Origin of the sequence: Proteus penneri, from assembly GCF_003144535.1 — a bacterium.
Lineage (GTDB): Bacteria > Pseudomonadota > Gammaproteobacteria > Enterobacterales > Enterobacteriaceae > Proteus > Proteus penneri.
This window is the reverse complement of the sequence record NZ_PHFJ01000016.1, coordinates 1-57,671: the sequence shown is the minus strand read 5'-3', so window position 1 is coordinate 57,671 and position 57,671 is coordinate 1. Positions and strand designations below refer to the sequence as shown.

49 protein-coding genes, 1 rRNA gene and 2 pseudogenes (1 of these 52 running past the window's edge) are annotated in these 57,671 nt (G+C 39.0%); 24 read left to right on the top strand and 28 right to left on the bottom strand.

What is annotated here, in order from left to right:
* A pseudogene (locus CUB63_RS16810) lies at positions 1 to 19 on the bottom strand (signal recognition particle-docking protein FtsY) (its annotated part extends 414 nt beyond the left edge of the window); the annotation flags it as partial.
* Positions 20 to 247: 228 nt separating this feature from the next.
* On the opposite strand from CUB63_RS16810, the gene rsmD reads away from it, so the two are divergent.
* Both rsmD and CUB63_RS16800 read left to right on the top strand, forming a co-directional pair.
* Entirely contained in the window at positions 248 to 832 is a 585-nt protein-coding gene (gene rsmD, locus CUB63_RS16805) for a 16S rRNA (guanine(966)-N(2))-methyltransferase (RefSeq protein WP_006535412.1), read from the top strand.
* A gap of 17 nt (positions 833 to 849) precedes the next feature.
* Positions 850 to 1,146: a DUF1145 family protein gene (locus CUB63_RS16800; protein ID WP_072063811.1), complete on the top strand. Its 297-nt coding sequence runs from the start codon at positions 850 to 852 to the stop codon at positions 1,144 to 1,146.
* 81 nt (positions 1,147 to 1,227) lie between these two features.
* Here the strand turns inward: CUB63_RS16800 and CUB63_RS16795 are convergent, their stop codons facing one another.
* Complete coding sequence (locus tag CUB63_RS16795; protein WP_072063812.1) at positions 1,228 to 1,614, bottom strand: DUF2500 domain-containing protein; 387 nt, start codon at positions 1,612 to 1,614, stop codon at positions 1,228 to 1,230.
* 145 nt (positions 1,615 to 1,759) lie between these two features.
* Between CUB63_RS16795 and CUB63_RS16790 the strand changes: the two genes are divergently transcribed.
* A complete protein-coding gene (locus CUB63_RS16790; protein WP_006535415.1) occupies positions 1,760 to 2,386 on the top strand; it encodes a lysoplasmalogenase in 627 nt (208 codons plus the stop codon).
* Positions 2,387 to 2,565: 179 nt separating this feature from the next.
* On the top strand, positions 2,566 to 4,917 hold the full coding sequence (locus CUB63_RS16785) for a zinc/cadmium/mercury/lead-transporting ATPase (protein WP_006535416.1): 2,352 nt from the start codon (positions 2,566 to 2,568) through the stop codon (positions 4,915 to 4,917).
* A gap of 86 nt (positions 4,918 to 5,003) precedes the next feature.
* Here CUB63_RS16785 and tusA read toward each other — a convergent pair whose 3' ends face one another.
* Positions 5,004 to 5,258: a sulfurtransferase TusA gene (tusA, locus tag CUB63_RS16780; protein ID WP_036933135.1), complete on the bottom strand. Its 255-nt coding sequence runs from the start codon at positions 5,256 to 5,258 to the stop codon at positions 5,004 to 5,006.
* A gap of 206 nt (positions 5,259 to 5,464) precedes the next feature.
* On the opposite strand from tusA, the gene CUB63_RS16775 reads away from it, so the two are divergent.
* The 3 genes from CUB63_RS16775 to CUB63_RS16765 all read left to right on the top strand — a co-directional run bounded on the left by CUB63_RS16775 (position 5,465) and on the right by CUB63_RS16765 (position 8,809).
* Complete coding sequence (locus CUB63_RS16775) at positions 5,465 to 6,139, top strand: 7-cyano-7-deazaguanine/7-aminomethyl-7-deazaguanine transporter (RefSeq protein WP_109848552.1); 675 nt, start codon at positions 5,465 to 5,467, stop codon at positions 6,137 to 6,139.
* A gap of 363 nt (positions 6,140 to 6,502) precedes the next feature.
* Positions 6,503 to 7,606, top strand: coding sequence for a glycerol dehydrogenase (locus CUB63_RS16770; protein ID WP_006535420.1), 1,104 nt, complete (start codon positions 6,503 to 6,505; stop codon positions 7,604 to 7,606).
* A 60-nt stretch (positions 7,607 to 7,666) separates the two neighbouring features.
* A complete protein-coding gene (locus CUB63_RS16765; RefSeq protein ID WP_006535421.1) occupies positions 7,667 to 8,809 on the top strand; it encodes a phosphoenolpyruvate-utilizing N-terminal domain-containing protein in 1,143 nt (380 codons plus the stop codon).
* Between the two features lie 176 nt (positions 8,810 to 8,985).
* On the opposite strand, the gene glpC is transcribed toward CUB63_RS16765, so the two are convergent.
* The 3 genes and pseudogenes from glpC to glpA form a co-directional block, all read right to left on the bottom strand.
* Positions 8,986 to 10,179 carry an anaerobic glycerol-3-phosphate dehydrogenase subunit GlpC gene (gene glpC, locus CUB63_RS16760; RefSeq protein ID WP_072063817.1) on the bottom strand — a complete coding sequence of 398 codons (1,194 nt, stop codon included), beginning with the start codon at positions 10,177 to 10,179 and terminating at the stop codon, positions 8,986 to 8,988.
* A complete protein-coding gene (gene glpB / locus CUB63_RS16755) occupies positions 10,176 to 11,483 on the bottom strand; it encodes a glycerol-3-phosphate dehydrogenase subunit GlpB (protein WP_006535424.1) in 1,308 nt (435 codons plus the stop codon). The genes glpC and glpB overlap by 4 nt, the downstream gene beginning before the upstream one ends.
* A pseudogene (glpA, locus tag CUB63_RS16750) lies at positions 11,473 to 13,132 on the bottom strand (anaerobic glycerol-3-phosphate dehydrogenase subunit A). Before glpA ends, glpB begins: the two are co-directional and overlap by 11 nt.
* Positions 13,133 to 13,512: 380 nt before the next feature.
* Here glpA and glpT point away from each other — a divergent pair.
* From glpT to CUB63_RS16720, 6 genes are all read left to right on the top strand, one after another.
* Complete coding sequence (gene glpT, locus CUB63_RS16745; RefSeq protein WP_109848551.1) at positions 13,513 to 14,865, top strand: glycerol-3-phosphate transporter; 1,353 nt, start codon at positions 13,513 to 13,515, stop codon at positions 14,863 to 14,865.
* A gap of 135 nt (positions 14,866 to 15,000) precedes the next feature.
* A complete protein-coding gene (gene glpQ / locus CUB63_RS16740; protein WP_109848550.1) occupies positions 15,001 to 16,080 on the top strand; it encodes a glycerophosphodiester phosphodiesterase in 1,080 nt (359 codons plus the stop codon).
* A 192-nt stretch (positions 16,081 to 16,272) separates the two neighbouring features.
* On the top strand, positions 16,273 to 16,830 hold the full coding sequence (locus tag CUB63_RS16735) for a LemA family protein (RefSeq protein ID WP_072063821.1): 558 nt from the start codon (positions 16,273 to 16,275) through the stop codon (positions 16,828 to 16,830).
* A gap of 36 nt (positions 16,831 to 16,866) precedes the next feature.
* Entirely contained in the window at positions 16,867 to 17,940 is a 1,074-nt protein-coding gene (locus CUB63_RS16730; protein ID WP_202609012.1) for a hypothetical protein, read from the top strand.
* An 8-nt stretch (positions 17,941 to 17,948) separates the two neighbouring features.
* Positions 17,949 to 18,491 carry a LemA family protein gene (locus CUB63_RS16725; protein ID WP_109848549.1) on the top strand — a complete coding sequence of 181 codons (543 nt, stop codon included), beginning with the start codon at positions 17,949 to 17,951 and terminating at the stop codon, positions 18,489 to 18,491.
* Positions 18,488 to 18,901: a hypothetical protein gene (locus tag CUB63_RS16720; protein ID WP_109848548.1), complete on the top strand. Its 414-nt coding sequence runs from the start codon at positions 18,488 to 18,490 to the stop codon at positions 18,899 to 18,901. The genes CUB63_RS16725 and CUB63_RS16720 overlap by 4 nt, the downstream gene beginning before the upstream one ends.
* 42 nt (positions 18,902 to 18,943) lie before the next feature.
* Here CUB63_RS16720 and epmA read toward each other — a convergent pair whose 3' ends face one another.
* The gene (gene epmA, locus CUB63_RS16715; protein WP_006535433.1) at positions 18,944 to 19,921 is read right to left on the bottom strand and encodes an elongation factor P--(R)-beta-lysine ligase; all 978 of its coding nucleotides are present in this window, start codon (positions 19,919 to 19,921) and stop codon (positions 18,944 to 18,946) included.
* Positions 19,922 to 20,861: 940 nt separating this feature from the next.
* On the opposite strand from epmA, the gene frdA reads away from it, so the two are divergent.
* Genes frdA through frdD form a run of 4 tightly spaced genes read left to right on the top strand, consistent with a single transcriptional unit; the run spans position 20,862 to position 24,170 of the window.
* The gene (gene frdA, locus CUB63_RS16710; RefSeq protein ID WP_109848547.1) at positions 20,862 to 22,658 is read left to right on the top strand and encodes a fumarate reductase (quinol) flavoprotein subunit; all 1,797 of its coding nucleotides are present in this window, start codon (positions 20,862 to 20,864) and stop codon (positions 22,656 to 22,658) included.
* Complete coding sequence (locus tag CUB63_RS16705; protein ID WP_006535436.1) at positions 22,651 to 23,388, top strand: succinate dehydrogenase/fumarate reductase iron-sulfur subunit; 738 nt, start codon at positions 22,651 to 22,653, stop codon at positions 23,386 to 23,388. Before frdA ends, CUB63_RS16705 begins: the two co-directional genes overlap by 8 nt.
* A gap of 14 nt (positions 23,389 to 23,402) precedes the next feature.
* On the top strand, positions 23,403 to 23,795 hold the full coding sequence (gene frdC, locus CUB63_RS16700; protein ID WP_072063826.1) for a fumarate reductase subunit FrdC: 393 nt from the start codon (positions 23,403 to 23,405) through the stop codon (positions 23,793 to 23,795).
* A gap of 15 nt (positions 23,796 to 23,810) precedes the next feature.
* Positions 23,811 to 24,170 (top strand): fumarate reductase subunit FrdD, encoded by a 360-nt coding sequence (gene frdD / locus CUB63_RS16695; protein ID WP_006535438.1) that lies wholly within the window; start codon positions 23,811 to 23,813, stop codon positions 24,168 to 24,170.
* Between the two features lie 65 nt (positions 24,171 to 24,235).
* On the opposite strand, the gene sugE is transcribed toward frdD, so the two are convergent.
* From sugE to hydN, 4 genes are all read right to left on the bottom strand, one after another.
* The gene (gene sugE / locus CUB63_RS16690; RefSeq protein ID WP_006535439.1) at positions 24,236 to 24,550 is read right to left on the bottom strand and encodes a quaternary ammonium compound efflux SMR transporter SugE; all 315 of its coding nucleotides are present in this window, start codon (positions 24,548 to 24,550) and stop codon (positions 24,236 to 24,238) included.
* A 131-nt stretch (positions 24,551 to 24,681) separates the two neighbouring features.
* Positions 24,682 to 24,972 carry a hydrogenase maturation factor HybG gene (gene hybG, locus CUB63_RS16685; RefSeq protein ID WP_006535440.1) on the bottom strand — a complete coding sequence of 97 codons (291 nt, stop codon included), beginning with the start codon at positions 24,970 to 24,972 and terminating at the stop codon, positions 24,682 to 24,684.
* An 8-nt stretch (positions 24,973 to 24,980) separates the two neighbouring features.
* Positions 24,981 to 25,322, bottom strand: a complete 342-nt coding sequence (gene hypA, locus CUB63_RS16680) for a hydrogenase maturation nickel metallochaperone HypA (RefSeq protein WP_006535441.1) — start codon at positions 25,320 to 25,322, stop codon at positions 24,981 to 24,983.
* 72 nt (positions 25,323 to 25,394) lie between these two features.
* Entirely contained in the window at positions 25,395 to 25,952 is a 558-nt protein-coding gene (gene hydN, locus CUB63_RS16675; RefSeq protein ID WP_072063828.1) for an electron transport protein HydN, read from the bottom strand.
* Between the two features lie 404 nt (positions 25,953 to 26,356).
* Here hydN and CUB63_RS16670 point away from each other — a divergent pair, with 404 nt between their 5' ends.
* Entirely contained in the window at positions 26,357 to 27,970 is a 1,614-nt protein-coding gene (locus CUB63_RS16670) for a sigma 54-interacting transcriptional regulator (RefSeq protein WP_072063829.1), read from the top strand.
* A gap of 169 nt (positions 27,971 to 28,139) precedes the next feature.
* Positions 28,140 to 29,027 (top strand): 2OG-Fe dioxygenase family protein, encoded by an 888-nt coding sequence (locus tag CUB63_RS16665; protein ID WP_109848546.1) that lies wholly within the window; start codon positions 28,140 to 28,142, stop codon positions 29,025 to 29,027.
* 259 nt (positions 29,028 to 29,286) lie between these two features.
* Here CUB63_RS16665 and fdhF read toward each other — a convergent pair whose 3' ends face one another.
* Positions 29,287 to 31,431, bottom strand: coding sequence for a formate dehydrogenase subunit alpha (gene fdhF / locus CUB63_RS16660; protein ID WP_109848545.1), 2,145 nt, complete (start codon positions 31,429 to 31,431; stop codon positions 29,287 to 29,289).
* Positions 31,432 to 31,959: 528 nt separating this feature from the next.
* On the opposite strand from fdhF, the gene eptB reads away from it, so the two are divergent.
* Positions 31,960 to 33,651: a kdo(2)-lipid A phosphoethanolamine 7''-transferase gene (eptB, locus tag CUB63_RS16655; RefSeq protein WP_109848544.1), complete on the top strand. Its 1,692-nt coding sequence runs from the start codon at positions 31,960 to 31,962 to the stop codon at positions 33,649 to 33,651.
* Between the two features lie 83 nt (positions 33,652 to 33,734).
* On the opposite strand, the gene CUB63_RS16650 is transcribed toward eptB, so the two are convergent.
* The 7 genes from CUB63_RS16650 to CUB63_RS16620 all read right to left on the bottom strand — a co-directional run bounded on the left by CUB63_RS16650 (position 33,735) and on the right by CUB63_RS16620 (position 44,215).
* The gene (locus CUB63_RS16650) at positions 33,735 to 34,931 is read right to left on the bottom strand and encodes a lactate oxidase (protein WP_109848543.1); all 1,197 of its coding nucleotides are present in this window, start codon (positions 34,929 to 34,931) and stop codon (positions 33,735 to 33,737) included.
* Positions 34,932 to 35,053: 122 nt separating this feature from the next.
* On the bottom strand, positions 35,054 to 35,677 hold the full coding sequence (gene ycaC, locus CUB63_RS16645) for an isochorismate family cysteine hydrolase YcaC (RefSeq protein WP_072063835.1): 624 nt from the start codon (positions 35,675 to 35,677) through the stop codon (positions 35,054 to 35,056).
* Positions 35,678 to 36,054: 377 nt separating this feature from the next.
* Positions 36,055 to 36,732, bottom strand: a complete 678-nt coding sequence (gene narI / locus CUB63_RS16640; RefSeq protein WP_006535456.1) for a respiratory nitrate reductase subunit gamma — start codon at positions 36,730 to 36,732, stop codon at positions 36,055 to 36,057.
* Positions 36,729 to 37,454, bottom strand: coding sequence for a nitrate reductase molybdenum cofactor assembly chaperone (gene narJ, locus CUB63_RS16635; protein WP_167426098.1), 726 nt, complete (start codon positions 37,452 to 37,454; stop codon positions 36,729 to 36,731). Before narJ ends, narI begins: the two co-directional genes overlap by 4 nt.
* Entirely contained in the window at positions 37,454 to 39,007 is a 1,554-nt protein-coding gene (gene narH / locus CUB63_RS16630) for a nitrate reductase subunit beta (RefSeq protein ID WP_075672934.1), read from the bottom strand. Before narH ends, narJ begins: the two co-directional genes overlap by 1 nt.
* Positions 39,007 to 42,768: a nitrate reductase subunit alpha gene (locus CUB63_RS16625; RefSeq protein WP_109848542.1), complete on the bottom strand. Its 3,762-nt coding sequence runs from the start codon at positions 42,766 to 42,768 to the stop codon at positions 39,007 to 39,009. The genes narH and CUB63_RS16625 overlap by 1 nt, the downstream gene beginning before the upstream one ends.
* A gap of 52 nt (positions 42,769 to 42,820) precedes the next feature.
* On the bottom strand, positions 42,821 to 44,215 hold the full coding sequence (locus CUB63_RS16620) for a NarK family nitrate/nitrite MFS transporter (RefSeq protein WP_109848541.1): 1,395 nt from the start codon (positions 44,213 to 44,215) through the stop codon (positions 42,821 to 42,823).
* A 297-nt stretch (positions 44,216 to 44,512) separates the two neighbouring features.
* Here CUB63_RS16620 and narX point away from each other — a divergent pair, with 297 nt between their 5' ends.
* Positions 44,513 to 46,318 carry a nitrate/nitrite two-component system sensor histidine kinase NarX gene (narX, locus tag CUB63_RS16615; RefSeq protein WP_109848540.1) on the top strand — a complete coding sequence of 602 codons (1,806 nt, stop codon included), beginning with the start codon at positions 44,513 to 44,515 and terminating at the stop codon, positions 46,316 to 46,318.
* A 25-nt stretch (positions 46,319 to 46,343) separates the two neighbouring features.
* Positions 46,344 to 46,997: a two-component system response regulator NarL gene (narL, locus tag CUB63_RS16610; protein ID WP_109399424.1), complete on the top strand. Its 654-nt coding sequence runs from the start codon at positions 46,344 to 46,346 to the stop codon at positions 46,995 to 46,997.
* On the opposite strand, the gene CUB63_RS16605 is transcribed toward narL, so the two are convergent.
* Positions 46,994 to 47,896, bottom strand: coding sequence for a LysR family transcriptional regulator (locus tag CUB63_RS16605; protein ID WP_006535470.1), 903 nt, complete (start codon positions 47,894 to 47,896; stop codon positions 46,994 to 46,996). The genes narL and CUB63_RS16605 overlap by 4 nt on opposite strands.
* Before the next feature lie 111 nt (positions 47,897 to 48,007).
* Between CUB63_RS16605 and CUB63_RS16600 the strand changes: the two genes are divergently transcribed.
* Positions 48,008 to 48,448, top strand: a complete 441-nt coding sequence (locus tag CUB63_RS16600) for a PACE efflux transporter (protein ID WP_006535471.1) — start codon at positions 48,008 to 48,010, stop codon at positions 48,446 to 48,448.
* A 38-nt stretch (positions 48,449 to 48,486) separates the two neighbouring features.
* Here CUB63_RS16600 and CUB63_RS16595 read toward each other — a convergent pair whose 3' ends face one another.
* The 7 genes from CUB63_RS16595 to CUB63_RS16565 all read right to left on the bottom strand — a co-directional run bounded on the left by CUB63_RS16595 (position 48,487) and on the right by CUB63_RS16565 (position 56,035).
* Entirely contained in the window at positions 48,487 to 48,717 is a 231-nt protein-coding gene (locus tag CUB63_RS16595) for a hypothetical protein (RefSeq protein WP_109848539.1), read from the bottom strand.
* A 104-nt stretch (positions 48,718 to 48,821) separates the two neighbouring features.
* A complete protein-coding gene (locus CUB63_RS16590) occupies positions 48,822 to 49,619 on the bottom strand; it encodes a sulfite exporter TauE/SafE family protein (protein ID WP_109848538.1) in 798 nt (265 codons plus the stop codon).
* A gap of 203 nt (positions 49,620 to 49,822) precedes the next feature.
* Positions 49,823 to 51,568 carry an acetyl/propionyl/methylcrotonyl-CoA carboxylase subunit alpha gene (locus tag CUB63_RS16585; protein WP_109848537.1) on the bottom strand — a complete coding sequence of 582 codons (1,746 nt, stop codon included), beginning with the start codon at positions 51,566 to 51,568 and terminating at the stop codon, positions 49,823 to 49,825.
* Between the two features lie 16 nt (positions 51,569 to 51,584).
* Entirely contained in the window at positions 51,585 to 53,162 is a 1,578-nt protein-coding gene (locus CUB63_RS16580) for a 5-oxoprolinase subunit B/C family protein (protein WP_109848536.1), read from the bottom strand.
* Positions 53,163 to 53,176: 14 nt separating this feature from the next.
* Entirely contained in the window at positions 53,177 to 53,983 is an 807-nt protein-coding gene (locus CUB63_RS16575; RefSeq protein ID WP_006535479.1) for a putative hydro-lyase, read from the bottom strand.
* Positions 53,984 to 53,985: 2 nt separating this feature from the next.
* Positions 53,986 to 54,771, bottom strand: a complete 786-nt coding sequence (locus CUB63_RS16570; RefSeq protein ID WP_109848535.1) for a LamB/YcsF family protein — start codon at positions 54,769 to 54,771, stop codon at positions 53,986 to 53,988.
* A gap of 13 nt (positions 54,772 to 54,784) precedes the next feature.
* Positions 54,785 to 56,035 (bottom strand): NRAMP family divalent metal transporter, encoded by a 1,251-nt coding sequence (locus CUB63_RS16565; RefSeq protein WP_072063851.1) that lies wholly within the window; start codon positions 56,033 to 56,035, stop codon positions 54,785 to 54,787.
* 467 nt (positions 56,036 to 56,502) lie between these two features.
* On the opposite strand from CUB63_RS16565, the gene CUB63_RS16560 reads away from it, so the two are divergent.
* Entirely contained in the window at positions 56,503 to 57,162 is a 660-nt protein-coding gene (locus CUB63_RS16560; protein WP_109848534.1) for a GntR family transcriptional regulator, read from the top strand.
* A gap of 130 nt (positions 57,163 to 57,292) precedes the next feature.
* On the opposite strand, the gene rrf is transcribed toward CUB63_RS16560, so the two are convergent.
* A 5S ribosomal RNA gene (gene rrf, locus CUB63_RS16555) occupies positions 57,293 to 57,408 on the bottom strand.
* Positions 57,409 to 57,671: the final 263 nt, after the last annotated feature.

Sequence of the window (57,671 nt, the reverse complement as noted above, 5' to 3'; positions counted from 1 at the left end):
CTTTTTTTTCTTTTGCCATTAGCTACTAAACTCCTCGCACTAAATCATGGCGCGATTACATTGACGATATTGAAAATAATAATGAAGTCTATCATTTGATCATGGATAAACGCATCTTTTATACGAATTTTATGGTAAATTATTCCGTATTAAATCAAGGGAAGTCATCAAGATATCAAGAGACACTGATCCCTTATTCAAAAAAACACTCCAGAAATCACGTTTAAACGATATAAATCAAAATAATATGGCCAAAAAACCACAAAAAGCCCCAATGGGACAAATTAGAATAATTGGGGGTAAATGGCGTGGTCGTAAACTTCCTGTTCTTGATAGCCAAGGATTACGACCAACAACAGATAGAGTGAAAGAAACGCTCTTTAATTGGCTAATGCCTGTTATCCAAGATGCCCGTTGCCTCGACTGTTTTGCTGGTAGCGGTGGTTTAGGAATTGAAGCCCTTTCTCGCTATGCTCGTGAAACGACCTTTATTGAATATGAACGTCCTGTTGCTCAACAAATTACTGCAAATTTAGCCTTACTTAATGCTGATAATGGACATGTTATTCAAGACAGCGCATTATCCTTTCTCGCAAAGCAAGGCACGCCTTATAATGTCGTTTTCTTAGATCCTCCTTTTCATAAAGGCATGTTGTCTGACACTGTCCAATTATTAGAAAATAACGGCTGGTTAGCGCAAGATTGCTATATTTATATTGAGGAAGAAGTTAAAGCACAGACTTATACACTGCCAATCCATTGGACATTGCATAGAGAGAAGATCGCAGGACAAGTTGCGTATCGTCTTTATATTCGCAGTTTATCTGCTTAATTTTTTATGGAGTTGTTATGTTAATCTTTTTTGGCCGATTTTTAATGGTCGGCGTTTGGGGCTTTCTGCTTTTAAATATTATTTCTCCATTTCCTAAGCCTCTAAAATACTTTATGGATATTGCATTAATTTTCATGGTGATTATGCATGGATTACAAATTGTCATGTATAAAGCAGGGCAACCTAAAGATCAAAAACCGTCAACGGCATTACAATTTCGCATTTTTTTCTTTGGGATCTTTGAGCTTTTAAAAATACAAAAAGAATTACGAAAAGAATACGAAGAAAAACAGAAAAATAAAACGAAACAATAGCTGTAATCTTCATATATCTTCGCAATTATCTGGGGTTACCCACCTACCCCAGAGGTTGCCAATCTTATTAACCGCTTTCGCTTATTTATTATTTTGCTCATCGATTGGCACATCTGTTTCAAACTGTACAAAACGACTGCCTTGCATAAATAAACGCCCTTTCATTTCAGGTTCGATATTTTGATAAGATGATTTATCAATATTCAAAACCAAATCTTTACGATCATCAGTGGTTAAACGAAAGGTAACTTGATAATAATGTGTTATTTCTGGGCCAGTGACATCATTTTCTCTTGAACGTCGTTCATTCGCCGCTATTTCTTTTTTATCAATCACTTCAACCATATAAAGTTTTACAGGTGCATTATCATCACTTATTCGCTGTTTGCGTTGTTCAAAAAAACGATAAGTCGCTGATGCGATAATAATGATCAGTACTGCAATTCCTAAAATAGCCGCTTTATTCATTACACTAATTCCTATCGTTACATGGACCCAACACTGTGTGCTGATATTATTTTAATAAGTACGTCAGTTTCGTCATTAACCGCTATTCTTAAATTAAACTTTCTGCTATCAATAATAAAACAGTTCTGAATATAAGGAAGATATTATGAGTTGGCCGTTTCTCGCCGTATTATTCTCCGGATGGCTTTATATCGATGCCGCATATCGAGGCCCTAATTGGCAACGATGGTTATTCCGTCCTATCACACTACTTCTTTTATTACTTTGGGCATGGCAAGTTCCCGAACACAATATTAATAGCTACCTTATCGTAGGTGCATTATTAGCGACACTACTTTCTGATATCTTAAGAATATTTGATGGTAAGTATTTACTACCATCCATTACCTTGATTTTCTTAAGCTACATACTTTATATGGTGAGTTTTTTACTGCCACTCCAACTCTCTTTCTATCTTCCTTTACTTGGATTCGTTATTATTGCTTTCATTATCATTCTAGTCATTGTTTGGGCTAAGCTTGATAAATTAGCTATCCCTGCCTCTCTAACTTTATTAGCCGCCTTTGCTATGTTTTGGGTTGCGGGCGAAAGATTCTTCTACTTAAGCAATGATTACAACTTATCAGTGATGATTGGTTCATTATTGTTAGTAATCGCTTACTCAATATGGCTAATCAACCGCTTCCGCTTCTCATTTTCAGCTTCTAAAGGACTTGTCAGTGCCTGTTATTTTATTGGGCATTTCTTCATTGTTAGAGCGTTATTCCTTTAGTATCCATCAGCCCCTTGTTTTTACAAAATAGAATAAGGGGTTAATTTTTTAACCTAATTCGCACTTTTTGCCAATGAATGTCCCTTTGGTATCTTGACTCTGGACTCTACTCCAAGCTGTAAAGTACTTATCAGATAAATGAATTTAGACTTTACTTTGTTAAACGAGGAGAGCCAGTTATGACTAAACATGCTCATCAACACAATAAACATACCGATGCTTGCTGCTCAAGCTCTCAATGTTGTTCAGGTCATACAGAGAATAGTACGCACTCACATACTAAAAGCGGACATTCCCACACCAAAATAGATAAAAGTGATCCTGAATGCGAGGATGAGCATCACCACGGACACTCCCACGAACATGCTCATGAAAGCTGTGATATCAACGCTGCTGTTTCTAACGTTGAGCCAGAAAAAGTAGCACAGCAACGCTTTAGTTGGAAAGTGCAAGGAATGGATTGCCCGAGTTGTGCTCAAAAGATCGAAACCGCAGCACTCAAAGTCACAGGCGTAAAACAAGCAAAAGTGCTTTTTGCCACCGAAAAATTGGTCGTTGATGCTGATAGTGATCTACGCGCTGATGTGATTGCGGCAATTAACAGTGCTGGTTTTGAACTGTTTGATCTCTCATCACCTCAATCTAAAAAAGTCACAAAGCAGAGTCTTTTAAAAGAGAGCTCATTTGTTATTGTCTTGGCACTTTTAATGGCGATTAGCTGGGGCGTAGAGTTTATTGATCCTCAAGCAGGCCGTACTGCCTTTATTGCAACAACGTTGATTGGTTTATTCCCCATTGCGAAAAAGTCCTTACAACTTATTCGTAGTGGTACCCCTTTCGCCATAGAAACATTGATGAGTGTTGCCGCAATTGGTGCACTATTTATTAATGCTACCGAAGAAGCAGCAATGGTTATTTTGCTGTTTATGATTGGCGAAATGCTGGAGTCTTACGCCGCAGGTCGTGCTCGTCGTGGTGTAAGTGCATTAATGGCACTAGTGCCAGAAGAAGCAACATTAATCAAAGACGGCAAAAAACAAACCGTCCCTGTTGCACAATTACGTCCAGGCGACATTATTGAAATTGCCCCAGGTTCACGTTTGCCAACAGATGCGGAATTAGTTAGTGCATTTGCAAGCTTTGATGAAAGTGCATTAACGGGTGAATCCGTGCCTGTAGAGCGTCTACAAGGCGAAAAAGTAGCAGCAGGTTGTTTATCTGTAGATAGATCTGTGCAAATGAAAGTCGTCTCTGAACAAGGGCAAAATGCTATCGACCGTATTTTGCAATTGATTGAAGAAGCTGAAGAGCGTAGAGCCCCTATTGAGCGCTTTATTGACCGCTTTAGCCGTTACTATACACCTGCAATTATGCTGTTCTCTGCGCTAGTTATCATTGTTCCACCCCTGTTGTTTTCACAGCCGTGGGAAACATGGATTTATCGCGGTTTAACCCTATTACTAATTGGTTGTCCTTGTGCTTTGGTGATCTCAACACCCGCGGCAATCACTTCAGCATTAGCAGCAGCCACTAAACGTGGAGCGCTGATCAAAGGCGGAGCGGCATTAGAGCAATTAGGCACTGTTAATACTATCGCATTAGATAAAACGGGTACATTAACTGAAGGAAAACCTCAAGTTACTGATGTCGTGGCTGAAAGCGGATTTAATGAAAAAGAAGTACTGACTTTTGCCTCATCCGTAGAAATTGGCTCTCATCACCCATTAGCAAAAGCCATTATCAATAAAGCACAAGATGAAGGCGTGCTTGTTGTTGAAGCGGAAGATCGTAAAGCGCTAGCGGGTAAAGGCATTGAAGGTTATTTAAATAGCCAACATATTCTAGTCAGTGCACCTTCTCAATTATCAGAAGCCACATCGCTCTCTTCTCATTGGCAACAAGAAGTTGCACGCCTTGAAGATGAAGGTAAAACCGTGGTTGTCGTATTAAAAGAGAGCCAGCTTATTGGTGTTATTGCTATGCAAGATACCTTACGCGGTGATGCTGTTGAATCAATGAAGTTATTGAAAGAGATGAACATCAATGCCGTTATGCTAACGGGTGATAATCCAAGAGCAGCTGCGGCTATTGCGAAAAAACTAGGTATGGATTTCCGAGCAGGATTACTGCCTGAAGATAAAGTGACTTCAGTAATGGAAATCAGCAAAACGCATAACACAATGATGGTAGGCGATGGTATCAATGATGCGCCAGCAATGAAGGCTGCCACCATTGGTGTCGCGATGGGAAGCGGTACTGACGTTGCACTTGAAACAGCTGATGCGGCGTTAACACATAACCGTTTAACCGGCTTACCTGAAATTATTAAATTATCTCGTGCGACACGTAAAATTATCCGTGAAAACATTACGATAGCATTGGGCTTAAAAGCAATATTCTTAGTAACAAGCTTATTAGGTATCACTGGGCTTTGGGTTGCGGTTCTTGCTGATTCCGGCGCAACAGCACTGGTTACTGCCAATGCGGTAAGGCTGTTAAGAGTAAAAATTAACGCCTCAAATAAAGAGTAAGCACGTTAAAATAACGAAACCCAAACCTCAGTTAATCTGGAGTTTGGGTTTTTTAGCGCGAAGATGAGCAATATTTACAGCATAAATTACAAATTGCTCTCTTTTTTACGAATAAGATAACGATAAGGTGCAGATTGCGTCTCTTGATTTAATAAATCATGTTCCATAAAACGGCAAAAGCCAGGAATATCACGCACTGTAGCAGGATCATCAGCTATCACTAATAATGTCTCACCCAATGCCATATTTCTTATCGTTTTACGTACTAACATCACAGGCTCAGGGCAACGTAGTCCTAGCGTATCTAATGTCTTAGTTGCATCATCAAATTGAGCATTCATTCTATTAACCATTCTTATTGCACTGACAGATTGTGTCATTATATCGCGCTTTCGTGTTCACATCACGGCACATTAAGCACAACGGTATTTCTTCCTAATCTTTGCTTTTGTTGCGCAACAGGCGTATTATGCGCATCCTCTCATTTAAGAGAGAAATCACTGTTTTATTGGGCTCCCTCACCCCAATCACTAAAAAGGTACAATTTATGTATACGTTTACTCCCCGCCAAAAAGCGGTGGCGCTATTATGGCTTTCTTTGTTCCACATTCTAATAATTACATCTAGTAATTATCTTGTGCAGTTACCTATCTCCATTTTTGGTTTCCATACCACTTGGGGTGCCTTTACTTTTCCGTTTATTTTTCTAGCAACAGATTTAACGGTTCGTATTTATGGCGCACCCCTTGCCAGACGCATTATTACCGCTGTTATGCTACCTGCATTAGCAATTTCTTACCTGATCTCAACACTCTTTTTCCAAGGAAGTTGGCAAGGGGTTGCCTCATTAGCTGATTTTAATATCATGGTGGCAAGAATTGCGACAGCAAGCTTTATGGCTTATGTGTTAGGTCAAATCATGGATGTATCTGTCTTTAATCGTTTAAGACAACAACAAAAATGGTGGGTAGCACCCAGTGCAGCAATGTTCTTTGGTAATTTACTCGACACTCTAGCCTTCTTCTTTATTGCTTTTTATCGTAGTACTGACGCATTTATGGCAGAGAATTGGATTGAAATTGCATTAGTTGACTACGTGTTTAAATTGACCATTTGTATGCTGTTTTTCTTACCTGCTTATGGTGTTTTATTGAATTTTATTTTGCGTTACTTTTTCACCCAAGAAAACAAAAAACAAGATTATGCTGAAATTCACTCATAATCCATCTCACCTCGCAAAAAAATAATGATATTAATGTCATAATTCAAATAATAAAGCTTCATAAGTCAATTTTATGAAGCTTTATTCTGATTGAGAAATTAATTATTTTACATAAATATTTCGTATCGTAATTAATTAGCATGATTAGTTAAACAACTCACAAAATATTACTTAAATATCAGTATTAGGATGTTTTTTGCATGCTAATATAAAAATGATTAATTATTTGCAATGAAATATTTTATTCATCTATTAGACTGTTAATGTGTTTAAGTTCATCTCCATAAAATTCAATGTCAATTGGGAAGACAAGCCCCACCATAAGGATTTTTTACTCTCTTTTGCGAATAGTAGGAGTCTATTATGTTAAAAGTTATTCAATCCCCCGCTAAATATATTCAAGGGCCAGATGCGCTATACCATATTGGTAAATACGCAAAACCTTTTGGCGATAGGGCACTGATTATTGCTGATAAGTTTGTTATGGATCTCGTCGGAAGTACCGTCAAAGACAGTATGTCTCAATATGAAGTGAATGGGCACTTTGAACTGTTTAATGGTGAATGCACACATAACGAAATCAATCGACTATCTGAACTTGTAAAAGAACAAGCCTCTCTTGTGATCGTTGGCGTTGGTGGTGGGAAAACATTAGATACTGCCAAAGCGGTTGCTTATAAATGCCAGCTTCCTGTCGTTATTTCCCCAACCATTGCTTCTACTGATGCCCCTACAAGCGCACTTTCTGTGATTTATACGGAATTAGGGGCATTTGATAGTTACCTTTTCTATCCAACAAATCCTGACGTGGTCGTGATGGACACAAATATCATCGCTTCTGCGCCAGCGCGTTTATTAGTGGCTGGAATGGGAGATGCTTTAGCAACCTACTTCGAAGCAAGAGCCTGTAGTCAGGCTCAAAAACAGACTATGGCAGGGGGTAAATCAACACTAGCAGCGCTTGCTTTGGCTGAACTTTGCTATAACACCCTTTTAGAAGATGGTTATAAAGCAAAACTCGCCGTAAGCCGTGGTGTTTGTACCGCTGCAGTAGAAAATATTATTGAAGCTAATACCTTCTTAAGTGGTATCGGTTTTGAAAGTGCGGGTCTTGCGGCAGCCCATGCCATTCATAATGGATTTACAGCATTAGAAGAGTGTCACAACATGTATCATGGTGAAAAAGTTGCCTTTGGTACATTAGTTCAATTAGTTTTAGAAAACAGTCCATTAGAAGAATTAGAGGAGTTCCTTGATTTCTGTATTTTAGTCGGATTACCTGTCACTTTAGAAGAACTGGGTATCAATGCAACAGGTGATGAATTAAATGAAAAAATCATGGCAGTTGCTGAATTAAGCTGTGCTGAAGGTGAGACAATTTACAACATGCCATTTGATATCGATTCCGATAAAGTTTATGCCGCAATTTTAACTGCCGACCAATTAGGACGAGAATGGCTTTATTAAAGCCTGAGTAAACAGGGAGTGTTTATCTCCCTGTTTATATTTACAAAAAAAGAGGGCTTTATGGTCAGTATCGTATTAGTTTCAAAGAGCCTTACACTCGCCAATGGTATTAAAGAGCTCGTTAATCAGACTGTAAATCACCAAGTAAAAATTGCCATTGCGAGCAACTATCAAACACCTTCTGATCTTGCTAATGAAGTGTCACCAGAAACTATACTTTCCACAATTGAAAAGTGTTATAGCAAACAAGGTGTACTGGTTTTGCTTGATACTTATCATTCAGCACAAAATGCCGCTCTCGCCATCGCTGATCTTGAGCATAGCATTGCCACTAACGTCATATTAAGTTCGGCGCCGATTGTTGAAGGCACCTTGGCTGCCGCCAATAGTATTGCGCGAGGAGATTCACTTGAAGAGGCAGAAAAAGCAGCGCATAAAACCATTACAATTAAAAAACTGCAATTAGGCGAAAATCTCCTTAATTTTAATATTCTCCCTAAAAACACAAATTACGAACCCGTCAAAACGATCACCGCACCTGTTTGGTTATACCCTTATCATCGTTTCGTGATCCCCCGTAAAAAAATATCCTCCAATTTATTACTTGAAGAGCAAAAACGTCTCGTGAAAGCAATTGAGCGCTCCAAAAAAGATATAGACTGGTTAACTGAAGAAACGCATAACAAAATTGGTGAACAATATGCCCATATTTTTTCTAGTCACCACTTCTTATTAGAAAATACCGAATTACAACTGACTGTATGCAGTATGATAAACAAATATCACTGTAATGCTGAATTTGCCTTACAGCAAACATTCATTGATTTAATAGATACTTACGCACAAATGGATGATGATAATATGCGTGCTGGTGAAAGTGATTTAGATGATATTTTATCTCGATTACTACGCTATTTGACGTCAGCACCACCAATACCGCCACCTCCTTATCCAAATGCTATTCTAGTGACAAAACGACTTCATCCATCAACATTAATTACACTTGATCCTTATAAAATTAAAGGGATTTTATTAAGTCATGGAAATCCACTATCTAACACAACTGTATTAGCGAATGCATTAGACATCCCCATTATTAATGAGGCAGGAAAACAGGCATTATCGCTGACTAATGGGCAAAATATCACACTTAAAAAAGTCCAAAATATTTGGCTTTATCAAAACACCTATATTTCTCATTAAAAATGAAAGTATTTAAATAACCTGCCCCCTCAATATCAGGTTATTTAATTTTTTTATTTTCTTATAGTTACGTGTTTTTTTAAGAATAAAAAAAGGGAATAAAAGATCCTCTTTTACTCCCTAGCTGCTTGTTATCTTAGTAATCAATTACTTTTTTATTATCTAATAGGCAATACTTATAATGCTCTTGCCAATAAACTAATGGGGTGTTCACATTTTTTCGTTGTTGACATCTCAATTTGCCATTTACAGGTTTCGCAATCCGTGATCACTAAATCACAGCCACTCTCTTCAATTTGGCGGAATAAGCCCGCACCAATGCCTTGAGCAACATCGTAGTTTTCAGATTTAAAACCGTAAGTTCCAGCAATACCACAGCATTGAGAATCTAAAACAATAACCTCAACACCAGGGATACGTTTAATTAAATCAATGGAATATGCTGTCCATCCCATTTTTTCCATATGACAAGGTGTGTGATACACCACTTTTAGTGGAGTGTGTTTCAGTGGTAATTCACGCCCCTCTTCTAATAAACGATAAATATAACGTGTCGCTAATTCGATATTTTCACGTACTTTTGAGGTATCAATATCAAGGATATGTTCATACTCATCACGAATAGTGAAGGTACAGGTTGATGATGTTGCAACAACAGGAATATTGTTTTCAACAATTTTTTCTGTTAGCGATTCAAGGTTTACAGCAGCTTGTTTTTTAGCTTGTTTAACAAAACCATTCGCAATTAATGCAACACCACAGCATTTTTCGCGTTTTAATAACTGAACACCAATCTCCATTTTGTTGAATACCTTAACTAAATCTTTCCCTAATTGGGGGTGGTTATAGTTAGCGTAACAACCATGGAAGAAAGCAACTTGATCTTTAAAACGCGCCTGCTCTTCAACCTGTTTTTTCATCCATGTTCTAAATGTACCAAAAGAGTATTTTGGTAATTCGCGACGATGGTCAATTTTAAGTGCTTTATCTAAGATCTTACGTACAGGTTTTAGCCCTGTGATCGTATTGACTATCGGCGCCATTGGCGTTGATAGTGTTCCCATTAAATCCGTATGACTTAAAATAGCATCACGAAGTTTTGGCGTTTTTGTATTGTAGTTCAATTTCGCACGTGAAATGATGTCACCAATCTTCACATCTGACGGACAAGCAACTTCACAACGCTTACAGTTAGTGCAATATTTCAATGCTTCATCATAAAGCATTGGATCTTTCAGGCGTAAACGCTCACCATCAGGGCCGGCTTGTTTAGGGCCAGGATAAAGTGGATTTACTTTTGCAACTGGGCAATAAGTCGTACAAACAGTACACTTAATGCACGCTTCAAAGCTGTTATCATGTAAACTCATTGTGCTGCCTCCACAACCGCAGATGTGGTCTGTTCTGATTTATTGTGCTGTAAAATTTGTTGTGCTGCATACAGTGCGCTGATCATTGAAACACCTGCGCCACAACCTTCATTAAGAGGGTCAAACCCACCTAATACAGCACCTACAGCGTAAACATTCTCTAAGACTTCACCATATTTCATCGGTCTTAATTGGTTATCTGTATCCACACCAAATCGCATATAAGGCTGTTTTGCAAAGACATTCACTTGTGTCCACTCATTGCGTGGTAATGTCTCTAGCAAATCAAGTTCCATCAAAGGTTCATAGACACGATCAAATTCCGCAATTAATCCATTATTGAAGAAACTGCCCGTTGCCAATACAACATGTTCACTACGAATAGGAATATCAGTATGGTTTCGAGTATGAACACCTGTAACTTTATTACCAATTAAATCAACTTGTTCCGCACGATCGCCCGGCATAATTAAACCGCCTGCTTTTTGGAAGCGCAGTTTTAATGCTTGATGTAAACGAATGCCTAATAGTGATGGTGGCAATGTCGGTAATAAACAGATAGGTTTACCTACCAGTTGTTCAAGTAACGTCACCGGCTCTTCAGCATCCAAACCAATACATGCGGGTAAAATAATCGCTTCAACACTATTATCGATATGCTTTTTCAGCTCTTCTGCTAACGCTTTAGTGTTTTCAGGCTTATCTAAATAGCGCGCAATATTGACTGCTCTAAATTCACTTGGATTATCACGCAATCTATCTAATAACGGTAAGTGGATATGATAAGGAATCGCTTCAACATCTTGCTCATTCAACGTATTGCTTGCAAATTGTGGCTGAAAATCTAAAAAGCCTTCAATTCCAACAACAGCTAACTTTTTCCATGGCAACGCTTGGTCAATTCCATGAGTTGGTACACGTTTTGGACTCATCCAACTCATACGTGAGCGCCCAACTGGTGTAATACGATAATGGTTTTCATCACCATTACCTTGATATTCAAGATCTTTAGTCGTTGATAATAATGCTTGAGCCTGTTCAATTAAGGTTGAAACTTGCGATTCCCCCATGCGGCTATAAGGATGTTTCGGAGCAAGCTCAGACAATGCTGCCAACGCTTTTTTAGGTTGGGTCACTAATGAACCATCAGGAAGATGAGTTAATAGATCTAGCGAACCTGATGAAAAATGTAGTGCGCTTTGACCATTACTAATAATTGCGCAAGACTTACCTGCTTCAGCAAGACGAATACCTGCGGTTAAACCTGCAAGTCCGCTACCTATAATGATGACGTCAAATTTCATTATCTGCCTCCGCTGAAGTTGCTTTTTCAATCATATCAGCATCTAAACCACATAAACCTTGGTAAACCCAACTGGTGAATTCACTCTCACGTAACGCATTACCCCAAGCAATTGGTCGAATACCTTTCCAACGCTCATTTAAGAAATGGGCAAGCTGTTGCTCTGACTCGTGAGGAGTCGTGACTTGTAAACGGTTTAATAAACCTGCAGCACGGCAAGCACAAAGCTCACCTTGGCATGTTCCCATGCCCACGCGAGTACGGCGACGTAAATCAAGTAAGTTATTGACAGTTAAAGAGTTAACAGCATAACGAACTTCTCCTGCGGTAACAGCTTCACATTCACAGACTAAGCTCTTATCACTACGCTCATTACTCAATAATTTATTGGCTAAATCACCGTGGCGATAAACCGCAGAACCACGGATTGGTGCAGGTAATGAAACAACACTACGTAATGCTTGCTCTGCGGATTGACGGGAGCCAGGTAATGCCTCTTCTGCAGTGGTACATTTAGCAGAGACATTTAATTTCTCACAGATTTTATCTGTTGCCCATTCGGCCATTAAACGGTAAGTCATTAATTTACCGCCAGTAATGGTAATAAAGCCTTCTAATCCATCACGTTGAGCATGATCGAGTAACACAATACCACGGCTCACATTACGGCCGGATGGATCATCATCACTTGCCACTAAAGGACGTACACCAGCATAAGCACGTAGAATTCGAGTTTGAGCCAGTTTTGGCGCTAACATTGACCCTTCACGAATAAGAATATCGACTTCTTCAGGAGTGACATACATATTGTCGATTTCATCGTAAGGTACACGTGTTGAAGTTGTACCAATTAATGAAATTGTATCGCCAGGCACTAAAATATCGGCATCTGCAGGTTTACGACAACGGTTGATCACCATATTGTTAATGCGATGACCCAAAATCAGTAATGCCCCTTTTGCTGGGAACATTCGAACTTTTAATTCACCGTATTCAGCAATTTTTTGTCCCCAAATCCCCCCCCGCATTCGCCACAATTTGTGCGCGAATTTCATACAGTTTTTTCGCTTGATGATCGTAAACTTTGACACCTTTAACACGGTCACCTTCACGAATAAGCCCAACAACTTCATGATAAGTCAGGACTTGTGCACCATGTTCACGGGCATCTAACATATTTGCAGCGGTTAAACGGAAAGGATCGACAGTACCATCTGGTACTTTAACTGCACCGATTAAATTCGGGTTAACAGAGGGCTCTAAGCGAATAGCTTCTTCGGGTGAAATCGCTTGAGCATCAATACCTGCCGCTTGGCAAGATTGAATAAAGGTCTGTTGAAACTCTAAAGAATCGTCAGGAAGGGTAATAAAAAGGCCATCCGTTTTTTCAACACAGTGACGAGCGACCCGTTTTAAAACCATGTTTTCTTCAATACACTCACGCGCTGACTCTGGGTCTGTTACTGCATAACGCGCACCACTGTGTAACAATCCATGATTTCGACCGGTTGCACCGGTTGCAATATCATGTCTTTCTAGCAGGACGCAACGTAATCCACGGCGTGCACAGTCTCTTGCCATGCCCGCACCGGTTGCTCCCCCGCCAATAATAATGACATCAGTTTCTGTCACTGGTGAACCGCTCATCATAGAGATGCCCTCTCACATTACATTCAGCAAACGCTTATTTATTCTTTAGCGTTAATTATAGTGTATAAGATACACAAAAAATGTGGTTAATGTTTGATAATGAGCAAAAACGAAAGAGAAACGCTCACGAGTGAAAAATTAAAACCACATATGTGATATTAATCACAAATTATTTAACAAAAAGTATTTGATAAAGTTAACATATCACTCAAAATTGCACATCTTGAAAAATTATTCGACAACTGAGTAATACCTCACAGTAAATTTGATTGTATAAGTTTACTATTAAGTTCGTTAAAGAAAATTTTTTGATAACTTCGTTGTTCGTTTTGTCATTATTTAATATCAACATATTAAAATAAAAGCCATCGGAGGCTAATATGTTAAGTCTATTTAGACCTGCGCCACATAAAGCGCGTTTGCCAAAAGAGCAGATAGATCCCGTCTATCGTCGTCTGCGTTGGCAGATCTTTATGGGGATTTTCTTTGGTTACGCTGCTTATTATTTAGTAAGAAAAAACTTTGCGTTAGCAATGCCTTATCTTGTAGAAGAAGGTTTCTCTAAAGGTGACCTAGGTTTTGCTTTATCTGGGATCTCGATTGCTTACGGTTTCTCTAAGTTTATCATGGGCTCATTCTCTGACCGAGCTAACCCGCGTTATTTCTTACCTGCAGGTCTTATTTTAGCATCCGCAGTGATGCTAATTATGGGCTTTGTGCCATGGGCAACTTCGAGCATTATGATCATGTTCGTTCTGTTGTTCCTTTGTGGTTGGTTCCAAGGTATGGGTTGGCCTCCTTGTGGACGTACTATGGTGCACTGGTGGTCACAGAAAGAACGTGGCGGTATCGTTTCGATTTGGAACTGTGCGCATAACGTCGGTGGTGGCTTACCTCCATTACTGTTCTTATTAGGTATGGCGTGGTTTAACGACTGGAAAGCAGCGTTATATATGCCAGCATTTGCAGCAATCTTAGTGGCTATGATTGCGTTTGCATTAATGCGTGATACCCCACAATCTTGTGGTCTTCCACCAATTGAAGAATACAAAAACGACTATCCACCTGATTATAAAGAAACTGACGAACAAGAACTGACTGCAAAAGAAATCTTTATGAAGTATGTGTTCCCTAACAAACTTCTGTGGATGATTGCAATTGCAAACGTGTTCGTTTACTTACTGCGTTACGGCGTGCTGGACTGGTCACCAACTTATCTGCGTGAAGTAAAAGACTTCGCAATGGATAAATCATCATGGGCTTACTTCTTATACGAATACGCTGGTATTCCGGGCACACTACTGTGTGGTTGGATGTCGGATAAAGTGTTCCGAGGTAACCGTGGTGCAACAGGTGTGTTCTTCATGACCTTAGTTACTATCGCAACTATCGTATTCTGGATGAACCCAGCGGGTAACCCGAATGTTGATATGGCGTGTATGTTAATCATCGGTTTCTTAATCTACGGCCCTGTTATGTTGATTGGTCTGCATGCTCTTGAGCTTGCACCGAAAAAAGCAGCAGGTACAGCAGCAGGCTTTACCGGTCTATTCGGTTACTTAGGTGGTTCTGTTGCGGCAAGTGCTATCGTGGGTTACACCGTTGACTACTTCGGCTGGGATGGTGGCTTTATGGTCATGATCGGCGGTAGTGCACTGTCTGTTGTGTTATTACTTATCGTGATGGTTACTGAAACCAAACACAAACGTGAAATGCTTCAGAAGTACGAATAATCGTTAACTGATTATTTATGAAATTAGTTAAATCTCATCTCTAAAAACCAAGCCACATCAACTGTTTTGATGTGGCTTTTTTATTGCCAACTGTACATAACTTTATTGTACGTAGAATTAAAATGGAGCAGCTTTATGAGTACATCTTTTAGAATAAAACCGTTAGTTGCAGGCGTTCTTTTAACTCTATCTTTAAGTGCAATCGCACAAGCGGCGAGTGATAAGGTCGTTATCGCCCACCGTGGTGCAAGTGGTTATTTGCCTGAACATACGCTTCCTGCCAAAGCATTAGCTTATGCCCAAGGCGCAGATTATCTTGAGCAAGACTTAGTGATGACCAAAGACAACGAATTAGTTGTTTTACATGACCACTATCTTGATCGTGTAACAGATGTGGCTGATCGTTATCCTGATAGAGCAAGAAAAGATGGCCGTTACTACGCTATCGACTTTACGCTTGAGGAAATTAAAGGACTGAAATTTACTGAAGGTTTTGACATTGTTGACGGTAAAAAAGTCCAAAGTTACCCAAACCGCTTCCCTATGGGTAAATCGGATTTTCGTGTACATACTTTCCAAGAGGAAATTGAATTTATCCAAGGCCTAAACAAATCAACAGGCCAAGATATTGGTATTTACCCTGAAATTAAAGCACCTTGGTTCCATGAACAAGAAGGCAAAGACATTACCACCAAAGTACTGGAAGTGCTTAAACAGTACGGTTATACGAAAAAAACCGACAATGTTTATCTACAATCATTCGATGCTAACGACCTAAAACGCATCAAAACAGAATTGATGCCAAAAATGGGCATGGACTTAAAACTCGTTCAGTTAATTACTTATACCGACTGGAATGAGACCTATGAGAAACAGCCTGACGGTACATGGACAAACTACAGCTATGAGTGGATGTTTAAGCCAGGTGCAATGAAAGAGATTGCCACTTATGCTGATGGAATTGGTCCTGATTACCACATGTTAGTCGAAGAGAACTCGACGCCAGAAAAAATCACATTAACCGGTATGGCGGCTGATGCTCACGCCAACAAACTCACCATTCATCCATTTACTGTTCGTATTGATAAACTGCCTAAATATGCAAAAGATGGTGATCAACTATATGACATTATTTATAACCAAGCCGGTGCTGAAGGTGTCTTTACAGACTTCCCTGATTTAGGCGTTAAGTTCTTACAAAAACAAGCTAAATAATTCAAAGTTCAGCTTGAAGTGTAACGAGTATCCTACCTTTTTTTAAAAGGGTAGGATCTTTGCGCCCTTTCTGATTGTATATTTTTCCATCTTTCTTTAACTTATTCTCACAATTTTATTAAAAAATCATAATCACTTTTTAATTTAACTATCATTATTTAATTTATTAAATATTTAAAGGAAGGGATCACAATGACAATAATGGCTATTATTTTACTTGTTCTTATCGTTCTATTTATCGGTTGGGGAATTTCAACTTACAATCGACTTATTGCGGCGCGCAATCAAGTAAGCAATCAATTTGCGAATATTGACGTTATTTTAAAACAAAGAGCTGACCAAATTCCTCAATTGATGACGATAGCTGAAAAAGCAATGGAACACGAAAAAAGTGTATTTATTGCATTAAGTGACGCAAGACAACGCTATTTTAAAGCACAAAATATTAATGAAAAAATCAGCGCATCAAACGAAATGAATACCGCTTTACGGGGTATGATTGCCCTTGCTGAAAATTATCCAACATTAATTTCAGGTGAACAATTAGCACTACTTCAAACAGGTGTTAGCGATGTAGAAAATAAAATTGCTCAACGTCGTGAAGGATTTAATGATGCAACAACTCACTACAACACCGCAATAGAGATGTTTCCTGATAGCTTAATCGCCGGCCTTTTTCGCTTTGAACGTATGCAATTACTAGAAATACCAAAAGAAGAGATGAAATTTGAAGGGATTCATTTTAAGTAACAGTAAGTTAAATAACCGCATTAAGGATAAATTGCAGTGTTAATTTATTTTTTTATCGGCTGTACTGTGGGCGTATTAATCTATTTTTTACGTAGTAAACGCTCGAAAAAAAAGAAGAACAATTTGAGTATTGTTCCCTTTTTAGGGATCGCATTTGCTGCAGGGAATTACCTTTTTTTCTCACGAGAAACTGACGTTTATCCTAGTGGTGAAAACTCTGTTGTTAATCTTATCTCCTGTATTGCATTCGCTGTTATTTTATTATTTGCATACGGTATTTCAAACCATATTGCTAATATTGGTGAAAAAGCGATAAAAAATTACCACCAATTACAAAATGAAGGATCCTCTAAATTTTCGGCACTTATCAACACCGTATTTATTAGCCTCTTATTATTAAGTTTAAGCTTCAGTTTGTTTATTGACCAAAGATTGTTCTTTTTAAGTTTCGTTTTAATGTTTGTTTACCAAATCGTCAAAAGAACACCTGAAAAACGTTTTTTACGCTTTCAAAAAATTCTAGCAACATCAAAAATCCGCTCTTTAGCCATTGGACTTGTTGAAATTGAAGGCAAAATAACTGCAGGTGAAAAACTAATAAGTCGCTTAGGTAAAAAAGAGTGTTATGGCTACATCTATTATGAATATAACGTATCCACAAATAAAGAAGGCAAGAAAAGCTATCACCAAACACTCTATGAAAAAAAGATCAATAATTTCACGATGACAGATGATAGTGGTTCAATTCAAGTTCTCGCAGCTGATAAACCGTTAGTACATCTTGGTATCGAGCCTCATCAAGATTTGGAATATAACAATAAACGTTTTAAGGAGTATATATTAGAAGCTGATGCTACTTATTTATTAATAGGTAGTGCAGAAACGATTAATGATAAAGTTGTGATCACACACAGTGCTCCTCACTATCTATTAGGTTTATCACCACAAGATTATGTTGTTCGTTGGAACAAAGCGCGTCCTTTTCGTCGTAACGCGACTATCATCGTTATTATTGCTCTTTTTGTTATCTTTTCCATTCTAGCAATACCAATGGAATATCAAGACGGCATCCTAACACTTTATTTTAATAACACCTCTTCATTTTGGTAATTGATTATATGGAATGGCTTATTTTCATCATTTTTATTCTCGCCTTGGTTTATTTTTTAATACGCCAATTAGTGATGATTTATAACAATATGGTGATGCTAAAAAATAATTGCTATAAAGCCTTTGCAAATATTGATGTTTTATTAAAAAAACAAGTTGATCTGTTCCCAATGCTGATAGCAATAACACAAAAAGCGATGGATCATGAGAAAACCTTATTTAAAAAGTTAGCTGAAAATAGAGATCTCTATTTATGCGCAGAGGTATTAGACCAAAAAGTTGATTTAGCTAATCAGTTATTACCTCAAATAAAAAAATCACTCATTATTGCTGAAAAATATCCTGAACTTATCAGTGGGAAGAATTTACGCTTATTACAGACACAAGCGAAAGAATTAGAAGAGTGTATTGCAGATAGACGTGAATTTTTTAATCAATCTGTCACGCTCTATAATACCGAAATACATATTTTTCCTAATGTATTGTTTAAGCTTATTTTTAATTTTAAAGATATCCCTCTTTTCTATCCTAGTAAGGAGGCCACTTTATGATAGAAATTCCCTTTTCTTTTTTTGGTATAACGGATTGGTTTCTAAGCTTTAATGAACCTATCTCGATTATTATGCTCGCCACATTTGGCGTACTGTTCTCCATGGCGATTATTTTGCCATTAGTCAGTATCACTCCGTTAAAAAAATATATGTCGCAAATTGCAGGAGGATTATTTAGCTCGATATTTGTCAGCTTAATGGTCTTAATTAGCTTTCATTTAATGCTGGGTGTTAATTCTTCATTAAAGCTACTCTTAATTTGGTGGGTTATTTTATTTTCGTGTATTACGTTTTGGTTTATTAACTATCGCTATATGAAAGATGTAACAGGGGATAAATTTGCGAAATTTCAAGAAAAAGCCCTTGAAGCAGAGGAAAAACGAAGACAAAATCAAAAATCTAAAAAATAAAAGAGAGCCTAGGCTCTCTTTTTAGCATTATCGATATCGTATTTATGCTCTATAAACTGGGAACGCAATCACATCACTAAGGTGTTCTACCCCCAGAGCCAGCATAATCAGGCGATCAACCCCTAAAGCCACACCTGAACATTCTGGTAATCCAGCTTCAAGGGCAGCTAAAAAGCGCTCATCAATAGGTTGCTCTGGTAATCCCATTGCTACTCGCTGACGATTATCACGTTCAAAACGATGACGTTGCTCCTGTGCATCCGTCAGTTCACGGAACCCATTCGCTAATTCAACACCTTTAAAATAGACCTCAAAACGCTCTGCAACACGGTGATCTTCTGAACTAATTTCAGCTAATGAGGCTTGTGACGCAGGGAAATGATAGATAAAGGTTGGTTTTTCTAAACCGATATGAGGTTCAACTCCAGAAACAAATAGCAATTGAAGTAACGTATCTTTATCTTCTTCCGTATCTGCAATATTTGATAAGTCCAGTTTTGCTGCCACTTCACGCAATTTTTCTTTATCAACAGATAAAGGGTCAATATCGAGATAACGCAAAAATGCTTGTTGATAAGAGAGTGATTCTGATGCTTCACAATCTAACACTTCTTGCAGTAGATCATCGACTTCATTCATCAACCGGTACATATCAAAACAAGGGCGATACCACTCTAGCATCGTAAATTCCGGATTGTGATATCTACCGGCTTCCTCATTACGGAAGCAACGCCCCATTTGATAAATTGGCCCACTGTTTGCGGCTAATAAACGCTTCATGTGGTATTCAGGGCTTGTCATCAAATAAAGTTTTAGCCCTTGTGAAGCACCTGGCCCAACAAATTGGGTTTCAAATGGGTAAAGATGAACATCGGTAACGGTAGCCTGACTCATCATCGGTGTTTCAACTTCTAACACGCCACGATCAGTGAAAAAACGCCTAATATTACTGATTATTTTCGCCTTTTTTAGTAAGTTGGCGATTGAGGCGCTTGGCTGCCAATCCGCGATTTCACTCATAAACGAAAAACTCCAACAGAAAACAGAGCGTGCAGTTTACTCGCATCCTCTTCAACAGACAAATTTCTGCTAATAAAGAGGTGTTTCATTTTATATTTTTTCATTGTTCTTTTCTTTTTTAAGTAAAAACATATAAGACAAATAAATATAATTCTACAAAACATCTACTTTTGGGCACTTTTTATTGTTTAAATAAACACCAACCTACATCAGAAAAGCCGTGATTTTTTGCTATTTTTATAACAAGACTTAATTAGAATAATTCTTTTTCTCAATTAGAAATAACAATAAACTAACACTATTCTTATATTTAAATAGCCAAGTTCACCTAAACTTTAAAGTTAACTTTCTATTTAAATCTATGTATTTTGATTAGAATTAAAAACCTTTAGAAATATTATTAATATTTTATTAACAATTAACAAGACAAACCGATTTGTTTTAGATAAATAGTAAAAATTTTATTTTAACTTTTAGAATGGAATTTTATTTATTTAAATTAGACTTAAGAAAGATAAAAAAATCACTCTTTAAAATCAAGATATTATAAAAAACCATTGTCATTTTTAATTAAAGTTATCTATACTTTCAAAACAGATTATTCATTACTATTTATAATTTCCAATTTAGAAAAATATATTCTATTTGATCTTCGCGTTCTTCTGGTGGCTTATTATCAAAACCCAGAATTCTTGGTGTGGATCACACTTTTTTTGCGAAATACGGGAAAACCATCATTCATATCAAATTTCGGTGCCCTACATTTCGTTATACTAAAATTACAGTCAATGATAATAAAGATGTTATCAAGCGTAGTCACAAGGCAGTGAAACAATTTCGTTACGGATAGCTTAAAAAAATAGCATTACTAATTAATAATGTCAGTGAATTGAATTCTAGACAATTATTCCAATTTTCACTTGAACAATGGAGAAGCGCAGTGCAAACCTTTAATGCCGATATAGCGATAATCGGAGCCGGGGGCGCAGGCTTACGAGCAGCAATAGCTGCAGCGGAAGCGAATCCTCAACTGAAAATTACTCTGATCTCAAAAGTTTACCCAATGCGTAGCCACACCGTGGCAGCAGAAGGCGGATCAGCAGCAGTGACTCAGGCTCACGACTCCTATGATTTCCACTTCAATGATACCGTTTCAGGCGGTGACTGGTTGTGTGAACAGGATGTCGTAGATTACTTCGTTGAGCATTGTCCAACAGAGATGACTCAACTAGAACTCTGGGGCTGTCCTTGGAGCCGTAAAGAAGACGGGTCAGTCAACGTCCGACGTTTTGGTGGGATGAAGATCGAACGGACCTGGTTCGCAGCCGATAAAACCGGCTTCCATATGCTACATACCCTGTTCCAAACATCCTTAAAATATCCACAGATTCAACGTTTCGACGAACACTTTGTTCTCGATATCCTTGTTGATGAAGGTCACGCTCGTGGTCTTGTTGCTATCAATATGATGGAAGGTACGAAAGTTCAAATTCGTGCTAATGCGGTCATTATGGCAACGGGTGGTGCTGGACGTGTTTATCGTTACAATACCAATGGTGGCATTGTGACGGGTGATGGTATGGGTATCGCTTTACGCCATGGCGTTCCACTGCGTGATATGGAATTTGTTCAATATCACCCAACTGGACTACCTGGTTCAGGTATCCTGATGACCGAAGGTTGTCGTGGTGAAGGTGGTATTCTGGTCAATAAAGATGGCTATCGTTATCTGCAAGATTACGGCCTAGGACCAGAAACACCATTAGGTAAACCAGAAAATAAATACATGGAATTAGGCCCTCGCGATAAAGTTTCTCAAGCTTTCTGGCATGAGTGGCGTGCAGGCCGTACCATCAAAACTCACCGTGGTGATGTTGTTCATCTTGACTTACGTCATCTGGGTGCGAAAAAACTTCATGAACGTCTGCCATTTATTTGTGAACTGGCAAAAGCGTATGTGGGTGTTGACCCAGTAAATGAGCCAATCCCTGTTCGTCCTACTGCTCACTACACTATGGGTGGTATCGAAACCAACCAACAAACAGAAACTCGTATTAAAGGTCTGTTTGCAGTAGGTGAATGTTCATCTGTTGGCTTACACGGCGCTAACCGTTTAGGTTCTAACTCACTAGCAGAACTGGTTGTATTTGGTCGTCTTGCAGGTGAAGAAGCGGTTCGTTGTGCTCAAGAAGCAGCACCAGCTAACGCATCAGCATTAGATGCTCGTACTCGTGACATTGAAGATGGCCTGAAAAAACTGATGAACCAAAAAGGTTCTGAAAGCTGGTCACAAATTCGCGATGAAATGGGTGAATCAATGGAAGAAGGTTGCGGTATCTATCGTACACCTGAATTAATGCAAAAAACCGTTGATAAACTGGCTGAATTAAAAGAACGTTTCAAACATGTTGAAATTAAAGACACCAGTAGCGTCTTTAATACCGATTTACTGTACAAAATTGAGCTTGGCTTTGGTTTAGATGTCGCTGAATGTATGGCTCATTCTGCAATCAATCGTAAAGAGTCTCGTGGTGCACACCAACGTCTTGACGAAGGTTGTACTGAGCGTGATGACGTGAACTTCCTAAAACATACTCTGGCGTTCTATAACCCAGAAGGTGCCCCTCGTTTAGAATATAGCGATGTGAAGATCACTAAGTCTGCTCCTGCTAAACGTGTCTATGGTGGTGAAGCGACTGCACAAGACAAGCAGAATAAGGAGAAAGCGAATGGCTGATGACATGAAGCACATTAAGATGGAAGTCATGCGCTATAACCCAGAAACGGACGAAGCGCCTCATTTCGTCACTTATGATGTACCTTATGATGAGCAAACCTCATTACTGGACGCATTGGGTTATATTAAAGACAATTTAGCGCCTGATCTCTCTTACCGTTGGTCTTGCCGTATGGCGATTTGTGGCTCTTGCGGCATGATGGTCAACAAAGTGCCTAAATTGGCTTGTAAAACGTTTATTCGTGAATATCCAAACGGCATAAGAGTTGAAGCTCTAGGTAATTTCCCTGTTGAACGTGACCTTGTTGTTGATATGACTCACTTTATCGAAAGCTTAGAAGCGATTAAACCTTATATTATCGGTAATGATCGTAAGCCTTCTGAAGGTCCGAATAAACAGACTCCTGCTCAAATGGCTAAATACCACCAATTCTCTGGTTGTATCAACTGCGGTCTTTGCTATGCAGCATGTCCTCAGTTTGGTCTAAACCCAGAGTTTATTGGCCCAGCAGCGATTACATTAGCTCAACGTTACAACACAGATAATCGCGACCATGGTGCAAAAGAGCGTATGCCTCAGTTAAATGGTGAGAACGGTGTCTGGTCTTGTACCTTTGTTGGCTACTGTTCTGAAGTCTGTCCAAAACATGTGGATCCTGCTGCCGCTATTCAGCAAGGTAAAGCAGCCAGTGCGCAAGACTTTGTCATTGCGATGCTGAAACCACGTTAAGGAGGAAACAAGACATGACAACAAAACGTAAGCCTTATGTTCGTGGCATGCAACCAAACTGGTGGACGAAACTCGGTTTCTATCGTTTCTATATCACCCGTGAAGGGACTTGTCTTCCACAACTTTGGTTCAGTCTGGTTGTACTGTTTGGTGTGTTCGCACTGAAAAATGGACCAGAAAGTTGGGCAGGTTTCGTTGGATTCCTGAGCAACCCAATTGTAATGCTGATTAACATTGTGACCCTTATTGCGACGGTATTTCATACTGCAACTTGGTTTAAGCTTGCACCGAAAGCCGTAAATATCGTCGTTAAAGATGAAAAAATGCCTCAAGAACCTATTGTTCGTGGTTTTTGGGCTGTCACTATCGTTGTTACTGCCGTTATTCTGGCAGTGGCGTTAATGTAACCCAGGAGGGAAATAATGAATCAGAATCAACTTCCTAAGCGCTCTGATGAACCTATTTTCTGGGGATTATTTGGTGCAGGTGGTATGTGGAGTGCAATTGTCTCTCCAGCTATTATTATCCTGCTCGGTATCCTAATCCCAATGGGTATTGCGCCAGAAGCATTTACTTATGAACGTATTATGGCATTTAGCCAAAGCATTATTGGCCGTCTGTTCTTACTATTAATGATCATTCTGCCAGTTTGGTGTGCATTACACCGTATTCACCATACTTTGCACGATTTTAAAGTGCATGTACCTGCAAGCAAATGGGTATTCTATGGTGGTGCAGCAATTATCAGTGTTATCGCTATTATTGGCGTATTTACACTGTAATTGATTAATACGTGAAGATTAAAAGCCACTCAATTGAGTGGCTTTTTTGTGCCTGATATTCTGGTTTAGCTCGCTAATTTCAGTCCAATAATACCGAAAATAATCATTGCTAAACTCAATAAACGATAGATATTGGCTGATTCACCAAACACGAGAATACCAAAAATTGCCGTACCGACAGCACCAATGCCTGTCCAAATCGCATAAGCCGTGCCCGCTGGTAAGCCTTTCATGGCATAAGACAACATTCCCATACTCACAACCATGGCACTAATGGTAATAATACTTGGTGTTAAACGCGTAAAACCGTGTGTGTACTTAAGGCCGACAGCCCAAACGATCTCTAATAAACCCGCAATAAGAAGAATAATCCAAGACATAACGTCCCCTACTCGATAAATTGGGGTCGTCCCCTGAATACAAAGACAAAAAGCTGGGCCGTCCCAGCTTTTAAAAGATGAAGGTTAAGTATAAGAAAAAGAAATTAATCGTGCAATAGTACAAAACTAACTCAATTTTTCTTTGGTGCGCCCTCTTCACCATAAAGAAAAGCAGAGACATCATTTTCCACTTCTCCCATGGCCATCAGAGCATCCAGTGTCTCTTTTGCTTCTTCTTCATTGACGATACTCATAGCAAAACCTACATGCACCAGCACCCATTTTCCGATCATCGTATGAGGCTCGCCTTCACAGACTAGCGCAATATTGACTTCTCGTTTAACGCCACAAACATCGACCATTGCATTTTCAGTGATTGTTTTTCCAACTTCAACAACCTGGCCTGGGATACCAAGACACATAACAACCTCTATTCGATCTCTATTTGCTTTATTCGCATTGCATCGTCACTTTCAACGCGCAGATTCTGGCTACCACAAGACGGGCAACCTGCATTAAAAGTTGAAACAGTGACAACTTGATGACAATCCCAACACCATGCTTTCGCGGGGATAATCTCAATATGTAATTCACAGCCTTGGGCAAGGGTGTCTCTGCAAACAATATCAAAACAAAATTCAAGTGCACTGACTTCAACACAAGATAATGCGCCAATTTCCATCCATACGCTTTTTACTTTTTTTGCATTATTTAATTTAGCTTGAGAGTCTATTATCTCAAATGCGCTCTGGCAAAGCGTGATTTCATGCATGTCGATACCTTATTGAAGCAGAATAAATAATAGCAACTATAGTATCAGTACATAGTTGCTTTATTATTGATCTTAGAACAACAATTCAGCACCGGTTTCAAAAGCGGCTTTACGACGGCGTTCTTTAACCATCTCTTCAAGCGCATCTCTATCAATACACACTAGAGCATGAGTTGGGCAAACTTCAATACATGCAGGGCCCGCTTCACGGTGGTGGCATAAGTCACACTTATTTGCTTCCGCTTTAAATGCCTCAATGGTATTAAGCGCGGTTGATTTGCGCATAACAGGACGAGAAACCACTTCCATCGTGCCATAAGGACAAGCTAGTACGCAGGTTTTACAGCCGATACATTTTTCCTGATCGACATAGTAATAATCTTTGTTATGAATGATAGCGCCATTCGGGCACACATTGGCACAAGGGGCATCTTCACATTGATGACAAACAACTGCCGTACTGATTGAGAATCCTTTGATCACATGAATTCGCGGTTGAAAATTCTGCTCACTAATTTGGTCAATGGCTAAATTATCTTGGTCTGCTTGCTGATGTGACACAACACAAGCCACTTCACAAGTATGGCAACCAATACATTTTTTAGGGTCTGCAATGATGAAACGGTTCATCATATTCTCCTGATCTTTGTTATATATAGCCGTTATATATGGCGATAAATGCAATGAGTTATTCTAATTAAGAGTAATAATTAGAGTATCAATAGAATGAATCTAGCACAGTTCATGCCAATATATTTTTGATATAACTATTCCTTATTTTTCAATTAAATAATTTTCAAATAAAAATGATTATTGATTAATAGATAAGTCACTTCGTCAAATTATTCGACAAATTTGACGATAAAATAAATCGCTATATATTAAATTATATAATGATTTAATGCGTTTATATTCTTAAGTTTCATTACATATACAAAAATAGCGGGTTGGATCAAAAATGATTCAGTCATTGATATAAATTTATTCTAAACCTACTACAATATAGCTAATTTTTTAGGGCAATCGGTGGTGTCATGAAATTAAGCAGTAACAATGCTGAAACTATGGAGAGCCTTCGTAATGAGCGCAACCAATATCGAATTTTGGTTGATATCACAAATTCTGTATTAGCTCATCTAGACATGGATGGTCTTATTTCTGAAGTCTCTAAAGAAATACATCGTTTTTTTGGACTAAACCATATTAGTCTTATGTTATGCCGTACCTCATCACAAAATAATAGTGAAGGTATTCTTTATTCTAGTCGTTATCAGACTGGAAAATCTGTTATTCGCCAACAACGTAAATTCAGTAGCGCGAATAACAAAGCCGAAGAAATTATTAATCAGAATAAACCTGTCTTAATTGATATTAATAAAGAAGATCAGGAAGATGTTTTGATTAAGCGTCTAATTAAGCAAAATATGCAGACGGCTTTGTTATTGCCACTGGCTTTTAATCATAAACCTCTCGGTTTATTAATTTTAGCACATGAAATAGGAAGTGTTTTTACTAACGATACTTGCCAATTGCTTCAACAAATTGCGGCTCGTATTGGTATTGCCATTGAAAATGCGGCCGCTTATGAAGAAATAACGCATTTAAAAGATAGTTTAAAGAATGAGAATATTTGGCTTAATGAACAGATAGATAATAATGCAGGTTTTAGTGAGATTATTTATCAAAGCGATGCTATGCATAATGTTCTCGAACAAATTGAATTAGTGGCACAAAGTGATAGTACCGTTCTTATATTGGGTGAAACAGGGACGGGTAAAGAACTAATTGCACGCGCTATCCATCGTCTAAGTCAGCGAAAAAGTAAGACTATGATAAAAATGAACTGCGCAGCCGTACCTTCTGGCCTTTTAGAAAGCGATCTCTTTGGTCACGATAAAGGTGCATTCACTGGTGCAACGAATACACATATTGGCCGATTTGAAATGGCGGATAAAAGTACACTATTTCTAGATGAAATTGGTGATATGCCCATTGAATTACAACCCAAACTGCTGCGTGTTCTTCAAGAGCGAGAAATAGAAAGACTGGGTGGTAATAAAGTTATTCCTGTTGATGTTAGGCTGATTGCAGCCACGAATAAAGATCTTCATGAATTAACTGATGAAGGTGAGTTTAGAGAAGATCTTTATTATCGTCTTAATGTTTTTCCTATTATTATTCCGCCATTAAGAGAGCGACCTGAAGATATTCCGCTTTTAGCAAAACATTTTACGCAAAAAATTGCGCGAAGAATGGATAGAAAAATAGATTGTATTCCCGCTAACGCATTGGAACAATTAACACTTTATCCATGGCCGGGTAATGTCCGTGAACTTGAAAATATTATTGAGCGTGCGGTTATTTTAACCCGAGGTTCAACATTAAATCTTCAGTTAAAAGAGCTTCACATTAATAAGCCCTCTCGTTTAAAACAGGTGCTATCTCAACCTTCATCTATTGAAAAGCGTATGCAAACTAATGCGCCAGAAAGTGATGATGAGGAGAGAGAAAGGATCATTCAAGCGTTAAGAGAAACCAACGGTGTAGTTGCTGGTGCTAGAGGTGCCGCTTTAAAATTAGGATTAAAAAGAACAACGTTATTATCACGAATGCAACGCTTAGGTATTTCAATTCCAGAGATACTTTAATTCTGAAATAATTACTTATTTAATTAGAGTGTAATTAATTTATTACACTCTTTTATTTCATTTATTTGAAACTTATTAGTCTCTATCTATAATTTAATTGATCGTATTTCATTAGATAATCCTCTAATTAATTATTAATAATATAAACAATCAATGGAGCATATTATATATGAATAGCCTGCTTATAGATAAAATTAGTGAAATAAAAAAAGAGTACAAAAATAATAAATATGTTTTTATTCCCCAAAATATTGTCATTGATTTAATAAAACAATTAGGTGCTAAAGAAAAAGATATTAATACATTAATGGAATATGGCGACTATTTGGCGCAAGATCCAACTCTTTCATTTCGCCATACTCGAACAGGACGCTACCTTTTTGATAATGATATCGAAACCATCTCCAGACTAGAGTATCAACCTTTTGTTCTCACCGAAGAAGATGGATTTATTCGTGAAGACAGTGGTGCACAAAGGCATTTTAGAGCGCTGGATGATCGCTGGCAGAGCAATACGGCCTATCAAGCCTTGTTAAAATTAAAAATGCTATTAATTCAAGGAAATACATTTACCCCTCGTCACTTAACAGATCAACAATCGCCAAAATCAATATCGACTGTTTTTCATTTAAGATTAATTGCTCAACCAGACTCTTTAAGTGAACTTTCAATTGAAGGTGTGCATAAGGATGGCGTTGACCACACCATGATTGTTATGATGAATAAGCATAATGTAAAAGATAATACTGGTGCTTTACGTGTCCATTCACCACAAGAAGCTATAGGAACACCTTGGCAAAAAATTAACCCTGAAAATGTACTTTATGAACACAATAATGCGCAATATCTTGATGTTCTATTAATTGCAGATAATGAATTAAATCATAGCGGTACACCTATTTTCACTCATGATAATAAAAATCAGGCTTACCAAGATTTTATGGTTTTATTATCTCGTTATCCCACCGTTGATGCTCACCCATCACATAAATTCGACTCAATGAATGCACACCCTGATTTACCCTTAACGCTTTATTTAAATCAGTCAGTTGCTTAGTCATAAATTATTATTGCATAAATTAAAAAGCAATTTATCCACTTGATTTAGAAAAGGATTATATTAAAAGTAACATATCACTTTTTTATTGCGAGCCAACGTATAGTGAATATTCAAACAAAAATTAAGTGATTTTTTGACGATAAGCAGAAGAGGAAAAACGCCGACAGTAATAAAAAACCATAAAAAAACCGAGTTTATTAACATCAAGTCAATAAACTCGGTCTTAAGGCAGAAAAACAATACTAATTAGGTCAGATTAGCCCTCGGCGGCTTCTCTTAAACGACGTTTAATATTGCTGTACTCCGTTTTCACATAGTGTTCTGCCTGAGCCTGCTCCTTGATTGGCTCAACACATACTGCACAATACTTATACTCAGGGGTTTTAGTAATTGGGCTTAAGTTTTCTGCAACGAGTTCGTTACAAGCACCAATCCACCACTGGTAAGTCATATATACCGCGCCTTTATTCTGTCTATCACTGACTGCAGCGCGCGTAATCACTTTACCTTGACGGGAGCGTATCCAAACTAGCTCTTGATCTTTAATTCCTAGTTGTTTGGCATCTTCAGTGTTTAACTGAACATAGCCCGGCTCATCAGCTAATGCCGCCAATGCTTTACAGTTACCTGTCATTGAACGACAAGAGTAGTGCCCAACTTCACGGACTGTTGCCAGTACCATTGGGAATTCATCAGAAAGTTTGTCAATGGGTGGCGCCCAATCACAAGTAAAGAATTGACCTTTACCGTTAGGGGTATCAAAGTTACCGCCTTCGTACAGATATTGTGTACCTGGGCTATCCTCTGTTGGGCAAGGCCATTGAATATAAGCCAAGTCCGCCATTTTTTCGTAAGTCGCACCGTAATAAATTGGGCATAACTCACGCAACTCATCCCAAATTTCTTTGGTATTGTTGTAATGCATTGGATAACCCATTGCAGTTGCCATCAGACTGATAATTTGCCAGTCTGTTTTCACATCACCAACAGGTTCAACCGCTTTATAGAAACGTTGGAAACCACGGTCTGCTGCAGTATAAACACCTTCATGCTCGCCCCATGATGTTGCAGGGAAAATAACGTCAGCAATAGACGCCGTTTTGGTCATAAAGATATCTTGTACTATCAGTAGATCCAGCTTTTCAAAAGTTCTACGGATGGTTGCTAAATCTGGCTCTGTTTGCAGTGGATCTTCACCCATTATATAGTGCGCTTTTAATAAGCCATGATCGATATTATGAGGAACTTCACTCAACGCATAGCCTACTTCATCAGGCATAGATTCAATGCCCCAGAATTTAGCAAATTTCTCACGCGCTTTTTCGTCAGTAACGTATTGATAACCTGGTAGTGTGTTAGGTAATGCTCCCATATCACACGCACCTTGTACGTTATTTTGACCACGAACAGGGCCAACCCCGACATATTTTTTACCTAAGTTACCAGTTAATAACGCCAAACTAGTCAGTGAACGAACAGTTTCAACACCTTGGTAGAATTGAGTCACACCCATCCCCCAAAGAATTGTTGCTGTTTCTGCTTTTGCGTACATACGCGCAGCTTCACGAATAATTTGCGCACTTAAGCCTGTTATTTCTTCAACTGATTCAGGTGTATAGCTTTCAACTAACTTACAATATTCTTCAAATTGCTCAGTATGATTTTCGATAAAGGATTTATCATGTAATCCTTCCTCAATAATCACATGCGCAATCGCATTTAATAACGCAATGTTAGAGCCATTTTTCAAGCCTAAATGTAAATCAGCTAAGCGTGCTGTTTCGATGTAACGAGGGTCACATACAATAATTTTGGCACCCTTTTCTTTCGCCTTAACAATACGGCGAGCAACAATAGGATGCGAGTCTGCGGCGTTATAGCCGAAGACAAATAGACATTTGGTATCCTCAATCTCAACGATTGAGTTGCTCATAGCACCATTACCGACCGAACGCTGCAGACCTGCAACCGAAGGGCCGTGTCAGACACGAGCACAGCAGTCTATATTATTATTTCCGATAACCGCACGAGCAAATTTCTGCATAACGAAGTTAGCTTCGTTACCCGGGCCTCGTGATGAACCGGTTGTCATAATAGATTTAGCGCCGTATTTCTCTTTGATAGCAAGAAGCTTGCTACTTGCAAACTCAATCGCTTCTTCCCAAGAAACCGCTTCTAATTTTCCGCCTCTTTCACGACGGATCATTGGTGTTTTAAGACGTGGAGTCAGTATCTTAGTATCATGGATAAAATCCCATCCATAATACCCTTTCAGACACAGCTCACCTTGGTTTGTTAAACCATTGGCTCCTTCAGCGCCAATGATTTTACCGTTTTCCACCTTCAGGTAGATTTTGCATCCTGAGGCGCAATACGGACAGACCGTGATGACTTTTTTCATCAACATTGCTCCTGTGTTCATCAACTTTCAGGTTATTACCCGATTCTCTCCTCTATCTATGCAGAGAGTGTGCCAAAGAAGCGCGCTTTTTTATATTTCTGCAATACAATGAAAAATAAAGAAAAATAAAATCAAAAAATCAGTAAGAAAATAATAAAGATTAAATTAGCAAGCGATGTTCGACACTAATGACGATATTTATGTCGATTAAGATACCTATAAAAACACGTTATACATAAGACGTTATAGCGAAGGAACGTTCTTTATTTAGCGAAAATAGCGATTGTGCAAATACACGTTCTTATCTGCCTCTATCCGGATCTTGCCATATATAATGATGACAACTTTCTAATATCGCTATCAATACGCCTATTTACTAGAACTATTCAAAACTAATAATTTTGATATTAATGTAATTCAAATAAAAAATTTTTAAACTTCAATAAAAAAAAGAACATAATACTGAACCTGAAAACAACTTCGTGGTCTTAAAGACCTCTACACCCTATACATTGATAATAACTGAACATGCAAAAATTAAAGTTTTTAAGGTTTTCGAAAGAAAATATTGTCCTTTTTTTAGCTATCTATCTTGGTTTTTTTCTAAATATTTCCGTTTACATTGGCCGATACGGCACACAGAATACAAATAACCCCCTCATTGATGCATTATATATTCTAGGTGAAGTTGTCGTTAATATTGCCTTTACCTTCTTTTTACTGCGTTTTCTTTCCTTTTTTGGTTCCCTTTTTTTTAAAATAGTCGCTTCTTTTATTCTTATCGTCAGCGTTTGTGCTAGCTACTATATTTCGTTTTACGATGTTGTCATTGGTTACGGTATTATCATTTCAACACTCACTACAGATACCGATTTATCTAAAGAGCTGGTTAGTCCTAATGTCATTATTTGGATTGTTGGCTTATCTATTTTACCATTAGCACTTATTTGGCTATGTAAAAAACCAGAAAAAAATCTCACTACAGAGCAGAAGAAAAAAATCTGGATAAAAAACACAGCTAAAATGCTTGTGATTGCCGTCGCTGTATTTGCTCATCTAAAGACCTTAGATTCAAAACAGAAAGCCTACGAAATCAAAAATAACTTAGATTTACCAAGCTACAGTGGGGGCTTAAGTTATGCATACTTGCCCACAAACTGGATCATTCCATTATTCCAATATGCAATAACGCAGTATGACGATACGTTTAATAACCAAAATATTTTTGATCCCGCTGATCATTTCACATACCAACCATCAAAGGCTAATGAGGATGTGTATGTTGTCTTTATTATTGGTGAAACAGCAAGATGGGATCATATGGGATTATTAGGATATGAGCGTCAAACCAATCCTCTATTAAGCCAAGAAAAAAATCTTGTCGCCTTTAAAGGTATTTCTTGTGATACCGCAACCAAGCTTTCATTAAAATGTATGTTTGTGCGAGAAAACGGAACAGAAAGTAACGATCAGCGAACATTAAAAGAGAACAATATTTTCTCAGTTCTGAAACAGCTAGGTATGACATCAGAACTCTTTTCAATGCAAAGTGAATTGTGGTTTTACAATAAGCTTGATTTAGATAATTATGCGATGAAAGAGATGATGACCGCCAAAAACAGCAACTTTGGTAAAGAGCTTGATGATACTTTATTAATTGCTGAAACGGCGAATGCGGTTTCTCAGCGTCCAAAAGGAAATCATTTAGTGATTTTACACACTAAAGGCTCTCACTTCATGTATTCTCAACGTTACCCAGAATCATTCAAAAAATATCAACCTGAATGTTTAAATGTGGATGATGAGTGTACTAAAGAGCAATTAGTGAATGCTTATGACAACTCTATTCTTTATACCGATCATTTTATTGATGGCATACTCGACACATTACGCGATAAAAAAGCCATTGTGTTTTATACCTCCGATCACGGTGAGTCTATTTCAGAAAAAGGTGGCTTACACGGCACACCAAAAGAAATCGCACCACCAGAACAATTTAAAGTGCCTTTCTTAGTTTGGATGTCGGATAGCTATTTAGCAGAGCCTGAAAACAAGCAGTTATTTGATAACCTAAAACGCAATCAAGTTGCGGAGCGCACGTTCTATCATCACAATATTTTTGATTCAATGTTGGGTTGTTTAGGTTATTCATCTCCCGATGGTGGCATTAATAATCAAAATAATCTCTGTTTTGGTGAGACACCATCAACTGAAAAATAAATCTTTAATGAGCCATTAGACAAAACCCCACACTCAACTTAAGCGTGGGGTTTTTATTCTTCTTAACTTAATAAATAAGCTAATTATTGATTAAAGCTAGCATCAGTATAAAGATGTGTTGCCTGAATATCTTTTACTGTTTTTGCGCCACCTAACATCATATTAATTTTTAATTCTTTATTTAAATGTTGGATAACTGAATTTACACCTTCAGCTCCCCCTAAATTTAATCCATAAAGGATCGGGCGACCAACAGCCACAACATCTGCACCACTCGCTAATGCTTTAAAAACATGAGAGCCACGACGTACGCCACTATCGAAAACAATAGGTACACGTTTATTCACCACTTTAGCAATCGCAGGTAATACATCAATGGTTGCTGGAGCACTATCTAATTGACGACCACCATGGTTAGACACCCAAATCGCATCTGCGCCAGCTTTAATGGCAGTATCTGCATCTTCAGGTGATTCGATACCTTTTACAATCACTGGTAAACCAGACATTTTCTTCACATATTGAATATCTGCTGGTGTGAAGGCTTGTTTAGCTTGTGCATAAATTTCGCTAATACCCGCACCTTTACCTGTCTTAGATTTATCATCGCTAATTTTTGCGAATGCTTCTAAGTTGGCAAAGCCTAATGGGAATTGGAAATTATTTTTCACGTCATCTTCACGATAACCACCAACCGAAGAGTCGATAGTCATAATAATACCTTTAGCGCCATACTGTTTTGCTTGAGATAAAATATACTCGTTAAAGGCATCATTTTTACTCATATACAATTGAAAGAAGAAAGGATAACCCGGTTGAGCATCTGCCACTTCTTTAATGGTTTTATTACCATAAGTACTTAATGAAAAAATAGAACCTGCTTTTGCCATACCTTTTGCTGTGGCGACTTCGCCTTGTTGATGAGCAAGCCCTTGAGCTGCCATCGGTGCCTGAATGATAGGCGTATCTAATTTAATACCTAAAAATTCTGTTTTTAAATTTAAGTCAGAAAATTCGATGCCTTGTAATGACCGAGGCATAATATATTTTTTATCAAATGCAGTCGTATTTGAACGTAAATTATTTTCGTCTTCTGCACCACCTCGAATATAACCAAAAGCGCCTTTTTCCATATTAGCTTGAACTTGTGCTTCCATGGCTTTTAGGTTGACTATTTTTATTGGGCCTTCAGCAGTACTTGCTTTATATTCAGCCGCTTGTGCAACACCCACACTTAATGCCATCGCAATAGCGGTTGTTTTTAATATTTTGCTTTTCATTTTCGATCCGGTTGTTAATTAAGGGCTTATATCTATAATTTAATAAATTTAAATTTTAATTAAATTATATTTTTCAAAAAATAATATAAGCCCTATTTTTGGATAAAACTTAAATTAACCGCTTACTTTTTTGTTAAAGTATTATAGCTTGTCATAAGATTACGATAGTCTGGAATATGGTTAGCAAACAGTGTGCCTAATCCTTCAACATCATTACGCCAATCACGGTGTAACTCACAAGCTAAACCAAACCAGTTAATTAATTGCGCCCCTGCTTTTGACATTCTATCCCACGCAGAGTCACGAGCAATAGCATTGAAAGTCCCTGAAGCATCGGTTACAACAAACACTTCAAAACCTTCTTCAAGTGCTGATAATGCAGGGAATGCGACACAAACCTCAGTCACAACACCTGCAATAATCAGTTGTTTTTTGCCTGTCGCTTTAACTGCTTTGACAAAGTCTTCATTATCCCATGCATTAATTTGTCCAGGGCGGGCGATATAAGGGGCATCTGGGAACATTTCAACAAGTTGAGGCATTAGAGGGCCATTAGGGCCATCTTCAAATGAGGTGGTTAAAATGGTAGGTAAATTAAAGTATTTAGCGGCATTGGCTAGCGCTAATACATTATTATTGAATTTATCTGGCTCGATATCTCTGACTAAAGAGAGTAATCCTGCTTGATGGTCTACCAACAGAACAGCGGCATTATCTTTATCAATACGATGATATTTAAAGCTCATAATAATCTCCGATAGTATAATAGAGGTAAGACTCAATTAAATCATAGCACCAAATTTATATGACAATACTCAGATCCTTTTAAAATTACATCTTAATGTATTTATTAATAATAAATAATCGATTGTAAACTTTAAATATAATTAAATATCACGATATTTAATTAACTGTTTATTTGTTTATATAAATTTATTCGTTTCGTTGAAAATAATTATAAGTGCAACCATTCTTAAATGAATCTAAAGATTATTGCTTTAACCATTCAAAATTTTTGTTGATGTTTTAGATCTGGAAAAAAAGATAAAAAAACCCCCGCGGGCGGGGGTGAGATAAGCGCAATTAAAAGGTCTCAAACTTACTATCAGGAGATGGGTATTCATTAATGACGATTACGCACAATTTGATAGCGACGCGTTAAGTACTCAACGGGTACGCTCCAAATATGAACTAATCGACAGAATGGGAACAATAAGAAAATCGTCATGCCTAAAAAAATGTGCAATTTAAATACGAATGCGACACCTTCAAGATGAGCCGAAGCACCGCCGTGGAAGGTCACGATAGATTGCGCCCAAGCCACCAGCTTCATCATTTCGCTACCATCCATATGTTGGGCCGAGAATGGAATAGTCAGCAGACCTAACGCAACTTGAATAACCAGAAGCGTTAAGATCATGATGTCACCAAATGAAGATGTGGCTCTTACCCGTGGGTTGGTTAAACGGCGTTTTAATAACATCACGCCCCCAACCAACATTAATACACCACAAGTACCGCCACCCACCATCGCCATAATTTGCTTATATTCAATTGGCAGAAAAGATTCATACATCCAATGTGGCGTTAACATCCCCAGAAAATGACCAGCAAAAATACCAATGATCCCAATGTGGAATAAGTTAGAAGCCAATCGCATATTTTTCTTGTCTAGCATCTGGCTAGAGCCTGCACGCCAAGTGTATTGACCATAATCATAGCGTAACCAACTACCGATAATAAAAACGGCACCAGCAATATAGGGATAGATATCAAAAAATAACGTATTGATGTAATTCATTTTTGTACTCCCGTATCCAACGAATTTCCCACGTTGAGATATTGAACTGCCGTCTCTTGTGCAAAACGACGCTGATGTTGGCTGATTTTGTTACCACCACATTGCGTACCTTCTCCAAGAAACGTCACTTGTTCTTCTTCCCACACCGCATCTAACGCGGCAGGTGTATCATCTAAAGGCTCTTTTGCTACTTGAGCCGCAAGTTGTGAAGCGTCTAACTCACTTTGTGAAAGACAAAGCAACACATCAAAGAGAGCGTGATAATCACTGCCTCGTTGTTTTAAACGCTCACCTAGCAGAGCCAAAATAGGCGCAATGTTGTTTAGCCCTTCAATACACTCGGTGGCAGGTAAAAGTGTTAAATACTCAAGGTAAGTCGGCAAATAGTCAGGGAGTTCACGGCTGCTTAATGTGATCCCCGCTTGTTGATATTGATTTAACAGATCAACCATTGCCTGACCACGATCGCGAGACTCACCATGAACATGTTCAAATAACAATAGTGATCTCGCTCTACCTCGATCAAAAAGCTCGCTGTAATTGGCTTGTGCATCTAACAACTCTTGTTGCGTTAAGGCGTGAATAAACGCCATTAATTTCGCAACTTGAGTCACAGGAAGCTCATCGGCCTCCTGTAATGCGTCAATAAGCTCGCCACGGTTATCCCATAATTCTTGTGTGGGATAATCTAAAAGATGAGAAATAACTTTCAGAGAGATCATCATATTTTCTCCTCTGAACGACGTTCATCCTGTGGTGTTCTTGAAGTGATATCAATCGCATCAATCCGATGACTATTAAACAAATTAAATTTACTATCACTACCATGGCAACCATCACCAAAGCTAAAACCACAACCATTACGTTCTGGGAAAGCTTCTCTCGCAAGTTCTCGATGACTTGATGGAATAACAAAGCGATCTTCATAATTGGCAATAGCAAGATAACGATACATCTCTTGTGCTTGCGCTTCAGTCAAACCGACTTGCTCTAACGCACTTAAATCCGTTTTTCCTTCTACTGTTTCAGCACGTTTGTAATGACGCATCGCTAGCATACGTTTTAATGCTAATAACACTGGTGCCGTATCACCAGCTGTCAGTAAGTTTGCTAAATACTGAACGGGAATACGTAAGCTTTCTACATCGGGCAGAACGCCTGTATGTGGTAACACACCTGCATCAGCAGCAGATTGAATCGGTGACAAAGGTGGTACATACCAAACCATTGGTAAAGTGCGATATTCTGGGTGCAGTGGTAATGCCAGCTTCCAATCTACTGCCATTTTGTACACAGGCGAACGCTGTGCGGCATCAATTACACTTAACGGAATACCCTGCTCTTCTGCAGCTGCAATCACTTCAGGATCGAAGGGATCTAAGAAGATATCTAACTGGCTTTGGTATAAATCTTTTTCATTATCTGCACTGGCAGCTTGTGAGATTTTATCTGCGTCATACAGCATTACCCCCAGATAACGAATACGCCCTACACAAGTTTCTGAACACAGTGTTGGCTGACCCGCTTCAATACGTGGATAACAGAAAATACATTTTTCTGACTTACCACTTTTCCAGTTGAAATAGATTTTTTTGTATGGGCACCCCGTTAAACACATGCGCCATCCACGACACTTATCTTGGTCGATAAGCACAATGCCATCTTCAGCACGTTTATAAATTGCACCACTTGGGCATGTCGCAACACAAGCTGGATTTAAGCAGTGTTCACATAAACGTGGCAAATACATCATGAATGTATTTTCAAACTGCCCATACATCTCTTTTTGCATATTAGCGAAGTTTTTGTCCGCAGCACGTTTACTAAATTCACCGCCTAAATCGTCTTCCCAGTTTGGACCTTTTTCGATCTTGGTCATGCGCTGACCTGTGATCAACGAACGAGGACGTGCTGTCGGTAATGAGCCTTCTGGTGCATTTTTTAAATGCTCATAGTCATAATCAAACGGCTCATAGTAATCATCCAATGCTGGGACATCGGGATTGGCAAAAATTTTAGATAATAGACCAACACGGTTGCCCATTCTTGGTACTAATTTACCTTTGATATTTTTTATCCATCCACCTTTCCACTTTTCTTGGTCTTCCCAATTTTGTGGATACCCTGTGCCTGGTTTTGTTTCAACGTTATTGAACCAAGCGTATTCAACACCTTCGCGACTGGTCCAAACATTTTTACAGGTTACTGAACAGGTATGGCAACCGATACATTTGTCGAGGTTGAGTACCATACCGACTTGTGAACGAATTTTCATTATGCCTTCTCCTGTCCATTCAGGGTCTGTTGATAAGCATCACCTTCACCATCAAGCCAATCAATCTGTTTCATTTTACGCACCACAACAAACTCATCACGGTTAGAGCCAACAGTGCCGTAGTAGTTAAAGCTATAAGCTAACTGAGCGTATCCACCAATCATATGGGTTGGTTTAGGGCAAACACGCGTCACAGAGTTGTGAATACCACCACGCATGCCTGTCATTTCTGATCCTGGTAGGTTTATTTGACGCTCTTGTGCGTGATACATATAAATCATGCCATCAGGAATACGTTGGCTAACAATCGCTCTCGCAGTTAGCGCGCCATTACTGTTGTATGCTTCAACCCAATCGTTATCGCTAATTCCCATCTCTTTGGCATCATCTTCACTCAGCCAAACCACAGGTCCACCACGACCGAGCGTTAACATCAATAAGTTATCGCTATAGGTTGAGTGAATTCCCCATTTTTGGTGAGGAGTCAGGAAGTTCAATGCTTTCTCAGGAAAACCATTTGGTTTTTTACCTTTAACCGCATCAATCGCTTTAGTATCAATAGGTGGACGGTAAACCACTAAGCTTTCACCGTAAGCACGCATCCACTCGTGATCTTGATACAACTGCTGACGACCACTTAAAGTACGCCAAGGGATCATCTCGTGAACGTTGGTATAACAGGCGTTATAAGAGACATGTTCATCTTCAAGGCCAGACCATGTTGGGCTTGAGATAATCTTACGAGGCTGAGCAACGATATCGCGGAAACGAATTTTCTCGTCTTCTTTCACTTTGGCTAAGTGAGTGTGATCGCGTCCTGTCACTTTACTTAATGCATCCCACGCTTTTACCGCTACTTGACCGTTAGTTTCAGGGGCTAAAGAGAGGATAACTTCGGCTGCATCAATTGCTGTTTCAATCGCTGGACGCCCTTTTGCCACACCGTCATGACGGACACGATTGAGTTTTTTCAGGAAATCGACTTCTGTTTGTGTATTCCAACTGATCCCTTTACCGCCATTACCCAATTTATCCATCAGCGGGCCAAGTGAGGTAAAGCGAGCATAAGTATTTGGATAATCACGCTCAACAGGAATAAGATGTGGTGCGGTTTTACCCGGAATAAGGTCACATTCGCCTTTTTTCCAATCTTTCACATCGAAAGGCTGTGCCATTTCAGCGGCAGAGTCATGCTGAATAGGTAATGTCACTAAATCGGTTTCAACCCCTAAATGACCCACGCACAATTTAGAGAAGGTTTTAGCGATACCTTTATAGATTTCCCAGTCTGTTTTAGACTCCCAAGCAGGATCAACAGCTGCCGTTAATGGGTGAATAAACGGATGCATATCCGAAGTATTCATATCGTCTTTTTCATACCATGTTGCGGTTGGTAAAACGATATCTGAGAAAAGACAGGTACTTGACATACGGAAGTCTAAAGTTACCACTAAATCAACTTTACCTTCACCGCCTTTATCTTGCCATTCCACTTCTTGTGGCTTAACTTGGCCTTGCTCGCCTAAATCTTTACCTTGTAATCCGTTTTCGGTTCCCAGCAAGTATTTCAGTAAATACTCATGTCCTTTACCCGCTGAACCTAATAAGTTAGAGCGCCAGATAAATAAATTACGTGGGAAGTTTTGTGGATTATCAGGTTGCTCTGAAGCAAAACGGATTTCACCTGATTTCAATGCATTAACGGTGTAATCAGTGGCACTAACGCCTGCCTCTTGGGCTTTTTTCGCAATAGACAGCGGGTTTAAGTTTAATTGAGGTGCCGATGGTAACCATCCCATACGTTCTGAACGCACGTTCATATCGACCAAACTACCACTAAAGCGTGATTTATCCGCCAATGGTGATAATAACTCTGTCGGTGATACGGTTTCATAACGCCACTGACTTGAGTGATTATAGAAAAATGACGTGCTATTCATATGACGAGGTGGGCGCTGCCAGTCAAGACCAAAGGCTAACGGCAACCAACCGGTTTGTGGACGCAATTTTTCTTGTCCAACATAATGTGCCCAGCCACCACCACTTTGACCAATACAACCACAGAAAATCAGCATATTAATAATGCCACGATAGGTCATATCCATGTGATACCAGTGGTTAATACCTGCCCCCACAATCACCATAGAACGACCATGTGTTTTTTCTGCATTATCTGCAAATTCACGTGCAATACGGGTGATATTTTGACGGCTTACCCCCGTCACTTTCTCTGCCCATGCAGGTGAATATGCTTTGATTTCATCGTAATTTGATGCGCAGTTTTCATCATTTAAGCCACGCTCAATACCGTAGTTTGCTAATAGCAAGTCATAGACGGTTGTAACGTATTTTTCTTCACCATTCGCAAGTGTAATACGCTTAGCAGGCAGTTTATGAACGAGAACATCATCAAGAGCAACACCTTCAAAGTATTCACTCTTGATGCCACCAAAGTAAGGAAATGCCACATCTACAACATCATCGTGGTTCTCTAAAAGCCCTAATTGTAAAGTGACTTCTTCACCACTCTTACCGTCTTTAGGCTCAAGATTCCATTTAGCTGCGCCTTCCCAACGAAAGCCCATCGAACCTTGAGGGGCAACCAATTGCTGTGTTTTCTCATCAATAGCAATGGTTTTCCACTCTGGGTTTTTCTCCTGATCGAGATTGTTCACTAAATCAGAAGCTCGTAACATACGACCCGCAACTAAATTGCCAGAATCATGTTTATCTAACATCACTAACATTGGCATGTCAGTGTAAGTGCGCACATAGTTACTAAAGTATTCAGTTTGGCGTTTAACGTGGAATTCGTTAAGAATAACGTGTCCCATCGCCATTGCCATTGCGCTATCAGTACCTTGTTTTGGATTTAACCATTGGTCACACAGTTTAGCAATTTCAGCATAATCAGGTGTAACCGCAACAGTTTTAGTCCCTTTGTAGCGCACTTCGGTAAAGAAGTGGGCATCTGGAGTACGTGTTTGCGGTACGTTAGAGCCCCATGCAATCAGGTAAGAAGAGTTATACCAGTCCGCCGATTCAGGAACGTCTGTTTGCTCACCCCATGTCATGGGTGATGCTGGTGGTAAGTCGCAATACCAATCGTAAAAACTTAAACATGCCCCGCCAATAAGAGATAAATAGCGCGCACCCGCAGCGTATGACACCATCGACATTGCTGGAATTGGTGAGAAACCGATAATACGATCAGGACCATATTCTTTAGCTGTAAATACGTTAGAAGCAGCAATAATTTCATTCACTTCAGACCATGAAGAACGAACAAAACCACCACGACCACGAGCTTGTTTATAGCTTTTGGTTTTTTCTGGCGAGCTAATAATAGAAGCCCAAGCATCGACAGGATCACTGTGTTGTGCTTTCGCTTCACGCCATAATTTAATTAGGCGTTTACGTACCATTGGGTATTTAACGCGGTTCGCACTATATAAATACCATGAATAGCTTGCACCACGAGGACAACCACGAGGCTCATGATCGGGTAAATCAGGACGTGTACGCGGATAGTCCGTTTGTTGGGTTTCCCATGTGACTAACCCATTTTTGACATAAATTTTCCAGCTACAAGAGCCTGTACAGTTAACACCATGAGTGGAACGGACAATTTTGTCATGTTGCCAGCGACTACGATAACCATCTTCCCAGTCACGATTAACATTTAATTCTTGGCCATGATCCTTTGAAAAGGTATCGCCAAGCTGTTTAAAATAGCGGAATCTATCGAGAAACTTACTCATCAGATACTCTCCCAATGCGCGTGAGCGCTCTCACATTGCGTATAATTCGTCATTATTGTTTATTGTGTTTACGTCCATAGACCAACCAAGTGATCAAGACGCAGGCGATATAAAATAGAACAAAGATTTTCATGGCACCGGCAGGTGAGCCAGTCATTGCAAGCGATGTGCCAAAGGCTTTAGGAATAAAGAAGCCACCAATTGCACCAATGGCTGAGATAAAACCAAGCGCAGCTGCACTTTCTGTTACTGCTTCTTTTTGCACTGCTTCATCAGAAGCACCTTGTGCTTTCATGCGGTCAACGGTGATTTTTCTAAACACCACAGCAATCATTTGGAATGTAGAACCGCTACCTAAACCTGCGGTTAAAAACAGCACCATAAATACGCCATAGAACGCGATAAATGAGCCACCAGCACCGTTTTCAGGTAGTGTTAAGAAGAGTAGAGCAGAGAAAATTGCCATAATGATAAAGTTAATCAGCGTGACTCGAATGCCTCCAAATTTATCCGACAAAGCGCCACCCACAGGGCGAGCTAAGGCACCTAATAAAGGTCCGAAGAAGGCATAATGCAAAATAACGATATCGGGAAATTGGGTTTTCGATAACATCGCAAAACCCGCTGAAAAACCAATAAATGAGCCAAAAGAACACAGGTATAAAATACTTAATAACCAGAGGTGACCACGTTTTAAAACAGGTAATTGCTGACTTAAAGAAGCTTTGTTAGCCGCAAGGTCGTTCATACCAAACCAAGCTGCAAATGTCAGGATCAACAAGAAAGGAACCCAAATCCACGCAGCATTTTCTAGCCATAAACGTGAACCATCAGGCTGAACGACACCAGGGCCACTAAATAGAGCAAAAACACCAACGCCAACCACTAAAGGGGCGACGAGTTGCATAACACTCACACCGAGATTACCTAATCCGCCATTTAATCCTAATGCCCCACCTTGACGTGCTTTAGGGAAGAAAAAGCTGATGTTTGCCATACTGGATGCAAAGTTTGCTCCAGCAAAACCACATAACAGCGAAATTATAATAAAAGTTGAGTAAGACGTTGTGGCGTCCTGCACGGCGACGCCTAGCCAGAGACAAGGAATTATCAGAAATACGGTACTGATTGCCGTCCAGCGACGGCCACCAAAAATAGGAATAACAAAGGAATAAGGAACGCGCAGAATAGCACCTGAGACTGAAGGCAGTGCCGTCAGCATAAATAGCTGATCTGTGGTAAAGTTAAAACCTACTTTGTTCAAATTTACTGCAACAGCACTAAAAAGCATCCATACGCAGAATGATAAAAGTAAACAAGGAACAGAAATCCATAAATTACGTGAAGCGATCTTTTGACCAGTCTTTTCCCAAAAAGCTTTATCTTCAGGATGCCAATCTTTGATCACCCCTTTTTTCATTTTTTCTGGGTGTTGAGTGAGTGCCATAACAACCTCGATTAACGGTTAGATTGGCATCTTTGTACGATTAGAATTGTTAATTAGTCATGATCTGCATCAAGCAAACATTTGTTTGATTTTTGAACTAAAATCACTATTTACACCTAAGTATTAATAACATAATACTTAATTTTTTATTTTAAATTAATTAGTTAGATTAAAAGCATCATAATTTAGAAGTGAAATTATCTCTATTGGATATTTAGGAGTAATACTTTAGTAGTATATGACATTGGGTGTCTTTTTAAGGCAATATAGCGCCAGAATAAACTTGGAAAAATAACGATGAGTACACATAAAATCCAATGGCACTACCGTTTTTCAATTATTAATCAGATAGCGATATTAATGTTACTTTTCACGCTATTGGGTGTGGTAGGAATGGCAATTTCTAACCATATTATTTTGAGTGTGCAAGGTAACGCTCATGCGATTAATAAATCTGGATCGTTGCGAATGCAAAGCTATCGTTTGCTATCTGCTTTACCTCTAGATGAACAGCATCGTTATTACCTTCATGAATTAGAAACCGATTTAGACAGTGATGAATTACTTCAAGTGCTAAGCAATGAATCGCTACAATCACAATATGCTCAATTAAATACTTACTGGAAAGATACCTTAAAACCAACATTGCTCTATGCAAAACAACGTGATGATGCAAAAGAAGAAGTTATCTTTTTTGTTTCTCAACTCGATAAATTAGTGTTAAGTATCGACCAGCTAACAGAGCAAAAAATCAGGATGGTGGCTTATACTCAGCTTATTTTTACTGCACTCACTCTGTTATTACTGTTTGGTTCTGTTTGGCATTTTCGCCGTCGTTTATTACATCCTTGGCAACAATTAATGGCGATGGCTCATTCAATTGGTCATGGTAATTTTTCAGCACGTTTTCATCAGCGCGCACACCATGATGAAATTGCCACATTGGGTATCGCACTCAATACCATGTCAGAAGAGCTTTCTACGCTGTATAGTGAATTAGAAAAAAGAGTGGTCGAAAAAACGCACGACTTACAACAGAAAAATAAAGTGCTCTCTTACCTTTATCATTCAAGCCAGCAATTACACTCTCCTGCCCCTCTTTGCGCTCGATTAAGACAGATACTATTTGAACTTCAACAAATCATTCCTGATGCTTATTTGCAGATACGTTTATATGAAGATAATCATCACACACTGTTTAATGAAATCAGTTTAGAACCTCAATCACGTCCACATCACTGCCCAGATAAGCAATGCGAACGTTGTGAAGATAATACGTCAACAACGACTTCATTAAATAGTGGGTTATTACATTGGGAATTAGCTGATCAAATCCATCGTTATGGATTATTTGTTATGCAGTTACCTGAAAATACAGTTTTAACTGACGAACAGAATAATTTAATGTTATTACTAACAAAACAGATCTCAGCAATGCTTGCGATGGAACAGCAAAACGAACAGCAGCAACAGCTTTTACTCATGGATGAGCGTTCGGCAATTGCTCGTGAATTACATGACTCGATTGCTCAATCGCTTTCTTGTTTAAAAATGCAAGTTAGCTATTTGCAAATGCAGTCAGAAACCTTACCGGATAACAGCCAAAAACTCCTTAAAGAGATGCGAGAAGAGCTTAATGTGGCTTATCGTCAACTAAGAGAACTGTTAACCACGTTTCGCTTAAAACTCACAGAGCCGGGATTACTAGCTGCGTTAGAAAGTACACTGACCGAATTTAATCAGCGCCTTGGATTTACTATTAATTTTGACTATCAATTACCTGCAAAATGCGTGAATTCACATCAGAGTATTCATGTGGTTCAAATTGTACGTGAAGCATTGAATAATATATTACAGCATGCCAATGCCAACTGGGCTGAAGTCTCTTTATCTCTCGATAATGGCATTATTGAATTAAAAATTAACGATAATGGTGAAGGAATTAGTCCTAACCCTGAAAAATTAAATCACTATGGCCTTATTATTATGCGTGAACGCGCAAATAGCTTAAATGGCTCTTATACTATCAAAGTACGTGAACAGGGCGGTACTCAAGTGCTTGTTAAATTTCCATTAATCACTACTCATAAAGACCCTGTCTAACATGGAGCAAGTCGTAATGAATAACATGGGATCACCCACAGAAAAAGCGACAATTTTACTCATTGATGACCACCCAATGCTACGCAATGGTGTAAAACAACTCTTAAGTCTTGATACAACACTCACTGTCGTTGGGGAAGCGGGTGATGGTATTCAAGGCGTGAAACTCGCAGAAGAATTAGATCCAGATTTAATTTTGCTGGATCTGAATATGCCAGGAATGAATGGTTTTGAAACACTTGATCAACTTCGACTAAAGTCGTTATCAGGTCGGATCGTTGTTTTCAGCGTATCAAATTATAGTGATGATTTAGTCACAGCGTTAAAACGTGGTGCAGATGGCTATCTTTTAAAAGATATGGAGCCTGAAGAATTGCTTGCAGCACTTAAACAGGCGGCTGCCGGAAAAATGGTTGTCAGTCCTGCATTAACGCCGATTTTAGCAGAATCATTACGTGAAGATCGTTCTGAAGGTGAGCGTGATATTGAACAACTCACCCCGCGTGAACGTGATATTTTAAAATTAATAGCGCAAGGGCTATCCAATAAAATGATCGCACGTAAACTTGATATCACAGAAAGTACGGTCAAAGTGCACGTTAAACACTTACTAAAAAAGATGAAGCTAAAATCTCGTGTTGAAGTTGCCGTTTGGGTTCATCAACAACGTATCGATTAATCAAAATTAGGTACAATGGGCTGATGAGAACTCATCAGCTCAACTAATTCTTTTGCCCCTTTTTGTAACGACTCCCCTTTTAGCCACATGGCATGAATAGGCAATCGTAACTCATTTTTCGTATTCTTAAACTGCAGCTGTTTTAATTTTCCTTTTTGTAATTGAGTATAAATCAGCGAATACGGTAAATTACCCCATCCCATTCCCGCTTCAACCATACCTAATGCCATTTGAAAACTATCCGTTTGCCAATAATTTGTAGCCACTAATGAGCGTTCATCTCTCAACTCTTTGGTGTGACTAGCGATCATAATTTGGCGAACATTCACTAAATCCTCAATAAATACGCCTGCTGGGTGTGCTAATGCAATATGACTTGCTGAGATTGTTGCCACTAATGACTCTGAGCCAAGATATTGAAATTGCTCATCACCATTCACATACAAGCCCCCATAAACGAGGCTCAATTGAATTTTATGTGAATGCAACATTTCAATAATGTCGTCTTGTGCTGCGGTTATCACATTCACATTAAGTAATGGATAACGTTGGGTTAATTCAGATAACGCAGGTAATAAATAATCAGGATTAATATCAGCTGCAACACCAATATTTAAAACACTTTCGAGATCCATGGAAAGCTCTTGTGCATGCACTTGTAATAATTTTAATTGCTCTGCGATCATTCTGGCATGAGGTTCAAGTGCTTTGGCTTTTTCGGTTGGTTGAGGCTCTCGTGATGAGCGCTCAAAAAGAGCATAGCCTAATTCAGCTTCCATATTGGCAATCGCCATACTAACTGCAGAAGGAACACGTTTTAATGAACGTGCTGCTGCAGAGAAAGATCCCTTATCCATCACGGCTAAAAATATCGCAATATGTTCACTTGAAAACTGCATGTTCACTCCTGATGTTTCAGTTAAATTGATACTAGTTGACTTTTTATGTCATTCTTGCTGATTTATCTTACGATGCTTAACAACACGGATCCACAGAAAAAAGAGAGCACAATGCAAGGTATTAAACGAAAAATTGTCTACGTGACAGCTTATGAGATTTTTGGCTGGGTTATTTCATCCGTTGGACTTGCTCTTTTGGCTGATAGCTCAACAGCAGTAACTGGCCCATTAGCGCTTGTGATAACAACAATCGCGGTGAGTTGGAATTTTATTTATAACTGTATGTTTGAATTTTGGGAAAGTAGGCAGATTTCAAGAATTCGAACTTTTAGGCGCCGTATTGTACATGCAATTGGATTTCAGCTAACACTAGTACTCTATTTAATCCCATTAATTGCATGGTGGCTTAATGTTTCGTTATGGCAAGCGTTAGTGATGGATTTTGTGCTGATAATTATTATCCCTTGTTATACTTTCGTTTATAACTGGGTATTTGACAAAGTATTTGGTTTACCAGCATCTGCATTACCTGAAAATGCGCCTGTAGCCTAAACGACAAATGAATTAAGAAGAGTGATCTGCAATTAAGATCACTTTTTAACGGGGTAGATATCTTCTAATGCAAATTGCTCAATACCGCCTTCTAACTCACAACGACCCAAACCAATATTTTTATCATCAGCCGTTGTTCTTTTGAGTAACTTACCTGTTACTTGAGAAAGTTGAGTATCTAATTCAACAACACGATAATACTCTTTCATATAGCTTTCTTCACCTAGCGCCATATAAACTAAAAATTCATCACCTATTTTAATGTTCATCTCGTTTTTACTTACTCTTAGTCGTTAATCTAATGATGATAGAATAAGTTTAGTCTAACTAAAGAGAATAAGAGAAAGATTGACTCACTCGATATTACATTAAGTTAATTTATTAACTTCCAACTCATCATAATGATGCTGATCAGAATAAACGACAGTGTTAAATATTGGAAAAAACGCTCTGATAAATAGACAAGTAAATAGCGTGCTAATGGAATAGAGAATAATGATCCTAAGCAAAGAATAAGTGCCGTGTGAACATCGGTATAACCACCAGCACTATAAGCAATCGCTGAGCCACCCGAAAGGATCGTAGTAATAAAAATAGAGGTCCCAATTGCCTCTTTAATCCCCATTTGTGCAAAACGCATTAATACAGGCAATACCACTAATCCCCCTCCAACTCCCGTCGCTCCAAGCACAAGCCCAGCACTCATTCCTGGTACAAATAAGGAAGAAAAAGTAACGGATGAAGGTGGTGGCAAAGAAATTAAAAGATCTGAACCTGTTGATCTTCTTATCATTCGTTGTAAAAACAAAATCAATGAAAACACGATGGCAACGATCATTAAAATATTAATACCAGATTCAACACGATCGTAATATTGAGGTTGCGATCCCAACCACGTCACCCCATAACTCGCTAAAAAAGTTGCAGGAAACATGATCGCCAAAATTAATAATGCGGGTTTTAATGGAATATTACCTAACCGAAAATGAATATAAGAAGACGAGAGTTTCATTAGCATAGATAACAAATTAGCCGTTGCCACAGCCGCTAATGCATTCATTCCAAAAAGATAAATAAGAACAGGCAATAAAATAACGCCTCCGCCAACACCGGTCGTTGTAATAACTAACCCTATTGCAGCGCCGATAAGCAATTGTGAGACGAGTAACATCTTATTTCCTTTTGCTGATAATTTAGCGAGCCTAGATTATAGGCAAAATAACTTATAACCAAAAGGAATTAGATATAACAAATAGATATATAAATAAAGTTATTATAAAAAAGCCCTTTAATACGAAATTTACTCATCTTAAAGGGCGAATATTAAAGGCAGGTATTATTCTTATTAATCAATATATTAATTCTTTAATACGCTTAATTTATTTCAGCTAAAACGGTTTCTGCTGAAAAGTAATCACCTGTTTTAGCTTTTTGCTGTAATACCCCGTCACAAGATGCGACCACCTGAACTTCCATTTTCATCGCTTCCATAATAGCAATAACATCACCTTCTTTGACGTTGTCACCATCAGATAAGATCCAGCTATGTAATACACCAGAAATTGGCGCAATAACTGCTTTTTCATTCTCTTCTTTCTCATGACTGGCATTCATTGCTGTTGGTATTACCGCAGAGAGTGATAATAATTGAGCTGGCAAAGCAAGTTCATGACGACGACCATCAATTTCAATAAAGGTACGAACGAGTTCTTCATTTTTTGCTGATGTACTACGTGGGAAATGGCTATTTTTTGCCTGAAAATCAGTTTCAATCCAACGAGTATGTACCTTAAAATCTTCAGTAAAATCGGGGTGTTCCATCATTTCACAATGGAAAGGCAATACACTTGCCACACCTTCTATTTTAAATTCAGATAATGCCCGACGAGCCCGTGCAATGGCTTGTTCACGTGTTGCACCTGTCACTATCAGTTTGGCCATCATTGAATCGAATTGGCGTGAAACCTGATTATTTTCAGCAACACCACTGTCTACTCGCACACCTGGACCTGAAGGCTGAGAAAAATGTGTAATTAAACCGGGTGTAGGTAAAAAACCTTTCGCCGGATCTTCTGCATTGATCCTAAATTCAAAAGAATGACCGCGCGGGACAGGGGTTTTATCAATACTGAGTGGCAACCCTTCAGCGATACGTAACTGCTCGATAACTAAATCAATGCCTGCCGTTTCTTCTGTCACTGGATGCTCTACTTGTAGACGAGTGTTTACTTCCAGAAATGAGATAGTGCCATTTGCACTTAATAAAAACTCAACTGTACCTGCCCCTATATAGCCCGCTTTAACACAAATATCTTTAGCTGATTGGTGAATACGTTCACGTTGTTCATCTGTTAAATAAGGTGCTGGGGCTTCTTCAATCAGCTTTTGATTACGACGTTGTAGCGAACAATCTCGTGTTCCAACGACAACAACATTGCCTAATTTATCTGCGATAATTTGCGCCTCGATATGACGAGGTTTATCTAAGAATTGTTCAACGTAACATTCACCACGTCCAAATGCGGTGACTGCTTCTCGTACTGCGGAATGATAAAGCTCTTCAATTTCTTCCATTTTATGGGCAATTTTTAAGCCTCGCCCACCACCACCAAAAGCGGCTTTAATCGCAACTGGCAAACCATATTGCTTGGCAAAATCTAATACTTCTTTGGTATTATTAACAGGATCAGCCGTACCATTTACAAGAGGAGCACCAACAGATTGTGCAATTTTACGTGCTTTCACTTTATCGCCAAGTACCTCAATCGTTTCAGGATTTGGCCCGACCCAAATAAATCCGGCTTCTTGTACCGCTTTTGCAAAATCTGCACGCTCTGAAAGAAAACCATAGCCTGGATGGATCATCGTCGCTTTAGCTTTACTAGCAATATCAATAATTTTGTTGATATCTAAATAGCTTTCTTTCGGTAAATTACCATTGAGTCCATAAGCTTCATCAGCAAGACGAACGTGTAGTGCATCAATATCATCATTGGCATAAATGGCAATTGAAGTGGCACCATAATCCTGACAAGCACGAATAATGCGAACCGCGATTTCACCTCGATTTGCAATAAGTACTCGATGCTTCACTCGTTGTTTTTGGTTAATTGTTGTCATGAGTGGCATTCTCCTATCAATATTCTTGAAATTCGGTAATTGGATTAAAACGAATTTTAGCGTTAACAGGGATTTGCCCTGCGAGTGGTAAGTGATATTCAGCGACAGCACCAATAACAGGATAGCCCCCTGTTAATGGGTGATCGTTAAGAAACAAAACAGGCTGCCCATTAATTGGTACTTGTATTGCACCAATACAGGTGCCTTCACTTGATAATTCTTGTTGTTGCTCACGCGCAAGGGGCGTTTCGCCCAATAAACGTAAACCAATACGATTAGATTGTGGTGTGACTTGCCATAATTGAGAGGTTAGCGTCTTTATTGCATCCGCGGTAAACCAGTCAGTACGAGGGCCTAAAACGATATCAAGTGTGACAATATCACCTTGTTTTGGCAGCACTGATGTTGGCTGTTCATCGGCTACAATACCGTTTGAAATGCTTTCATTATTCAGATGAAGGACATCTCCTTCTTGCAGTGCACTAGGCCCAATTTGCGCTAAAGTATCAAAAGCCTGACTACCTAAAACTTTAGGTAATTCAAACCCACCTCTCACAGCAAGATAGCTACGTACCCCTGTTGTTGGTATACCTAAAATAATTTCATCACCACAACGAACATCAATTGGTTGATAGCTTGATAGATATTCACTCTTTCCCGACTCATGTTTTAGTAAAATAGAACAATCCGCCCCAGTTAAGGCAATAACACAATCTTGTCGCGCTTTAAGTGTTAATCCACCTTGAGTTATCTCAAGTGCCACGAAGGTTGTCGGATTCCCAACTAAACGATTAGCCGCATGTAAAGCGGGTTTATCTAGTGCACCAGAAGCAGAAACCCCCATTGATGCAGCACCAATTCGTCCTTCATCTTGAAATAATGTCTGTAACCCTGCCGAAATGACATATAAGCCTGTATCATTTAATGAAAGAGGGGGAGCTACTGCCGATTTTTTTTCAGGCAATGAAACGGTTATTGGTGCTTTTTGTGCATCAATAAAATGCACTTCATTTCCCGGTAATAAAAAGGCGGGTTGTTCGCGGGAAAGATCCCACATTTTTATTTCCGTCGTTCCGATTAACTGCCAACCGCCGGGACTTTGTTGTGGATACACACCACTAAATTCACCGGCTAATCCAACAGAACCTGCTGGGATCCGTGTACGAGGCGTTTTACGACGAGGTACATAGAGCTGGGTTTCATCAGCGATCAGATAAGCAAACCCCGGTGCAAAACCAGTGAATGCAACTTGATAGGTTTGTTCTGTATGTCTGCGGATCACTTCATTGGTAGTGATCCCTAATAATTCAGCGACCTCATTGAGATCTTCACCTTGATAATGAACAGGGATCGTTAATGACTGTGTTTGACGTGCTGATAGCGCTTTGATTTCTAATTGTCGGAGCTGAACAACAAGTTCTTCAGCCGTAATTAGCCACGGTGTATAGTGAATTAAGAGCGTTTTCGCTGCGGGTACAATATCTTCAATAGCAGCAATATCCGCTTGTTTAACGGATTCATACAATGCGAGCGTCTCTTTTAAAGAGGAGAGTTCGACAAGTAAGTGAGACAAGTTAACAGGCAAAAAGCGCAAAGTATCTTCCTCCCTTATACATGATAAGCAGCATCAGGCACATCAGTAATAAACATATGCCCCGGAGCATGACTGAGCGCGAAAGGAACGCCTGAACGCATCACCGCCGCTTGTGGTGTGACACCACAAGCCCAAAACACGGGGATCTCACCTTCTTCAATTCTCACTGGTGAACCAAAATCAGGCGACATAATATCGTTAATACCTAGAGCATCAGGTGAGCCAATATGCACGGGAGCACCGTGTACCGAAGGAAAGCGGCCGCTGATCATTACTGCATCAGCAATTCTATCTGACGGAATAGGACGCATTGAAACCACTAACTCGCCTTCTAATCGTCCTGCTGGGCGACATAAACGATTGGTTTTATACATCGGAACATTGCAGTTATCCGTAATGTGTCGAATTTCAATACCCGCTTCTAACATCGGCGTTTCAAAAGTGAAACTACAACCAATAAGAAACGTTACGAGATCGGGGTGTTGTGCCCATATGGCTGTAGCATCTGTAATCTCATCTGTTAATTTGCCATTTTCCCAAACACGGTAAAGAGGAATGTCAGTACGCAGATCGGCGTTTTTCGCTAAAACAGTACGATAACTACCTGATTCACAAACATCTAAGATAGGGCAACTTTTAGGATTACGCTGTGCATAAAGTAAAAAGTCGAATGCCCAATCGCGAGGCAAACTAATCATATTTGCTTGTGTCATTCCTTTTGCCATACCTGCTGTTGGTATAGCTAAACCATGACGAATTGCTAATCGAGCCTCTTGTGCTTTGGTGATTGCATCAGCAGTTGCTTTCATTAAAGTTGTCATATTTACCCCTTAACTTTCAGTAAAGCAGGAGCAAATGATTTAATTGCAATACCATGATTTATTAAAGTTTCTTTTACGCTTTTGGCTAAATTGACTGCATCAGGACTATCACCATGAACACAAATAGAATCAGCTTTTATCGCCGTAAAAATACCTTCTATAGACTCAACACCACCTTCTTGTACAAGTTGTAGCATACGTTGTGCAACACGTTCAGGATCATGTAAAACTGCGCCCTCTTTTTTACGAGAAACCAGAGTGCCATCAGCGTGATAAGCTCTGTCTGCAAAGGCTTCGGCTATAACACGAAGTCCTTTTTCTTTTGCAAGAGTAATCAAAGGTGATCCTGCTAAAGCAACTAATGTCAGTTGAGGATCTACGGCGAGTATCGCCTCAATAACAGCAAGTGCTTGGCGTTTATCATGAGCAATTGTGTTATACAACGCGCCATGAGGCTTAACATAAGTCACGCTCAAACCCACTGCTTTTGCCAATCCTTGCAAAGCACCTATTTGATAAATCACATCTGCGGTTAATTCATCACTGGCGATATCCATATTACGGCGACCAAAACCCACTAAATCAGGATAAGCGACATGTGCCCCTATTGCGACATTGTGTTGTTTTGCCGCTTTTAATGTTCTTAAAATTCCATCCGGGGAGCCAGCATGGAAACCACAGGCAATATTGGCACTACTGACTATTTCAAGTACTGCATCGTCATTGCCCATTGTCCATTGTCCGAAGCTTTCACCTAAATCACTGTTTAAATCGATGGCATTTATCATTGTTATTATTCCTTTAAGCAATCTTGAGGTAGTTGAAAATCGCACCGACTGACATGATGCCCATATACCAAGTCAGTACACAGACTAAAATGCCTGACCATAACAACCATGCTGGGTATTTATAGCCATTCATTAAGTCTTGGCGACGCCATGCAACAAAAATAAACAATGTCATACCAATAGGTAAAATCAGACCATTAAAACCACCGGCAAAGACTAATAGAGCAGCGGGCGCTGTTCCCATCATCATATAAATAGCTAATGAAACAGCAATAAAGATAATGGTTGCGATATTACGTTGGCGTTCTGTGATCCCTTTTTTAAACACCGTAATAAATGACATAGAGGTGTAAGCAGCACCAATAACACTAGTGAGAGCAGCGGCCCATAAGATAAGACCGAAGATACGTAACCCAGCTAAACCCGCAGCATGTTGAAATGCTTGTGAAGCAGGGTTAGCAGCATGGCTAGAAATATCTAATGTTACACCGCTAGCCACAACACCTAAAATGGCAAGGAACAAAATGTAGCGCATCAATCCAACAACTAAGATACCTTTTGTTGCAGCGTTCGATACCGCTTCAATATTCTCAATACCCGTCGTTCCCTTATCAAGAAGACGATGAGCACCCGCATAACAGATATAACCCCCTACTGTTCCCCCCACAATCGTGGTAATTGTGGCAAAGTTAATAGAGTCAGGTAAAACTGTTTGTCTTAATGCTTCGCCAATCGGTGGATTGGATGCAAACATAACAAAAACAGTTAGTAAGATCATGACCATACCAAGAATGATAATCATACGATCAATAAAGTTACTGGCTTTACGTGAAGAGAAAATATAGATCGCAAGCAATGCACTTAAGATCCCACCCCATTTAGGATCTAGTCCAACCATTGCATTAAGCCCTAATCCTGCACCTGCAATATTACCAACGTTAAAAACTAAACCACCGAAGATAACTAATATCGCCAGCAAATAGCCACTTCCCGGGATAGCTTTGTTGGCAATATCTGAAGCCCGCATATTGGTTACCGTGATCACTCGCCAAATACTTTGTTGCACAATAAAATCAATCACAATCGACGCTAAGATCCCAAACGCAAATGCGGCCCCCATTGTCGCCGTAAAGGTTGCAGTTTGTGTAATAAAACCAGGACCAATTGCTGAGGTTGCCATTAAAAAAATAGCGGCAATCAGAGAGGAACGTCTACTTTTTATAAACGAAGTTGGAGCTGTATTTGCAGAATCTTGTGTAGCCATAAGCTACCCCCTTTATCATCATTATTTTAATTATTATTACTAAGGCAATTTACATGCCATTGTTGAGCATGAATACGTGATTGTTAATCAAGTGATGTTAGATTGTTGAACAATTAATAATAATAGATGAATAAATAAGCAAATAGATTTAAATATGGGATGATAAAAGTGCAAAGAAGATCGCATTTTTAACATTTTATTGACAATTTGAGATGATTTATTCGTATCAAAAATGCACGGGAATGAAGCATAAAAAGATAAGATGCACAAAAATAGTGCATATAAATAAAGAAAAATAAATTTGAACATTAAAAATTGATAAAGAAAAAATCAATTTTTTTAATAAAAAGAAACAGAAAGCAATATTGTAGAGAGTGATAAGTACAACATACAGCGACAATAGAGGTTATATATTGTAAAGCTCACTGATAGAATAGATGTTTCTATTGAGCTAATAGCAGAAGATAATGCAGAAAAAAACATCTCCACAAATTCTTTCTCAAAAAGTCGCCAATATTATTCGACAAAAGATCACTATAGGAGAATTACCTCCTGGTGAAAGACTTTCAGAAACCGCATTAAGTGAAACGCTAGAGATATCGCGTAATACTTTGAGAGAAGTTTTTCGTGTGTTGACGCAAGAAGGGCTGTTAACTTATAAACCTAATCGTGGGGTTTTTGTTTCAGTACCAGATATGGCCTCTATTATGGATATTTATCGTGTAAGACGGTTAATTGAGTGTGATGCATTACGACATTCTTATCCTATGCACCCAGCCATTATTAGAATGCAAGATAGTGTCGAACAAGCAAAAAAGTTTCAAGAACAACAAGATTGGAATAGTGTCGGAACCTGTAACATGCATTTTCATACCGCAATTGTTGAGCTTTCAGATAGCCCTAGACTGTTTAAACAATACCAACTTATTCTAGTAGAATTACGTTTAGCCTTCGGTTTATTAAACGATCCTCAATTACTACATGCACCTTATATTGAGAAAAATGAACAGATTTTAAGGCTATTAATGGATGGCAAAGCACAAGAAGCTGCGATGGCAATGGAAGACTATTTGGAAATTTCAGAAAGGACAGTGCTCGCTGCATTCTCTCGTCATAATTTTTGTTAATTATTCAATTAATAATAAAAATGCCCTATGTTGGGGCATCTAAATAGTGTATTTTTCATTATTATTTTATTTAAAAACTCCAAACGCAAAAAAGCCAACCCATTGGGTTGGCTTTCTCGTCTTAATTAATGCCTGGCAGTTCCCTACTCTCACATGGGGAGACCCCACACTACCATCGGCGCTACAACGTTTCACTTCTGAGTTCGGCATGGGATCAGGTGGGACCGTTGCGCTATGGCCGCCAAGCAGAATTCTTCAAATTCTTTAATTATTCGTCTCTTCCTGAGACTCACCCCTTTGGGGCCAGTGCTCTGCACTGTTCCAGTTTGTTCCAGACAAACTGGTCTGTTTTATTACCCGTTACTCACCCTTCATCAGTTCGTAACCAGTAATATTCAATCTTAAACAAGCCTACTTCATTCATCTTTGTCTCTCAGACAAAACACCTTCGGTGTTGTCAGGTTAAGCCTCACGGTTCATTAGTACTGGTTAGCTCAACGTATCGCTAC

Bases quoted from the DNA above. Each gene is read 5' to 3' on its own strand.
- narL (WP_109399424.1), top strand. From the start codon at position 46,344: ATGGGATCACCCACAGAAAAAGCGACAATTTTACTCATTGATGACCAC.
- epmA (WP_006535433.1), bottom strand. From the start codon at position 19,921: ATGAGTGAAATCGCGGATTGGCAGCCAAGCGCCTCAATCGCCAACTTA.
- CUB63_RS16575 (WP_006535479.1), bottom strand. From the start codon at position 53,983: ATGACAACTTTAATGAAAGCAACTGCTGATGCAATCACCAAAGCACAA.
- narJ (WP_167426098.1), bottom strand. From the start codon at position 37,454: ATGATCTCTCTGAAAGTTATTTCTCATCTTTTAGATTATCCCACACAA.
- CUB63_RS16790 (WP_006535415.1), top strand. From the start codon at position 1,760: ATGAGTTGGCCGTTTCTCGCCGTATTATTCTCCGGATGGCTTTATATC.
- CUB63_RS16735 (WP_072063821.1), top strand. From the start codon at position 16,273: ATGACAATAATGGCTATTATTTTACTTGTTCTTATCGTTCTATTTATC.
- glpB (WP_006535424.1), bottom strand. From the start codon at position 11,483: ATGAAATTTGACGTCATCATTATAGGTAGCGGACTTGCAGGTTTAACC.
- CUB63_RS16590 (WP_109848538.1), bottom strand. From the start codon at position 49,619: ATGTTACTCGTCTCACAATTGCTTATCGGCGCTGCAATAGGGTTAGTT.
- rsmD (WP_006535412.1), top strand. From the start codon at position 248: ATGGCCAAAAAACCACAAAAAGCCCCAATGGGACAAATTAGAATAATT.
- CUB63_RS16565 (WP_072063851.1), bottom strand. From the start codon at position 56,035: ATGGCTACACAAGATTCTGCAAATACAGCTCCAACTTCGTTTATAAAA.
- CUB63_RS16665 (WP_109848546.1), top strand. From the start codon at position 28,140: ATGAATAGCCTGCTTATAGATAAAATTAGTGAAATAAAAAAAGAGTAC.
- CUB63_RS16620 (WP_109848541.1), bottom strand. From the start codon at position 44,215: ATGGCACTCACTCAACACCCAGAAAAAATGAAAAAAGGGGTGATCAAA.
- CUB63_RS16600 (WP_006535471.1), top strand. From the start codon at position 48,008: ATGCAAGGTATTAAACGAAAAATTGTCTACGTGACAGCTTATGAGATT.
- CUB63_RS16560 (WP_109848534.1), top strand. From the start codon at position 56,503: ATGCAGAAAAAAACATCTCCACAAATTCTTTCTCAAAAAGTCGCCAAT.
- glpQ (WP_109848550.1), top strand. From the start codon at position 15,001: ATGAGTACATCTTTTAGAATAAAACCGTTAGTTGCAGGCGTTCTTTTA.
- hydN (WP_072063828.1), bottom strand. From the start codon at position 25,952: ATGAACCGTTTCATCATTGCAGACCCTAAAAAATGTATTGGTTGCCAT.
- sugE (WP_006535439.1), bottom strand. From the start codon at position 24,550: ATGTCTTGGATTATTCTTCTTATTGCGGGTTTATTAGAGATCGTTTGG.
- CUB63_RS16795 (WP_072063812.1), bottom strand. From the start codon at position 1,614: ATGAATAAAGCGGCTATTTTAGGAATTGCAGTACTGATCATTATTATC.
- frdC (WP_072063826.1), top strand. From the start codon at position 23,403: ATGACAACAAAACGTAAGCCTTATGTTCGTGGCATGCAACCAAACTGG.
- narH (WP_075672934.1), bottom strand. From the start codon at position 39,007: ATGAAAATTCGTTCACAAGTCGGTATGGTACTCAACCTCGACAAATGT.
- CUB63_RS16775 (WP_109848552.1), top strand. From the start codon at position 5,465: ATGTATACGTTTACTCCCCGCCAAAAAGCGGTGGCGCTATTATGGCTT.
- CUB63_RS16725 (WP_109848549.1), top strand. From the start codon at position 17,949: ATGGAATGGCTTATTTTCATCATTTTTATTCTCGCCTTGGTTTATTTT.
- CUB63_RS16765 (WP_006535421.1), top strand. From the start codon at position 7,667: ATGGTCAGTATCGTATTAGTTTCAAAGAGCCTTACACTCGCCAATGGT.
- CUB63_RS16585 (WP_109848537.1), bottom strand. From the start codon at position 51,568: ATGACAACAATTAACCAAAAACAACGAGTGAAGCATCGAGTACTTATT.
- hypA (WP_006535441.1), bottom strand. From the start codon at position 25,322: ATGCATGAAATCACGCTTTGCCAGAGCGCATTTGAGATAATAGACTCT.
- CUB63_RS16605 (WP_006535470.1), bottom strand. From the start codon at position 47,896: ATGCAGTTTTCAAGTGAACATATTGCGATATTTTTAGCCGTGATGGAT.
- narI (WP_006535456.1), bottom strand. From the start codon at position 36,732: ATGAATTACATCAATACGTTATTTTTTGATATCTATCCCTATATTGCT.
- narX (WP_109848540.1), top strand. From the start codon at position 44,513: ATGAGTACACATAAAATCCAATGGCACTACCGTTTTTCAATTATTAAT.
- CUB63_RS16670 (WP_072063829.1), top strand. From the start codon at position 26,357: ATGAAATTAAGCAGTAACAATGCTGAAACTATGGAGAGCCTTCGTAAT.
- eptB (WP_109848544.1), top strand. From the start codon at position 31,960: ATGCAAAAATTAAAGTTTTTAAGGTTTTCGAAAGAAAATATTGTCCTT.
- CUB63_RS16720 (WP_109848548.1), top strand. From the start codon at position 18,488: ATGATAGAAATTCCCTTTTCTTTTTTTGGTATAACGGATTGGTTTCTA.
- CUB63_RS16785 (WP_006535416.1), top strand. From the start codon at position 2,566: ATGACTAAACATGCTCATCAACACAATAAACATACCGATGCTTGCTGC.
- tusA (WP_036933135.1), bottom strand. From the start codon at position 5,258: ATGAATGCTCAATTTGATGATGCAACTAAGACATTAGATACGCTAGGA.
- CUB63_RS16595 (WP_109848539.1), bottom strand. From the start codon at position 48,717: ATGAACATTAAAATAGGTGATGAATTTTTAGTTTATATGGCGCTAGGT.
- CUB63_RS16800 (WP_072063811.1), top strand. From the start codon at position 850: ATGTTAATCTTTTTTGGCCGATTTTTAATGGTCGGCGTTTGGGGCTTT.
- hybG (WP_006535440.1), bottom strand. From the start codon at position 24,972: ATGTGTCTTGGTATCCCAGGCCAGGTTGTTGAAGTTGGAAAAACAATC.
- CUB63_RS16625 (WP_109848542.1), bottom strand. From the start codon at position 42,768: ATGAGTAAGTTTCTCGATAGATTCCGCTATTTTAAACAGCTTGGCGAT.
- glpT (WP_109848551.1), top strand. From the start codon at position 13,513: ATGTTAAGTCTATTTAGACCTGCGCCACATAAAGCGCGTTTGCCAAAA.
- CUB63_RS16770 (WP_006535420.1), top strand. From the start codon at position 6,503: ATGTTAAAAGTTATTCAATCCCCCGCTAAATATATTCAAGGGCCAGAT.
- CUB63_RS16650 (WP_109848543.1), bottom strand. From the start codon at position 34,931: ATGAAAAGCAAAATATTAAAAACAACCGCTATTGCGATGGCATTAAGT.
- CUB63_RS16570 (WP_109848535.1), bottom strand. From the start codon at position 54,771: ATGATAAATGCCATCGATTTAAACAGTGATTTAGGTGAAAGCTTCGGA.
- frdD (WP_006535438.1), top strand. From the start codon at position 23,811: ATGAATCAGAATCAACTTCCTAAGCGCTCTGATGAACCTATTTTCTGG.
- ycaC (WP_072063835.1), bottom strand. From the start codon at position 35,677: ATGAGCTTTAAATATCATCGTATTGATAAAGATAATGCCGCTGTTCTG.
- CUB63_RS16705 (WP_006535436.1), top strand. From the start codon at position 22,651: ATGGCTGATGACATGAAGCACATTAAGATGGAAGTCATGCGCTATAAC.
- glpC (WP_072063817.1), bottom strand. From the start codon at position 10,179: ATGAGTTTACATGATAACAGCTTTGAAGCGTGCATTAAGTGTACTGTT.